Origin of the sequence: Kribbella sp. NPDC050241, from assembly GCF_044459685.1 — a bacterium.
In the GTDB taxonomy this organism is placed as follows: Bacteria; Actinomycetota; Actinomycetes; order Propionibacteriales; family Kribbellaceae; genus Kribbella.
Genome location: NZ_JBITJE010000011.1, coordinates 1 through 57,112, shown reverse-complemented (window position 1 = coordinate 57,112; position 57,112 = coordinate 1). Strand labels below are relative to the sequence as shown.

50 protein-coding genes and 2 pseudogenes (1 of these 52 cut by a window edge) are annotated in these 57,112 nt (G+C 67.4%); 37 read left to right on the top strand and 15 right to left on the bottom strand.

Features of this window, described 5'->3' with window-relative positions:
* Positions 1-130 carry the 5' portion of a response regulator transcription factor gene (locus tag ACIBG5_RS35750; protein ID WP_396395995.1) on the bottom strand. Its footprint begins 245 nt before the window's first position, so only the first 130 of its 375 coding nucleotides appear in the window; its start codon is at positions 128-130; its stop codon lies off the left edge, out of view.
* 104 nt (positions 131-234) lie between these two features.
* Between ACIBG5_RS35750 and ACIBG5_RS35745 the strand changes: the two genes are divergently transcribed.
* Together ACIBG5_RS35745 and ACIBG5_RS35740 are read left to right on the top strand one after the other, a co-directional pair.
* Complete coding sequence (locus tag ACIBG5_RS35745) at positions 235-2,013, top strand: sensor histidine kinase (protein WP_396395993.1); 1,779 nt, start codon at positions 235-237, stop codon at positions 2,011-2,013.
* Positions 1,994-2,656, top strand: coding sequence for a LuxR C-terminal-related transcriptional regulator (locus ACIBG5_RS35740; RefSeq protein ID WP_396395992.1), 663 nt, complete (start codon positions 1,994-1,996; stop codon positions 2,654-2,656). The genes ACIBG5_RS35745 and ACIBG5_RS35740 overlap by 20 nt, the downstream gene beginning before the upstream one ends.
* A 99-nt stretch (positions 2,657-2,755) precedes the next feature.
* On the opposite strand, the gene ACIBG5_RS35735 is transcribed toward ACIBG5_RS35740, so the two are convergent.
* The gene (locus ACIBG5_RS35735; protein WP_396395990.1) at positions 2,756-3,094 is read right to left on the bottom strand and encodes a hypothetical protein; all 339 of its coding nucleotides are present in this window, start codon (positions 3,092-3,094) and stop codon (positions 2,756-2,758) included.
* A gap of 459 nt (positions 3,095-3,553) precedes the next feature.
* Here ACIBG5_RS35735 and ACIBG5_RS35730 point away from each other — a divergent pair, with 459 nt between their 5' ends.
* The gene (locus tag ACIBG5_RS35730; RefSeq protein WP_396395988.1) at positions 3,554-3,991 is read left to right on the top strand and encodes a ribonuclease H; all 438 of its coding nucleotides are present in this window, start codon (positions 3,554-3,556) and stop codon (positions 3,989-3,991) included.
* Positions 3,992-4,058: 67 nt separating this feature from the next.
* On the opposite strand, the gene ACIBG5_RS35725 is transcribed toward ACIBG5_RS35730, so the two are convergent.
* On the bottom strand, positions 4,059-5,105 hold the full coding sequence (locus ACIBG5_RS35725) for an alcohol dehydrogenase catalytic domain-containing protein (RefSeq protein ID WP_396395986.1): 1,047 nt from the start codon (positions 5,103-5,105) through the stop codon (positions 4,059-4,061).
* 737 nt (positions 5,106-5,842) lie between these two features.
* The gene (locus tag ACIBG5_RS35720) at positions 5,843-6,037 is read right to left on the bottom strand and encodes a hypothetical protein (protein ID WP_396395984.1); all 195 of its coding nucleotides are present in this window, start codon (positions 6,035-6,037) and stop codon (positions 5,843-5,845) included.
* Positions 6,038-6,126: 89 nt separating this feature from the next.
* Here ACIBG5_RS35720 and ACIBG5_RS35715 point away from each other — a divergent pair.
* The 19 genes and pseudogenes from ACIBG5_RS35715 to ACIBG5_RS35625 form a co-directional block, all read left to right on the top strand.
* A pseudogene (locus tag ACIBG5_RS35715) lies at positions 6,127-6,678 on the top strand (AAA domain-containing protein); the annotation flags it as partial.
* A gap of 602 nt (positions 6,679-7,280) precedes the next feature.
* Positions 7,281-9,416: an ATP-binding protein gene (locus ACIBG5_RS35710; RefSeq protein ID WP_396395982.1), complete on the top strand. Its 2,136-nt coding sequence runs from the start codon at positions 7,281-7,283 to the stop codon at positions 9,414-9,416.
* A 6-nt stretch (positions 9,417-9,422) separates the two neighbouring features.
* Positions 9,423-10,247, top strand: a complete 825-nt coding sequence (locus tag ACIBG5_RS35705; protein WP_396395981.1) for a Pvc16 family protein — start codon at positions 9,423-9,425, stop codon at positions 10,245-10,247.
* 54 nt (positions 10,248-10,301) lie between these two features.
* Positions 10,302-11,444 (top strand): phage tail sheath subtilisin-like domain-containing protein, encoded by a 1,143-nt coding sequence (locus ACIBG5_RS35700; RefSeq protein ID WP_396395979.1) that lies wholly within the window; start codon positions 10,302-10,304, stop codon positions 11,442-11,444.
* A 63-nt stretch (positions 11,445-11,507) separates the two neighbouring features.
* A complete protein-coding gene (locus ACIBG5_RS35695) occupies positions 11,508-11,948 on the top strand; it encodes a phage tail protein (protein ID WP_393390429.1) in 441 nt (146 codons plus the stop codon).
* Entirely contained in the window at positions 11,945-12,316 is a 372-nt protein-coding gene (locus ACIBG5_RS35690; protein WP_393390426.1) for a hypothetical protein, read from the top strand. The genes ACIBG5_RS35695 and ACIBG5_RS35690 overlap by 4 nt, the downstream gene beginning before the upstream one ends.
* Positions 12,317-12,491: 175 nt before the next feature.
* Positions 12,492-13,430 (top strand): DUF4157 domain-containing protein, encoded by a 939-nt coding sequence (locus ACIBG5_RS35685; protein WP_396395977.1) that lies wholly within the window; start codon positions 12,492-12,494, stop codon positions 13,428-13,430.
* Position 13,431: 1 nt separating this feature from the next.
* Complete coding sequence (locus tag ACIBG5_RS35680; protein WP_396395975.1) at positions 13,432-14,226, top strand: LysM peptidoglycan-binding domain-containing protein; 795 nt, start codon at positions 13,432-13,434, stop codon at positions 14,224-14,226.
* Positions 14,223-15,806, top strand: coding sequence for a phage baseplate assembly protein V (locus ACIBG5_RS35675; protein ID WP_396395974.1), 1,584 nt, complete (start codon positions 14,223-14,225; stop codon positions 15,804-15,806). Before ACIBG5_RS35680 ends, ACIBG5_RS35675 begins: the two co-directional genes overlap by 4 nt.
* A gap of 16 nt (positions 15,807-15,822) precedes the next feature.
* Positions 15,823-16,170, top strand: a complete 348-nt coding sequence (locus ACIBG5_RS35670; protein ID WP_396395972.1) for a hypothetical protein — start codon at positions 15,823-15,825, stop codon at positions 16,168-16,170.
* Positions 16,167-16,553 carry a GPW/gp25 family protein gene (locus ACIBG5_RS35665; RefSeq protein ID WP_396395971.1) on the top strand — a complete coding sequence of 129 codons (387 nt, stop codon included), beginning with the start codon at positions 16,167-16,169 and terminating at the stop codon, positions 16,551-16,553. Before ACIBG5_RS35670 ends, ACIBG5_RS35665 begins: the two co-directional genes overlap by 4 nt.
* Complete coding sequence (locus ACIBG5_RS35660; RefSeq protein WP_396395969.1) at positions 16,553-18,772, top strand: putative baseplate assembly protein; 2,220 nt, start codon at positions 16,553-16,555, stop codon at positions 18,770-18,772. Before ACIBG5_RS35665 ends, ACIBG5_RS35660 begins: the two co-directional genes overlap by 1 nt.
* Before the next feature lies 1 nt (position 18,773).
* Positions 18,774-20,465, top strand: coding sequence for a phage tail protein (locus ACIBG5_RS35655; protein ID WP_396395967.1), 1,692 nt, complete (start codon positions 18,774-18,776; stop codon positions 20,463-20,465).
* A 56-nt stretch (positions 20,466-20,521) separates the two neighbouring features.
* Positions 20,522-22,516: a hypothetical protein gene (locus tag ACIBG5_RS35650; RefSeq protein WP_396395966.1), complete on the top strand. Its 1,995-nt coding sequence runs from the start codon at positions 20,522-20,524 to the stop codon at positions 22,514-22,516.
* Positions 22,517-22,521: 5 nt separating this feature from the next.
* A complete protein-coding gene (locus ACIBG5_RS35645; RefSeq protein ID WP_396395965.1) occupies positions 22,522-22,728 on the top strand; it encodes a hypothetical protein in 207 nt (68 codons plus the stop codon).
* 18 nt (positions 22,729-22,746) lie between these two features.
* Positions 22,747-24,252, top strand: coding sequence for a tail fiber domain-containing protein (locus ACIBG5_RS35640; protein ID WP_396395963.1), 1,506 nt, complete (start codon positions 22,747-22,749; stop codon positions 24,250-24,252).
* A complete protein-coding gene (locus tag ACIBG5_RS35635) occupies positions 24,239-24,601 on the top strand; it encodes a hypothetical protein (protein ID WP_396395962.1) in 363 nt (120 codons plus the stop codon). The genes ACIBG5_RS35640 and ACIBG5_RS35635 overlap by 14 nt, the downstream gene beginning before the upstream one ends.
* Positions 24,574-25,863 (top strand): lanthionine synthetase C family protein, encoded by a 1,290-nt coding sequence (locus ACIBG5_RS35630; RefSeq protein WP_396395960.1) that lies wholly within the window; start codon positions 24,574-24,576, stop codon positions 25,861-25,863. Before ACIBG5_RS35635 ends, ACIBG5_RS35630 begins: the two co-directional genes overlap by 28 nt.
* Positions 25,860-28,838 carry a lantibiotic dehydratase gene (locus ACIBG5_RS35625; protein ID WP_396395959.1) on the top strand — a complete coding sequence of 993 codons (2,979 nt, stop codon included), beginning with the start codon at positions 25,860-25,862 and terminating at the stop codon, positions 28,836-28,838. The genes ACIBG5_RS35630 and ACIBG5_RS35625 overlap by 4 nt, the downstream gene beginning before the upstream one ends.
* Here ACIBG5_RS35625 and ACIBG5_RS35620 read toward each other — a convergent pair.
* The 3 genes from ACIBG5_RS35620 to ACIBG5_RS35610 all read right to left on the bottom strand — a co-directional run bounded on the left by ACIBG5_RS35620 (position 28,831) and on the right by ACIBG5_RS35610 (position 32,495).
* Complete coding sequence (locus ACIBG5_RS35620; RefSeq protein WP_396395957.1) at positions 28,831-30,963, bottom strand: DUF4157 domain-containing protein; 2,133 nt, start codon at positions 30,961-30,963, stop codon at positions 28,831-28,833. The two genes, ACIBG5_RS35625 and ACIBG5_RS35620, sit on opposite strands and share 8 nt — an antisense overlap.
* 229 nt (positions 30,964-31,192) lie before the next feature.
* Positions 31,193-31,729, bottom strand: coding sequence for a hypothetical protein (locus ACIBG5_RS35615; protein WP_396395956.1), 537 nt, complete (start codon positions 31,727-31,729; stop codon positions 31,193-31,195).
* Between the two features lie 10 nt (positions 31,730-31,739).
* The gene (locus tag ACIBG5_RS35610; RefSeq protein ID WP_396395954.1) at positions 31,740-32,495 is read right to left on the bottom strand and encodes a hypothetical protein; all 756 of its coding nucleotides are present in this window, start codon (positions 32,493-32,495) and stop codon (positions 31,740-31,742) included.
* An 839-nt stretch (positions 32,496-33,334) separates the two neighbouring features.
* On the opposite strand from ACIBG5_RS35610, the gene ACIBG5_RS35605 reads away from it, so the two are divergent.
* On the top strand, positions 33,335-33,568 hold the full coding sequence (locus ACIBG5_RS35605) for a hypothetical protein (RefSeq protein WP_396395953.1): 234 nt from the start codon (positions 33,335-33,337) through the stop codon (positions 33,566-33,568).
* A gap of 531 nt (positions 33,569-34,099) precedes the next feature.
* Here the strand turns inward: ACIBG5_RS35605 and ACIBG5_RS35600 are convergent.
* Positions 34,100-34,942: a LysR family transcriptional regulator gene (locus ACIBG5_RS35600; RefSeq protein WP_396395951.1), complete on the bottom strand. Its 843-nt coding sequence runs from the start codon at positions 34,940-34,942 to the stop codon at positions 34,100-34,102.
* Positions 34,943-35,050: 108 nt separating this feature from the next.
* On the opposite strand from ACIBG5_RS35600, the gene ACIBG5_RS35595 reads away from it, so the two are divergent.
* Complete coding sequence (locus ACIBG5_RS35595) at positions 35,051-36,301, top strand: MFS transporter (protein WP_396395950.1); 1,251 nt, start codon at positions 35,051-35,053, stop codon at positions 36,299-36,301.
* 62 nt (positions 36,302-36,363) lie between these two features.
* Here the strand turns inward: ACIBG5_RS35595 and ACIBG5_RS35590 are convergent, their stop codons facing one another.
* Positions 36,364-37,026 (bottom strand): hypothetical protein, encoded by a 663-nt coding sequence (locus ACIBG5_RS35590; RefSeq protein WP_396395949.1) that lies wholly within the window; start codon positions 37,024-37,026, stop codon positions 36,364-36,366.
* Between the two features lie 288 nt (positions 37,027-37,314).
* On the opposite strand from ACIBG5_RS35590, the gene ACIBG5_RS35585 reads away from it, so the two are divergent.
* The 4 genes from ACIBG5_RS35585 to ACIBG5_RS35570 all read left to right on the top strand — a co-directional run bounded on the left by ACIBG5_RS35585 (position 37,315) and on the right by ACIBG5_RS35570 (position 41,966).
* Positions 37,315-37,707 (top strand): glyoxalase superfamily protein, encoded by a 393-nt coding sequence (locus ACIBG5_RS35585; protein WP_396395947.1) that lies wholly within the window; start codon positions 37,315-37,317, stop codon positions 37,705-37,707.
* 209 nt (positions 37,708-37,916) lie between these two features.
* Positions 37,917-39,023, top strand: a complete 1,107-nt coding sequence (locus ACIBG5_RS35580; RefSeq protein ID WP_396395945.1) for a sensor histidine kinase — start codon at positions 37,917-37,919, stop codon at positions 39,021-39,023.
* Positions 39,020-39,682 (top strand): response regulator, encoded by a 663-nt coding sequence (locus ACIBG5_RS35575; RefSeq protein WP_396395943.1) that lies wholly within the window; start codon positions 39,020-39,022, stop codon positions 39,680-39,682. The genes ACIBG5_RS35580 and ACIBG5_RS35575 overlap by 4 nt, the downstream gene beginning before the upstream one ends.
* An 82-nt stretch (positions 39,683-39,764) precedes the next feature.
* Positions 39,765-41,966 (top strand): MMPL family transporter, encoded by a 2,202-nt coding sequence (locus ACIBG5_RS35570; RefSeq protein ID WP_396395942.1) that lies wholly within the window; start codon positions 39,765-39,767, stop codon positions 41,964-41,966.
* A 236-nt stretch (positions 41,967-42,202) separates the two neighbouring features.
* On the opposite strand, the pseudogene ACIBG5_RS35565 reads toward ACIBG5_RS35570, so the two are convergent.
* Both ACIBG5_RS35565 and ACIBG5_RS35560 read right to left on the bottom strand, forming a co-directional pair.
* A pseudogene (locus ACIBG5_RS35565) lies at positions 42,203-42,499 on the bottom strand (relaxase domain-containing protein); the annotation flags it as partial.
* A 765-nt stretch (positions 42,500-43,264) separates the two neighbouring features.
* Entirely contained in the window at positions 43,265-44,818 is a 1,554-nt protein-coding gene (locus ACIBG5_RS35560; protein ID WP_396395941.1) for a phytoene desaturase family protein, read from the bottom strand.
* A 454-nt stretch (positions 44,819-45,272) separates the two neighbouring features.
* Here ACIBG5_RS35560 and ACIBG5_RS35555 point away from each other — a divergent pair, with 454 nt between their 5' ends.
* Positions 45,273-45,494 (top strand): hypothetical protein, encoded by a 222-nt coding sequence (locus ACIBG5_RS35555; protein WP_396395939.1) that lies wholly within the window; start codon positions 45,273-45,275, stop codon positions 45,492-45,494.
* 486 nt (positions 45,495-45,980) lie between these two features.
* On the opposite strand, the gene ACIBG5_RS35550 is transcribed toward ACIBG5_RS35555, so the two are convergent.
* Positions 45,981-47,054, bottom strand: coding sequence for a fatty acid desaturase family protein (locus ACIBG5_RS35550; protein WP_396395938.1), 1,074 nt, complete (start codon positions 47,052-47,054; stop codon positions 45,981-45,983).
* 493 nt (positions 47,055-47,547) lie between these two features.
* Here ACIBG5_RS35550 and ACIBG5_RS35545 point away from each other — a divergent pair, with 493 nt between their 5' ends.
* Together ACIBG5_RS35545 and ACIBG5_RS35540 are read left to right on the top strand one after the other, a co-directional pair.
* Entirely contained in the window at positions 47,548-48,033 is a 486-nt protein-coding gene (locus ACIBG5_RS35545; protein WP_396395936.1) for an SRPBCC family protein, read from the top strand.
* A gap of 223 nt (positions 48,034-48,256) precedes the next feature.
* Complete coding sequence (locus ACIBG5_RS35540; RefSeq protein ID WP_396395935.1) at positions 48,257-48,439, top strand: hypothetical protein; 183 nt, start codon at positions 48,257-48,259, stop codon at positions 48,437-48,439.
* Positions 48,440-48,505: 66 nt separating this feature from the next.
* Here ACIBG5_RS35540 and ACIBG5_RS35535 read toward each other — a convergent pair whose 3' ends face one another.
* Positions 48,506-48,949, bottom strand: coding sequence for an Hsp20/alpha crystallin family protein (locus ACIBG5_RS35535; protein WP_396395933.1), 444 nt, complete (start codon positions 48,947-48,949; stop codon positions 48,506-48,508).
* A 123-nt stretch (positions 48,950-49,072) separates the two neighbouring features.
* On the opposite strand from ACIBG5_RS35535, the gene ACIBG5_RS35530 reads away from it, so the two are divergent.
* Both ACIBG5_RS35530 and ACIBG5_RS35525 read left to right on the top strand, forming a co-directional pair.
* Positions 49,073-49,729, top strand: a complete 657-nt coding sequence (locus ACIBG5_RS35530; protein ID WP_396395932.1) for a hypothetical protein — start codon at positions 49,073-49,075, stop codon at positions 49,727-49,729.
* Positions 49,730-49,833: 104 nt separating this feature from the next.
* Positions 49,834-50,250, top strand: coding sequence for a CBS domain-containing protein (locus tag ACIBG5_RS35525; RefSeq protein ID WP_396395931.1), 417 nt, complete (start codon positions 49,834-49,836; stop codon positions 50,248-50,250).
* Positions 50,251-50,834: 584 nt separating this feature from the next.
* Here ACIBG5_RS35525 and ACIBG5_RS35520 read toward each other — a convergent pair.
* Positions 50,835-51,740 carry a manganese catalase family protein gene (locus ACIBG5_RS35520; protein WP_396395929.1) on the bottom strand — a complete coding sequence of 302 codons (906 nt, stop codon included), beginning with the start codon at positions 51,738-51,740 and terminating at the stop codon, positions 50,835-50,837.
* Between the two features lie 1,074 nt (positions 51,741-52,814).
* On the opposite strand from ACIBG5_RS35520, the gene ACIBG5_RS35515 reads away from it, so the two are divergent.
* The 3 genes from ACIBG5_RS35515 to ACIBG5_RS35505 all read left to right on the top strand — a co-directional run bounded on the left by ACIBG5_RS35515 (position 52,815) and on the right by ACIBG5_RS35505 (position 54,943).
* Positions 52,815-52,988: a CsbD family protein gene (locus tag ACIBG5_RS35515; RefSeq protein WP_396395927.1), complete on the top strand. Its 174-nt coding sequence runs from the start codon at positions 52,815-52,817 to the stop codon at positions 52,986-52,988.
* A 585-nt stretch (positions 52,989-53,573) separates the two neighbouring features.
* Positions 53,574-54,212, top strand: a complete 639-nt coding sequence (locus tag ACIBG5_RS35510; RefSeq protein WP_396395926.1) for a sigma-70 family RNA polymerase sigma factor — start codon at positions 53,574-53,576, stop codon at positions 54,210-54,212.
* A 458-nt stretch (positions 54,213-54,670) separates the two neighbouring features.
* A complete protein-coding gene (locus ACIBG5_RS35505; protein WP_396395925.1) occupies positions 54,671-54,943 on the top strand; it encodes a GlsB/YeaQ/YmgE family stress response membrane protein in 273 nt (90 codons plus the stop codon).
* A 774-nt stretch (positions 54,944-55,717) separates the two neighbouring features.
* Here ACIBG5_RS35505 and ACIBG5_RS35500 read toward each other — a convergent pair.
* The gene (locus ACIBG5_RS35500) at positions 55,718-56,695 is read right to left on the bottom strand and encodes an iron-containing redox enzyme family protein (protein WP_396395923.1); all 978 of its coding nucleotides are present in this window, start codon (positions 56,693-56,695) and stop codon (positions 55,718-55,720) included.
* 81 nt (positions 56,696-56,776) lie between these two features.
* On the opposite strand from ACIBG5_RS35500, the gene ACIBG5_RS35495 reads away from it, so the two are divergent.
* Complete coding sequence (locus ACIBG5_RS35495) at positions 56,777-56,992, top strand: CDGSH iron-sulfur domain-containing protein (RefSeq protein ID WP_396395922.1); 216 nt, start codon at positions 56,777-56,779, stop codon at positions 56,990-56,992.
* The last annotated feature ends 120 nt before the right edge of the window (positions 56,993-57,112 follow it).

Below are 57,112 nucleotides of genomic sequence, written 5' to 3'. Positions count from 1 at the left end.
TGGCGAGCAGTACCGCTTGGTGCCCGGTTGCCGCCACGCCGACGACCTCGAAGCCCTCGGCCGCGAGCAACGCCGATGCGGCGGCCCGGAAGTCAGGGTGATCATCAACGACGAGCACCGTGTTGCCCACTTGTGGATGGTCTCACTAGTCAGCGCGTCCGTCCTCGTGGCCAGCCACAATGGTCCGGATCGGAACCGAGCATCAGCAAGGCGGCTCCCTGGCACAATCAGTCCATGAACAGGCCGGCAGGCGCCATCGTCATCCGATGGCTGCTGCCGGTCCTCGGGGCGGCCGGCGCGGCAGCCGCGATCGCCGCGATGAGTACTTCGGACCAACGGGTCACCAACTACGCGCAGGTGTCTCGCGGCGTCGCTACGGCAACCCTTGCGGCGGGACTCGGACTGGTCGCTGCGGGCACCTTCGCGGTGTGGGATCGGACGATCGGACCCGCCGGGCAGCTCACCATCGCCGCCGGACTGGGGTGGTTCGCGTCGATGTGGACCGGTTGGACCGCCGGGCCGGAGCTCGTCCGGAGTCTGGGCATGATCGTGGCACCGCTCGTGCTGCCTGCCCTCGTGCACCTCGTCATCTCGTATCCTTCAGGACGAGGATCGACCACGTGGAGCCGGGTGGCGATCGGCGTTGGCTGGCTGGCCGCGGGCGGCGTGAGCGTCATGCGAGCTGTTACACGGGATCCGTTCTTCGACCCTTACTGCTGGAACGACTGCACCGGCAACGCGTTCCTGATCGTTCCCAACCCGGAGTTGGCGCGCGTCATCGACCAGCTCTGGCTCCGATTCGTACTGGTCACGGGCGCCGTGACGCTCGGAATCGCCGGATGGCGCCTGGCTCGTGCAGGTCGGGCGACCCGCGCGGCATGGTCGCTCGTGGTGATACCGGCCGCAGCTGCTGCCGGAGGCTACGCCGCCTACGCGACGGCGTTGTTGCGTGATCCTGCGGAGGACCCGACCAGGGTCGTCTTCCGTTCGATCCATGTCGCGCAAGCCATCGCGTTGTCCGGCCTGGCGATCGGATTGGCCTGGGCGGTGGTTCGCGCACGCCGCCGGCGCTCCGCAGTGGCGCGCCTCGCGGACGACCTCGGTGTCGCGCCGCCGCCCGGTTCGCTGCAGTCGGCGCTTGCCCGCACTCTCGGGGATGAGAGTCTCCGAGTGTCCTACTGGCTGCCAGGTTCGCAGCGGTATGTCGACGCGGCCGGACGGCCGATCACGCTGCAGTCCGACCCCGGGCGAGCGGCGACCTCCGTCGTTCGTCATGGTCAGCCGGTCGCGCTCGTCGAACACGATGCCGGCCTGTACGACGCTGCCGAGCTCGAGGATCAGATCGGCTCGGCAGCCCGGCTGGCGATCGACAACGAGCGACTGGCGGCCGAAGTACAGGCTCGAATGGAGGATCTGCGCTCGTCCCGTATGCGCATTGTCGAGGCGGCTGACCTGGCCCGGCGGCAATTGGAACGCGACCTTCACGACGGAGCCCAGCAGCGCCTGCTCGCCTTCACCTACCAACTCCGACTCGCCCGCGCCGCGACGACAGATCCCGAGCTCGCCGCAACGCTCAACACAGTTCTCGCCGAGGCACAGACAGCGCTGGCCGAACTGCGGGAGCTCGCCAACGGAATCTTTCCGGCGATCCTCGACGAGGCAGGGCTCGACGCTGCCCTGTGGTCGTTGGCTGAAGAGGCGACGTACCCGCTGGAGATCACCGCCGTTCCGCCCGGACGTCTGCCTGCTGCCGTGGAACGCGCGGCGTACCTCGTCGTTGCCGGCACGGTCCAGGCGGCAACCAGCAGCCTCTCGATTGCAATGACCCGTCTCGGTGACCGGCTCGTCGTAGAGGTAGGTGGGACCTTCGGTGCGTTGCCTGAAGACCTGGCCGACCGGCTGAGCGCCCTGTCCGGCACTCTCGACAGGCAGGCTGGTGGTTTGCGGGCCGAGATCCCTTGCGGGCAACAGGATCCGGTCGACGGGAGGGCTCATGCGAATCGTCGTGGCTGATGACAACCTGCTGACTCGGCAGGGAATTGTCCACCTGCTCAGCCAGGCCGGCCTGGACGTAGTCGGTGAGGCCGCGGACGCTGACCATCTGCTCACGCTCGTTCGCCGGCACAGACCGGACGCGGTGATCGCCGACATCCGGATGCCACCCACCCATACTGATGAGGGACTTGCCGCGGCGCGGCGTATCCAGGTCGAGTCCCCAGACATCGGCGTCTTGGTGCTGTCTCAGTACATCGAGCCGAGCTATGCGCTGCGCCTGATCTCCGACCACCCGGAGCGGGTCGGCTACTTGCTCAAGGAACGGCTCTTCGATGGGGCGATCCTTGTCGACGCATTACGCCGGATCGCGGATGGGGAGACGGTCATCGATCCGACTATCGTCGCTCGGCTGATCGGACGCCGCCGACCCAAGAACCCGCTCGATCGGCTCACTGATCGGGAACGTGAGGTCCTGGGGCTGGTGGCCGAAGGTCTGTCCAACGCCGCCATCGCGGCCCGGTTGCACATCACTACCCGCACAGTCGAGGCTCACGTCACCCAAACCCTCAGCAAGCTCAGCATCACCGAGGACGCCCAGTCGCATCGTCGAGTACTGGCCACCCTCGCCTACCTGCGCTCTGCACCGAGCGCGGACGAATGAAGCGTTCTCGACGAGAGTCGGCGACTGTTCTGGTGACAGGGCTGGCGATGACCGCCTCGGACATCGGCAGCGCAGGCGAGCATGTACGGCTATTCGCGCCTAGCGAGCCGGCGCCTGGTGACGCCGATACAGCCACATCCCGCCCAGGGCGAGACCCGCACCACCTAGTGCGGACGCAGCGGCCTGCACAGCCTCGTCCATGTTGTGGTCCACCGGCACCTCCGTTGTGCTGGTCGCCGCGACGGGCTCCGGAGACTTCGGCTCGGGCTGCGGATAGCCGGACCCCTCGTCCGGCCAAGGCGGCGGGGTGGTCTGCATCGGAGTGGCCGCGTATTCGCGGGTCGGCTCCTTCGCATCGGCCGACGCTTCAAGCGCCACGAAGGTGACAGCGCCCATCGTCAGCGCAGAGGCTGCGAGGGCTGCGTATCTGTTGTTCATGATTTCCTCCCGTTGCGGTGGGATCGCCGCTCTAGTGCTGGTACCTGTCAGCGTCCGCCGCAGGACCGGCTGACACATCGGGGACAACCCCAGTCCCGTGACAGCCGATGTCGCGGCCAGCACGGAGGCCGGACCGTAGGTGATGTGAACCCACCGCCGTTGCTCAAGGCAACCGGACGCTCTGCGGTCTCTCGAGAACAGGCGGATTGATACAACCGTTTCAGTCTCCGAGGAGGGACACGCACCTTAACCACACGGCTGAGGCTCAACGTATGAGATGCGGAGCAACAGACTGGAGCCCTCAGAACTCCGAACCCGGGGTTGACGATGTGTGAGAAGGCGCTGGATTGGCACCTGCAGGTACGCCGCCTTCGGGGCGGTGCGTGTGAGGATGCGCCGGCGGAGTAGTGTTTCGCTCCGATGTCTCCAGCCCGCGCTCGCCGTCCTCGTCCGGCCGATATGCCAGTCCCGGTCGGCGCGCGCAGAGTGTTCACCGACGGTGCCTGCTCGGGCAACCCTGGACCTGGAGGCTGGGCGTGGGCGCTGTCGACGACCGTGTATGCCGCGGGTCACGAGGCTGCCTCCACGAACCAGCGGATGGAGATCCGTGCCGCCCTCGAGGCCGTGCAGGCGAACGACGGTCCCCTGCTGGTCGTCTCGGATTCGACGTACGTCGTCAACTGCTTCCGCGACGGATGGCACACAGGTTGGCTCGAGCGAGGCTGGCTCACCTCGGCAAAGAAGCCGGTCGCCAACAGGGATCTCTGGGAGCCTCTGGTGGCGTTGGTGATCAAGCGCGGGGATGTCGCCTTCCAGTGGGTCAAGGGACATTCCGGCCACGAGATGAACGACTTCGTGGATGGTTTAGCCGTCGCTGCCTGCTTCCCACAGCACTGACCTGGAAGGACGCGCGGCATCGGGATGTTGCCACCCGCGGACGTCCCGCTGGGAGTGCCCCGAACTTCTAGTTCGGCTTGATGATGACCTTGAGGGCCTCGTTCGCGGCCGCGTTCTTGAACACGTCGTAGGCCTCCGCGATTTCGTCGAACGTGAATGTGTGGGTCCCCATCTTCTCCGATGGGATCCGGCCGCTGGCTACCATCTTCAGCAGGGTCGGGATGGATACGGTGTCCACCAGACCCATGGTCAGCGTGACGTTCTGGATCCACATGTCCTGCATGGGCAGTTCGACCGGCGTGCCGTGCACACCGATGTTGGCGATGTGTCCGCCAGGACGCACCAGCCGTGCGGCGGTAAGCAGAGTCTCCGGGTAGCCCACTGCCTCGATGGACACGTCGACGCCGAGTCCGTCGGTGAGCGCGGCAACCTCGGCGACGGTGTTCGGACCGGCCTCAACCGCATCGGTAGCACCGAATTCCAGCGCCTTGGTCAGCCGGAACTTGTTCGTGTCGACGGCGATGACCTTCGAAGCCCCCCATAGCCCGGTCGTCAGGATCGCGGACAGACCGACCGCACCGGCGCCCACCACGGCCACCGTGTCACCCGGGCGAACGTTGCCGGCCAGGACCCCGACCTCGTACCCGGTGGGCAGGGAGTCGGCCAGGAAGATCGCCTGCTGGTCGGTCACACCGTCGGGGACCGCGTACAGCGACGTGTCGGCGTAGGGCACGCGGACCAACTCGGCCTGGGTGCCGTCGATCAGGTGGCCGAAGATCCAGCCGATGCCACCGACGGTCTGGCAGTGTGACGGCATGTTGCGCTGGCAGTAGACGCAGCGGCCACACTTCGTGATCGCCGGCACCAGCACGCGGTCACCGACGTGGAATCCCGTCACGGCGCTGCCGACCGCGGTGATCGACCCGACCGCCTCGTGCCCGAGGATCCGGCCGTCGGTCACCGCCGCCACATCGCCCTGCAGGATGTGCAGGTCCGTGCCGCAGATCGTCGTTGTGTCCACCCGCACCACCACGTCGGTGGGTTCCTGAACGGCCGCATCGGGAACGTCTTCCCACGCCTTCTTCCCGGGGCCGTGATAGACAAGAGCCTTCATCTCCGGATCCTCCTAGATCCTCCACTGGCCTGGAGACAGGTCCGGTCCACCATCCACACGGCCCATCGCTCGACGCCAACGACAGTAGTGTTGATCCGCGCGCAGGACCGTCTCAAAATCAGACCATCCACCCGTGCCCGCGACGAGCGGCCGGCCGATGACCGGCTTCGGGGATAACACTTGTCCGTGTTCTGAAGAAATATCGTGCTGACTCGGTGTCACAGATTGACCACCACGAGGTAACAACACTGGCGTCAGGCGCGCGGGCAGGCCGCGCCTCGCAGGCCCGGCGGACGACGATCGGTGTGACGACCGTCGGCATCGGTTCGGTTGCCAACGGCAACCTATTCGTGGTGTCCGAGGAGGAACACGCACCTTAACCACACACCTCAATCTCGGTGTGTGAGCGGCGCTTTGAGCTCGAACCTCGTGCCGCTGACGAGGGCCAGTTCGGCGCACGATACGTCCACATGGGGCGCGACACGCGCTGGCCTCTGCGACAGCAAGCCTCTCACTACAGTGAGTAGTCGGGAATGCGCGAGCAGCGGCTATGTCCGGGGGTAGGTATGCGCAGTCACTATCGCGCGGCTGTCGGGGCAGGCGATGAGGATCGTAGCGCTGTCGCGCACCTCAGAGCGGGTCTGGCAGGCCTCGTGTCCGATGCGGTCCGAATCGAAGTGGACGCGATCGTCGGGCCGCCGGGGACGGACGGACAGGCGAACCCGCTGCGCATGGGATTAGCGGCGGATCACTTCTGGTGCGATCTGTTCGCGGCGATCGCCCAGGTCGCGCGGGGTGTGCAAGCTGAGCTGGATCAGGTACCTGATCACCTCCGGCGTGGTCATCCGTTCCCGCAGTGTGGACAACAACCTCGTACGGCGGAAGCGTGGTGCGCCGCGTCCGACGAAGCGCATCAGATTGGACGAAGTCATCGTCGAGCGAGTGATCGCGGCCGCGGTCCGGACTGCGTGGGTACCGGTGCAAGCGATGTACCGGGCGAAGCCTCAGCTGCTGATCCGGCATGCGCAGATCCTGGCGGTCCTCATCTGTCCGGCCCCGGAGCGCCATCGCGGCGTGGTCGAGCACTGTATGCGCCCACTCTTCGGCGAAAGATCGCAGAATGGACAGGGCGGGGCAATCGCATTCGACCGGCACGCAGGTACGAATTGTTTCAAGTGCGGCCGACAGTCCGAGGGGCGCCGGCATTCTGAGCTACTGGCGCACCATTGTGTCCGGCCTACCGTCTGACGACCCGCTCCGGCCGGTGTACGACTCGCTGAACTTCGTCCACCCCGAAAGCGCTCTGGGACGATTCGTGGCCGGCGCACCGATCGAGTCCACGGAACTGAGGACGCCACCGATCTATCCCTTTCGCTGCAATCTGAGCCAGCGGCAAGCGGTCGAGAAAGCACTCAGCCACTCCATCTCCGTGATCGAGGGTCCACCCGGCACCGGCAAGACCGAGACGATCTTGAACCTCATCGCCAACGTCATCGCGGAAGGCTCGGCGACCATCGGCGTGGTCTCGTTCGGCAACTCGGCTGTCGACAATGTCCGGGAGAAGCTCGAGAACCTCGGATTCGGACACGTCGTTGCTCGGCTCGGCAACAAGGAGATGGCGGAGGAGTTCTCCAACCGGCAGAACCGCCGGAACACGGAGCTGAGGAGGTTCGTGAACGAGACGCCGCCCGACCCTCCGGCCGAGAGACTGGCCGAGGTCGACAGACGCGTCGCCGGCTTCAGGCGGCTGAGCGTAATCGCGCCGGACTGCGGCAGGAGATCGACGCGCATGTCTTGGAGCTTCATCCGACGAGTCAGGGCGTATCTCAAGTACGGGTCGCTAGGTGGCGGCCGGCTAGGACCTGAGCACGGACGAGCAGGCTGTGGTCGTCTGGCCAACGGTCGAGGCAGTCACCTAGGTGGGCGCGGAACTGGCCGGGCTCCGCACCGATGTCGTCGTGATCTTCCCCGACCGCGGTGGTCGTGGATGATGTGGCATTCAGTCGCTTGTAAGGTTGTTGCTGTAGGCAATCGTGATTGGCCACACTCGGTCGCGTTGGAGATCCGTGATGCCTTGACATCACCTATGACCCTCCGTAGCGTCGTTAGCTGGGGGTTTTATCAGGCCGGTTCACCTCGTTGGGTGATCGACACTTCGCGCCTGAGGGGGGATGCATGTCTGACGCGGCGTCCTCTTTGCTCGCCCCGGCCGAGTCAGCCGACTGCGCCGCGAACTGGCGGCGCCCATTCCAGCGCCTGGACAGCCTACTGGCCGCGGCTGTGGCCGAGGCTCGAGTACGGTTCGGTGCCGAGGCGGGGCGCGATTCGTTCCGTGGGCTTTACATCACCGAGGAGCATGCGGCCGCCGCTCTGAACGGTCCGCTGGGGGAGCCGCTGCGCACGCACAGGGAGAGTACGCTCGCGCCGGGCTGGGCCGAGCTAGCGTCGTCGGACGACGGGTGGGCCTGGCTGCGGCATACATTCGCCCTGACCGACAACGAACTCGACGTGGTGCTGATCGCACTGGCACCAGAGGTAGACCTGCGTTACGAGCGGCTGTACGGCTACCTCCAGGACGACGTCAGCCGGTGTCGCGCGACGGTGAACCTGATCCTCGACCTGATCAGCACATCACCCAACGAAAAGCTGGTACGGCGGACCTTGTTCGCCGCTGACGCCCCTCTGCTGCGAAACAACATCCTCCAACTTGTCAGCGAGGAGCGAGCGCATCCTCCACTACTGGCGCAGGCGGTCGTCCTCGACGAGCAGATCACAGGCGTCCTGCTGGCCGTGGACGGTCTCGACTCACAGCTGGCCGGGTACTGCCAGCTCGCCTGCCCGCCCCCGGCGCGTTGGGCAGAGACGGCGCTCTCGCCGGCTGCGCGGCGAACTGTTCTGGGTGCGGCGGGGGCCGCGCAGGGCCGCTACCCGTTGCGAATCCACCTGCACGGGCCAGTCGGGTCCGACCGCGCGGCTGCGGCGGTGGCATTGGCGGGGGAGTTGCGCGCCCCCATCCTCACGCTCCGAGCGGCCGATCTGCCGACCGCAGACGAGAAGGCCGCGCTCGTCGTGGCCCGCTCGTTCCGCGAGGCACTGCTCAAAGGGGCAGTGCTGTTTGTCGACGGCGAGAGTTTCCTGCCAGTCGGCTCGCGCGCGCGGTCGGCCTTGGTCGACGGCCTGGCTGAGCACGGTGGCATCACGGTATTGGCCGGCACGCAGCCGTGGACGGCGGAAGGTGGGCCGCCGCTCGGTGTTCTCAATATCGCTGTAGGGCGAGCGGATCTGGCCACCCGCCGCGCCGCGTGGGCGCGCGAGCTCGACGAGGCCGGGACGACAGCGTCGACCGACCTTGTGGATACGCTCGCCGGTCGGTTCTCATTCGGACCGGCGCAGATTGCCGAGGCGGTCGCGAGCGCGGCCACCGCTGCCGGCGCGGACCGGGGACCGACCGCGAAAGAGGTGTTCGCGGGAGCCCGGCGGCAGACAAGTCAACGGTTGGCGGTCTTGGCGCGCCGGATCGAGCCGACCTGCACCTGGGCCGACATCGTGCTGCCTCCCGATACCACCGCGCAGCTGAAGGAGCTCTGCGCCCGGGTCGGCTTACGCTCGACGGTTCTGACCGAGTGGGGCTTCGAGCAGAAGCTGGCGCGTGGCCGAGGAACCACCGCCCTGTTCACTGGACCGCCGGGGACCGGCAAGACGACCGCTGCGGAGGTCGTGGCCGGTGAGCTCGGCTTGGATCTGTTCGCGATCGACCTGTCCGCGGTGGTCAGCAAGTACATCGGCGAGACCGAGAAGAACCTGGAGACGATCTTTGCGGCGGCCGCCGACGCAGACGCCATCTTGTTGTTCGACGAGGCCGATGCGCTGTTCGGTAAGCGCTCCGAGGTGCACGACGCCCATGACCGGTACGCCAACATCGAGACGTCGTACCTGCTGCAGCGGATGGAGCAGTACGACGGTATCGCCGTCCTGGCCACCAACCTGCGGCAGAACCTGGACGAGGCGTTCACTCGTCGGCTGCAGTTCATCGTCGAGTTCCCCTTCCCCGACGACGAGCTACGCGAGGGGATCTGGCGGATCGCCTTCCCGCCCGGCGCACCACTGGCGGAGACGCTGGACGTCGTTGGCCTGGCCCACGACTTCCGGCTCTCCGGTGCCAACATCAGGAATGCCGCGCTGCACTCCGCGTTCCTGGCTGCGGCGCGGAGCGAGTCGATCGGTACTGCGCACGTCCGGCAGGCGATCTGGCGTGAGTTCCAGAAGATGGGCCGGGTGCCACCCGGTGCCACCGCGGAGCAGGTGTGGTGAGCTGCCGTGTTCCAAGACCTCGACGAGACCCTGAAGGCGATCCTGGACGACGCCTCGGCGCCGGCCGATCTGCGTGCGGCCGATGTCAGCTTCGATACGCCGGACAAGAACTACAAACCGGCCGAGGCGACGGTGAACCTGTTCCTGCACGACGTCTCGGAGAACCGCAGCCTCCGTGACGAAGCGCGGGTCCTCACCAGGACGAACGACGGCTACGCATCTCGGCTGCCGTCGTTGCGCGTCGACTGCAGCTACCTCGCCACGGCGTGGTCAGCTCAGGCCGGCGGGCTCAAGGCGGCGGAGGAACACAGGCTGCTGGGGCTCACTCTGCTGTGGCTCAGCCGCTTCCCGGTCGTCGACGAGCGCTTCCTCAGAGGCACCCTGGCGACCCCACCGCAGGCCTATCCATTGCCGACCATGGTCGCGCAGGTGCAGGAGAACCGGTCGAGCGGTGAGTTCTGGACCGCGCTCGGGATCGCGCCGCGGCCGGCGTTCCCGATCACGGTGACGATCACGGTCGAGCCGTACGACGAGGTCGAGGAGTTCCCGCCGGTCCAGAAGATCGACCTCCGCAGCACGTCGGTCGAGCACCCGTTGTTCCGCGGCGTGGTGATCGACCAGTCGCTCGTACCGGTCCCGGCCGCCACAGTCTCCGTCACCGAGACCGGCGCACAGGCGACCTCGGGTCCGGACGGGGAGTTCGCCGTACCCGGGCTCGAGTTCGGGGCGTACACGTTGAAGGTGCGGGCGGCCGGGCGGCCCGACGAACAAGTCGCCGTGACGTATGCGGCCGACCATCAGACGCAGACGGTGGTCCTCTCCGGGCCGTAGGCCCCGGACGACGCGACCGACCGGCGAGCAGAACGGAAAGGCGGAAGAGCAGCGATGGTCGACTACGCGACAGCAGCTCCCGGGATCCATCTGGAGGAAATCACCCCGGCGGGGCCTATCGCCGGCGCGGGGACGAGCGTTGCGGCGCTGATCGGCGTCACGGCGACGCTCCCGACCGGCGACGAGCTGGGGAAGCCGGTGCCGGTCTCCAGCTGGAACGCGTACAAGGACAAGCTCGGTGAGTACAAGAGCGGGCTGAACCTCCCGTACGCGGTCCGCGGGTTCTTCGACAACGGCGGTACGTTCGCCTACGTGGTGCCGATCAAGACCATGGACGGTCTGGACGGCGCGCTGGCGCAGCTCAGCCGGCTGCCCGATGTCGGTCTGGTGTGTGTGCCGGGGCTGGTGGATCCGGCGCTGCAGAAGGACAAGGTGATCAAGCACTGTGAGGACCTGGGCGACCGGTTCGCGATCCTGGACGGCGTCCAAGACAAGGACCCGCTCAAACCCGGGAACCCGCTGCTCACCCAACGGGCCGGGTTGTTGTCGGTCAACGGGTTCGGCGCGCTCTACTGGCCGTGGATCGTGATCCGTGACCCGGGCAGCACGACCGGGCAAACGATCCCGGTGCCGCCGTCCGGGCACATCGCCGGCATCATGGCGCGCTGCGACAGCACGGTCGGCGTACACAAGGCTCCTGCGAACGAGCAGATCCGTGGCGCCGTCAGCCTAGACTTCACGCTGAACGACACCGAGCAAGGCCAGCTGAACCAGCAGAACATCAACGCACTCCGCACCTTCCCGGGTGGGCCGCCGCTGGTGTGGGGCGCGCGCACGCTGTCCGCCGACGTACCGTGGCAGTTCGTCAATGTCCGGCGGCTGGTGTCGTACGTCGAGGACTCGCTCGTGACCGGGTTGCGCTGGGCGGTGTTCGAGCCGAACACCACGGCGCTCTGGAAGGGGCTGGAGCGCTCGATCACCGAGTTCCTCACCCGGGTGTGGGAGGCGGGCGGGCTGTTCGGCCGGACCGCCAAGGAGGCGTTCTACGTGACGATCGACGAGTCCCTGAACCCCGCGCCGGTGCGAGACCGCGGCGAGGTCATCGTCGAGATCGGCCTGGCCGTGACGCGGCCCGCCGAGCACATCGTTCTGCGCATCGGCCTGTGGGATGGCGGCGCCAAGGTCAGCGAGGGCTGATCCCACAACGGCACCGGGCCAACGGTTCGGTGGAGTGGCAACTCGGGGTTGGGAGGCAAGGGGATGCCCCAGACAGGACAACGCGTCGACCCGTACCGAAGCTTCAACTTCCTGGTGGAGCTGGACGGGATTGCGCAGGCCAGCTTCACGGAGTGCAGTGGGCTCGGCTCCACCACGGAGGTGATCGAGAACCGCGAAGGCGGCGACAACACGACCGTTCGCAAGTTGCCCGGCAAGACGACGTACACCGACATCACGCTGAAGTGGGGTGCGACCACCTCGATCGAGCTGTGGGAGTGGCGGCTGCAGATCGTGCAGGGGCTGGTCGTCCGCAAGAACGGCTCGATCGTCGTCTTCGACTTGGCCAACCGCACCGAGGTCGTGCGGTGGAACTTCGACCGCGCCTGGCCGACCAAGTGGGAGGGATCGGCGTTCAACGCGAAGGGCAGCGAAATTCTCGTCGAGACCTTGGTCCTCGCGCACGAGGGTCTGGCCCGGGTATGACTGGCCAGCTGGTCACCGAGGTGTCCTTCGAGCTCCCGAAGGGGTACGTCGACGCCGAGGGGACGTTGCACCGGTCCGGGAGGATGCGGCTGGCGACGGCCGCTGACGAGATCTACCCGTTGCGTGATCCGCGCGTGCAGGGCTGGCCGGCGTACCTGATCGTGGTGCTGCTGGCCAGGGTGGTCACGAAGCTCGGCAGCCTGCCGGACGTGAACCCGGGTGTGGTCGAAGGCCTGTTCTCCGAGGACCTGGCGCATCTGCAGGACCTGTACAACCGGATCAACGGCCTGACGCCGCACGTGGTCGCTGTCGTCTGTCCGCACTGCGGTGGGGGCCACGAGGTGGAGGTGCCACTGCTGGGGGGATAACGGGCTACCCCTTGGACCGGGTCCACCAGGAGGCAGCCTTTCTCGGTCGGCACACGCACTGGACCCTGACGGAGGTGTTGACCCTGGACCATGCCCAGCGCCGGCAGTGGGTCCGCGAGGTGTCCGCTCAACTCGAGCTGAGCTGAGCTGAGCGACGGGTGTTAGGAGGGGACGGATGACCGATCCGGCAGGGCGTCCGCAGACGCTCGGGGAACGGCTGGCGCTGTTCGCCGAGCAGTTGCGCCTTCGCCATGTCGCCACCTTCTCGTGGGAACCCGGTTTCGCTCAGGTGCTGCAGAGGTTGGATGCGCTCGACCAGTCGTGGGCGCAGCGGTTCGAGCGATGGGACGGCGCGGGGGAGTGGACCGAGCCCGGCGGACGGTTCCCGAGCGAGCGGCCGACGGCACGGGAGGACAGCGAGAGGGCGACGGCCGGCAGAACCGCAACAGCCGCCGGAACCACCGCAGCTTCGGCAGCTGCTCGAGCGGACGCGGTTGCTGCGGGCGTCGGCCCGCAGACGGCCGCATGGCCGGCCGACGTCGTTCCGGTGGACGTCCGCGCCCGGCTCCGCGAGATAGCTGGTGCCGGCGCGGACGGCATGCGGGTGCAGATCGACGCCGAGGCGGACGCCGATGCCCGGTCGCACCGCGCGGACGCAGTCACATCGGGTACGACGGTCAAGATGAGGTCCGGGCGGTTCCGGCCGGACACACCGGAGGGCCTCGGGCTCCTGGCGCACGAGGCGACTCACGTGACTGCCTTGCTCGCCCGTGGCGCGGCGGCGCCCCTGAACACTCCGGGCGGAGTGGCGGCGGAAGAGGCTGCTGCGGCGCGGGCCGAGCTTGTGGCCCAGCGGCTTCCCGGAGCCGCCGGTGTTGAGCTCCCACGCAGGCACAGCGACCCGCCTCCGTACAACGATCTACCGGCTGCTGGTTACTTCAACAGTGCGACAAGACCCTCGACCACGCCGATGGCGGTGACGCCGATGCGGGCGGATGCCGACCGGCCGGAGGCGTCGCCGACGGCTGGGGGCTTCGACTCCGAGGGGCTGCGGCTGCGGATCATCGAGGACCTGATGCACCGGTTGCGGACCGACTCCGAGCGGGGAGGCTGACATGGCCGCACCAGTCCAGGGGCCTATCCGCCCACCCTCCCGACCGCCGGCCCACGACCTCCTGCGGACTCCGCTACGTCTGGCGCCGCTCCCGGCCAGCAACGAGCTGGCCAAGGCCGTCCTGATCGACACCACGACCAATACCGGACACGTGGTGATGTACAACCCCGAGGAGCTGAAGGTTGAGCAGGGCAACCAGTTCGCCGAGGTCGGTATCCCCGGGCTGAACGCCTCCCCACTGCAGTACGTTCGGGGCAAGAACCGCGTCCTGACGATGGAGCTGTTCTTCGACACCTACGAGTCGAAGGACGACGTGCGACTCCACACCGCGCCGATCGTCCGGCTGCTCGACAAGCAGCCGCAGACGCTCGCCCCGCCGGTCCTGCTGTTCTCGCTCGGCCGAGTGCAGTTTCGCTGCGTGCTCACCGATGCCAGCCAGCGCTTCACGATGTTCGCGCCCGACGGTACGCCGGTCCGCTCGACGATGTCGGTCCGCCTCCAGGAGTACGTCGACGTGTCGCTCGAGATCAGCCAGGGCCTGTTCATCGGATCGCCGACCGCATCCGCGCTGGTGAACGTCGCACTGACCCCGATCGTCGAAGCCATCAGCCCGTCCGCGGCGTCGGCGATGCACACGGTGCTCGCCGGCGAGACGCTCAGCGGCATCGCCGGCGCGTACCTCGGCGACCCGGCGCGCTGGCGCGAGATCGCTCAGGCGAACGGGATCATCGACCCGCTCGCGGTCAAGCCCGGAGTCTCGCTGGTGATCCCGGACGGATCGGGGCGGACGCCGTGAGCGCGCCGCACTACGCGCCTCGCTTCGACGTCCGACTGTCGGGTGTGACGCTGGCGGCCGAGCTGGCCGATCAAGTGCTGAGCCTGACCGTCGAGACCGACCTGGACCTGGCCGGCTCGTTCAGTCTGACCTTGCGCAACCACGACAACAAGCTGCTCGACTCGGCGCTGCTCGATATCGGCAAGACGGTCGAGATCCACCTCGGGTACGCGCACGACCTGGTCCCGGCGTTCCTCGGCGAGGTCGCGGCGATCGAGCCCTCGTTCCCGGCCGACGGGCCGCCGACGATCACGCTGTCGGGGTACGACAAGTCGTACCGGCTGCGGCACACGCCGCCACCGCCGCGCGCCCGCACCGACGTCAACGACAGCCTGATCGCGGCCGAGATCGCCGCCGAGCACGGACTCGTCCCGATCGTCGACCCGGTGCCGTTCCACGCCGAGCGGGTCCAGGTCGAGACCGACATGGCGTTCCTGAAGGCGTGCGCGAACCAGTACTTCTTCGACGTGTACGTCGAGTGGGACCGGCTGCACTTCCACTTCCCCCGGCCGCAGTTGTCCGCGCACGTCCTGGAGTGGGGGAAGAACCTGACCAGCTTCAGCCCACGGATCTCGGCGACCGGCCTGGCCGGGGTGCAGCAGGTCCGGGTCTACAACCAGGAGCTCGCGCAAGCGCTCACCGTGACGATGCTGGCCGCGGACCTCGACCCGGACAACCTGGTCGAACGCCTTGGTACCTCGGTTTCGCAGCTACTGATGTCCCTGGTGCGCAAGGGGATCCGCCGCGAGGGGATCAGCAACCCGATCCAGGCCGCCACCGTGGCCAAGGCCATCCTGTCGAACCTGCTGGAAGGTCTCTACGAGGGCAACGGGTCCTGCATCGGCATCCCGGACCTGTCGGCCGGGCGGTACGTGACGATCGCCGGAGTGGGGAAGCGGTTCAGCGGCACCTACCGGGTGCGCAAGGTGACGCACCGGATCGACGGCAACGGGTTCCGGACCGACTTCTCCATCACCCAGCGCGGGCACTCGAGCCTGCTCGGGCTGCTGCGCAAGAAGCTGGTCGAGACCCCGTCGCCGAACCAGGGCGAGAAGTTCTTCGGCGTCGTCCTCGGCGTGGTCGAGGAGAACAACGAGGTGCTCTCCGGCGAGCCCATGCCGGCGATCGGGCGGGTCAAGGTGAGCTTCCCCGGGCTGGGCGACAACTTCAAGAGCGGTTGGGCGCCGTGCGTCCGGCCGATGGCGGGCAGTGGCACGGGGTTCTACGCCTTGCCCGACAAGAAGGACCAGGTCCTGGTCGCCTTCGAGTACGGCGACCTGTCGAAGCCGTACGTGCTGGGCGCGCTCTGGAACGCGCAGCAGAAGCCGCCGGCCGACAACGCCGATGACAAGAACGCCAAGAAGGTGCTCAAGTCCAAGGCCGGGCACACCATCACCTTCGACGACACCGTGGGGGCCGCGGCGCTCACGATCAGCGCGGCCGGCGATCTCGCGATCAAGGCCAGCGGCGAGATCAAGCTCGAGGCAGTGGGAGGCAAGACGGCGATCACGATGGTCTCGGACGGGGTGGACGTGAAGTGAACGAGGAGGGGACGCGATGACCGATCCGTTCGTGCTCACGACGGCGAGCAGCATCCGGTGCTCGCACGGGTTCGACATCTCGGCCGGCAACACCGGCAGGCTCAAGGTCGGCGGCAAGGAAGTCCTGCTGGCCGGGCTCGCCGACAAGACCTTCACCTGCTCGATCCCGGACAACCCGAACGCCGGCATCAAGCACTGCACGAAGGTCAGCACGGTCTCGGCCGGCGAGAAGTCCAGACTCACGGTGGGGAAGGTCTCCGTGCTGCTGGACAAGCTGGCCGGGCTGACGGACGGCGCACCGCCACCCCCTGACCTGGTTGTGGTTGCCAAGCAGGCTCGGTTGCGTGCGGCGGTGAAGCCGTGAGCGACGAGGTATTGGGGCGGGGCCTGTCGTTCCCGTTGCGGATCAGCGGTACCGGGCTGGCGGAGTCGGCGGGTGTGGCTCGGGTCGAGCAGTCGATCCGGATCATTCTCGGCACGCAGTACGGCGAACGCGTGATGCGTCCCGGCTTCGGTGCCAACCTGAAGAGCCTGGTCTTCGCGCCCAACAACGCGACCACCGCCAGTCTGGCCGGGTATTACGTGACCGACGCGCTGACGCGGTGGGAGCCGCGGATCGACGTCCTCGACGTCCAGGCGATCAACGACGTCGACGGGGCGCGGCTGGTGATCGAGATCCGGTACCGGCTGCGCGCCACCGCCCAGGAGCACCTGCTCGTCCTTCCCTTCCTGCTGGAGCGTGGCTGATGTCTCCCGAATCGCGCGGCGGCCGGATCGTGCCGCCCAACCTGGACGACCGGACCTGGCAGGAACTCGTCGACGAGATGCGGGCGCTGATCCCGAAGTACGCACCGCAATGGACCGACCAGAACCCCTCCGACCTCGGCGTTACGTTGATCGAGCTGTTCGCCTGGCTCGGCGAGAGCATCATCTACCGGCTGAACCAGACGCCGGAGAAGAACTATCTCGCGTTCCTCAACCTGCTGGGGATCACCCGCGACCCGCCGACTCCCGCGCGGACGTACCTGACGTACGGCTCGTCGGTCGAGACTCCCGTGACGGTGCCGATCGGGACGCAGGCGCAGACGTCCGACCCGGCAGGTGGGCGGCCGGTCGTGTTCGAGACGGATGAGGAGCTGGTCGTACTGCCGACCACGCTCAAGGCGGCGCTGCGGGTGGGGCCGTTGGCGGCGGACGCGAACCGAGCGACGTACCACCAGGCCTCGGCCGACCTGATCGGCCCGCCCACCGCGAGCCACCTGGTCGAGGTCCCCGCCGGACAGACGGTCGCCTTCTACCTCGGGTTCGATCGGGCGGTGACGGCTGAGGTGGCACTCGGGCTGCGGCTGTACCAGGCGGCGCGAACCGCCGGGGCGGCGACATTGCGGTTCACCTACTCCAAGGGCGACGTCGAACCGTTGCTGTGGCCGCCGGTGACGGCGGCCGGCGATGGGACCGAGGGCCTCCAGCACGACGGCGCGGTGCGGCTCACGGTTCCGGCCGACTGGACGGCCCAGCGGGCCGCGGGCGATGATCCGGCCCGGCCGTGGCAGACCGTGACGCCGGAAGCTGACGTAGACAAGGTCACCGATCCGTTGTTCTGGGTCGGCGTGCTGATCGACGCGCCGGCCGCTGCCCCGTCGGCGGGCGGCGATCCGCCGCCGGCCCTGGCGATCGGGATCGACCGGCTGCTGTTCAACGCCGTCCCGGCCCGGACCGCGCTCTCGGTCCGCGCGGCGGAGGACCTCGGGGAGAGCACCGGCCAGAGGTTCCAGGTCGTTGCCTTGCACAACCGTCCGCTGTACCGCCGGCCGGGCCTGACCGCGCCGTACGCCGACCTCGTGGTCCAAGTCGCGTCGGCGGCCGACCCGGCGAACTGGAAGGACTGGAAGCTGGTCGACGAGTTCCCGACCGGGGCGGGCGAGGTCTACCGGATCGACCCGGTCGCCGGCGAGGTGCGGTTCGGCAACTTCGACGAGCGGTCCGGCAAGGGCAGCGGCTCGGTTCCACCTCGGGGCAGCAAGATCCAGGCTCTGCGCTACCGCTACGTCGCCTCGGGGACCGGCGGGAACGTCGGACCGAGTCAGGTCACGGTCTTCGGTACCGCACCCACGGGGGTCCCGGTGAGTGGCATCGGCTCAGTCACCAACCTCGGCCCGGCCCGCGACGGGACCGACGAGGAACCGATCGAGGAGACGATGCGGCGCGCGCCGGAGGAGCTGCGGATCCGGTACCGCGCCGTGACCGTCGACGACTACGAGTTCCTCGCGCGGGAGGCGAGCATCGACCTGCGGGTCAGTAAATGCTTGCCGCCGCGGATCCATACCGATGACGCGCCCGGACAGCCGCCGCCGTGGAATGCCGGCGACCCGTGGACGTTCGGTGGACTGGTCCGGGCGCCGGGCACCGTCAACCTGATCATCGCTCCCGACCGGGACGTCGACGTACCGCGGCCGGAGCCGACGCAGGACCAGATCCGGCTCGTCCAGGGGTACCTCGACGCTCGCCGGGACCTGACCGCACGGCTCGAGGTGGTGGCGCCGCGGTACCTTCCGGTGATCGTGACCGTGGAGATCATGGTGTGGCAGGAAGCGCTGAACGCGGGCGCCGACCGGGCCACGATCGAGGCAGAGACCCGGGCCAAGATCCAGAAGTTCCTCCACCCCACCCGCGGCGGGCCGGACGGCAAGGGCTGGAGCGTCGGGGACCCGGTCTTCACCTCCGACGTCTTCCGCGCGCTGATGCCGACCGAGGATCTCGGGTACATCAGCGTGCTGCAGGTGAAGCCTGACACGCCCGCTTACCACTTCCCGCCGCTCGGTCCGGGCGGGGCGTACAAGGGCGACGTCGAGCGGCCGTTCGCGTTGTCGCCGTTCGGGGCGTCGGTACGGCTGGCCGACTACGAGCTGGTCTGTGCGGCCGCCGACTCTGCACAGCTGGTCAAGACCACTCCGGTCCAGGTCTGACATGTCAGAGTCGAGCTACCTTGCGTACCTCCCGCCGGTGCTGTGGCGGGACGACCCGCTGGTCGACGAGTCGGAGCACGGCCTCCGCCTCGGCGCGGCCTTGCGGATCTTCGAGAAGATCGCGACCGGGATGCCTGACGACATCCTGCTGGAGCACGTAGATCCGAAGGACCCGTCCAAGACGCATGTCCATCCCGCGCTGAGCGACGAGATCGCCGACCTGCACCGGCTCTTCGACCCTTGGACGACGCCACCGGAGTTCCTGCCCTGGTTGGCGTCTTGGGTGGCGCTGGAGTTCCCGACCCTGCAGGGCGTCCCGTTGTGGGAGGAGTACCAGCGCCGCAAGGTGACTGCGGAGATCGCGCAGATTTACCGGCTGCGCGGCCGCAAGACAGGGCTGAACCAGTACCTCGAGCTCTACGCGGTCGGACAGGCGCGACCTCGGGTGAGCGTCGATGACGGTGCGCGGCTGTTGAGCGTGGTACCGCGGACCGGTGCGTTGTCCACGGTCACCGCGCTCGTCTCCCAAGGGCCTGTGGTGATCGCGGGCGTCGTGCGTTCTGAGGGACTGACCAGGCCGTGGTGCGTCGCAGCCGGGGCTGACGGGAGTCTCTTCGTCGGCGACATCGGCCTGCCTGATACGGCGCAGGTGCAGGTGAAGCTGCCGAGCCGGGTATGGCATCTGGACCCCGCCGGCCGCTACGAGCTGTCGGGTGTGCCGCCGCGGCCGGCGCCGCTCGCCCCGGATACCGCCAACCTGAAGGACGTGGTCTCGGTCGCGCTGGCTCCGGCGCGGGGCGCAGTACCCGAGACGCTTTATGTGTTGACCCGCACCGGCCGGTTGTTCGGCATACCGGCGCCCTTCCGCGGGGTTGCTGCGACACAGGTGGCGAACTTGGCGGTGGCTGGTACGGCGATCTGGATGGTCGCGCTGGCTGTGGATCCGTCGACCGGCGACCTGCTTGCGCTTGATCGGGGCGGACGGCCGCCACAAGCGCCCGGACCGACGGTGGTCACCGTGCGGCCGACCAACCCGCCGACGGTTACTCGCACCAGGCTGACCAAGGCTGTCGAGCCGTTGTCGATGGTGATCGAGGCAGACGGAACGCTGTTGATCGGGGACGGCGGCGACCAGGAGCCGACCGATGCGGCGGGACTGCCCGGAAATCTGCTGCGAGTGGATCGAAGGAACACGCCGTGGCGGGAGGCGGTCCTGCTGCCGCCGGACAATCCGTTGGTCGCGCCGGCGGCACTGGCGCGTACCCGGGACGGGCGCCTGTACGTGCTGGACGTGGGCCTCAAACCCTTCGCGCCGTCGGCGACCGATCCGTTCATCTGCCCGGTGGCCGAGCCCGCCGCGATCCTGACCGTGGACCTGACTGCGAAACCGGCGGCCTCCACTCGGATCACCGCACCGGGCGAGTTCGTGTACCCCACCGGGATGACCGCGGTCGGCGACCGGCTGGTGGTCAGCGACCCCGGGCAGCCGGAGACCTCCGGGCTCGAACCGTTCTGGGGCAGGGTCCGGCCGTTCGAGTTCGACGTGTCGATCCACTTCACCACGTCCCGGTTGCCGGACGACCCCGCCGAGCGCAAACGAGTGCTCGACCAGGCGGTCGGCAACATCAGCTCGATCGTCGAGGAGCAGAAGCCCGCCCACACGCTCTGGACCCTGAACACCTCGATTCTCTGACCGCACGCATCGACTCAGGAGGCAGCAGATGGCAGCGACCGGCGAGGAGCGGTCCGGTGGTTGAGGGCCTGGTACGGCGGACGCAGTACTGGAACCTCCCGACGCACACGGTGCGGGCGGGGGCGACCGGACATGGCGAGAGCCTGATCGATCTCGAGGAGTACCTGCTGCCGATGACGGACGCACGTGCTTCCGCGCTGCACACGTGGGGCGTCGCGCAAGGGCTCGAGGTGTCCGCGGCGGTTGGTGCCGGCGAGGTAACGGTGTCCCCGGGTGTAGCGTTCGATGCGTCCGGCCGGACGATCGTGCTGTCCGCGGCGGGTGTCGCGGTGACAGACCCAGCGGTGGACCCGACGGCAGTCCTCGACATCGAGACAGTCGCCGTCGGCCCGGCCGGCGTGGTTCTTCCAACTGCTGGATCGGCTGGGTCCTGTGTGCTGACGCTGACGTGGCGCGAGGTGCAACGGGACAGCGGGAACTCGCCGACCCTGCTCCACGCCCCGTGGCTGCGTCTCCTGCCGGCGAACACATTCCCAGACAGCGGCGAGCAAATAGTCCTGGCCAGCCTGGAACTGAGCGCCGCCGGCCTGGTCACCAGCCTGGCCCCGGGCCTGCGACGACTCACAGCTTCCCCGACAGGACGCGTCGAGCTCCGAGCACCGCACTCAACGGTCGGATCGGTCGGCCAAGCTCCGGTCGCGACACTCGGCGCAGAGCCGAACGGCGATGTCCTACTAGAGCTGCTAGCCGGTGCAATACCTGCGTTACGGGTGTCGGCCGACTCTGGCGACGCTCGGCTCTCCGGCGCTCTGACGGCCGCGTCGCTAACGGCCGACGGCGCTGCGACGGTCGGCAGCACCCTGTCGGTCGGCGCTGCTGTCTCGGTCGCGGGGGAGTTGGTGGTCGGGGGACCGGTTCGGACCGGCATGCTCGCCGTTGGGCTCGGCGACGCGGCATCGGCGCGGGACGTGCATATCGAGGGGACCGAAGTACACAGCGGTGGTCCCGGAGGCGGGTACTCGTTCTCCGACCGCGAGATGAGCTCGTTTGTCGAGACCCCCGAGAGCGGTCAGCGCTGGGTCTGGTACGCCAAGGCCGGCGAAGCCCGCCTGTGGTCGCACGAAGATGTGCTCAAGGTCCGGCCCGGGGCGGTCGCGGCAGCAAGCTCCGACGGCGTCGGCCTGGACGTGTTCCGCCGAATGCGGGTGCGTTCGAACGGGACCTTCTCCGCTGGGATCTGGTTCCACCAGGACGCCGACCGGGGCTTCGTGGGCATGCTCGACGACACGCACGTTGGCTTCTACGGTGCGAACGGCGCGGGCTGGGGCATCGTGATGGACACAGCCGGTGCCGGCGTGGGTATTGGCATCGGCGCCGCCGCAACGGCGGCCCGGCTGCACGTCGACGGGTTCACCGCGATTCGTGCCGCCGGCCGGATCAGCCGGCCGGGTGGGCCCTTCCCCATCCCGATCTTGTTCCGGGGTGTGGGTGTGGAGGCCAGCGGTGACATCGGCATCCGCTCGACCGGCCAGCTCTGGGCTGGGCAGTTCGAAGGCGATGTCAGGGTCAACGGCACGCTGTCGAAGTCCGGCGGCGGATTCACCATCGACCATCCGGTCGATCCGGCCGGCAAGTACCTGTCGCACTCTTTCGTCGAGTCGCCGGAGATGCTGAACATCTACGCCGGCAAGCTCGTCACCGACCTCGGCGGCTTCGGGTGGATCGAACTGCCGCCGTACTTCGAGGCCCTGAACCGCGACGTCACGTGCACGCTGACCCCAGTGGGCAGGGAAAAGCCCCACGTCACGGTGGTCGGGGAGATCTCGGGCCACCGGTGGCAGGTCCGGTCGGATCCTGGCCGAGTCACGGTGCACTGGCTGGTCACCGGCGTACGACAGGACCCGTGGGCCAACGCCCACCGGATCGTCCCCGAGACGCCGAAACCGGGGGCCCAGGACGTTCCCTTCCTGCACCCGGAGCTGTACGGCGCGGCGCTCGAGCAGGAGCTGTTTGGCCAGCCGGTTGCTGCCGGCAACGAGTCGACGGAGTGATGGCGATGAGTGATGAGCGGTTGCAGGCGCGGTTGGGGGAGCTGCGGCGGGAGTATGCGCTGGGTGAGGGGCAGTTGCGGGAGCTGCTTCAGCAGGAGTCGGCGTTGCGGGAGACGTTGCTGCGGATCAGCGGGGCGATCCAGGTGCTCCAGGAGCTGACCGACGTACCGGAAGAGACCGAGCTGGACGAGCGGGTGCTGAGGGTTCGGTAGGCGCGAGAGGAGAGATCGATGGGTATCACCGGCCTGGTGCGGACGCAGTACTGGAACGTCAGTGGCCCGAATCCGACACCGCGGTCAGGGATGACGTCGCGCGCGGAGTCGCGGACCGATGTCGAGGGATATCTGCTGGCCGCGGACGCGGCGCGGAACGCGGCCCTGTACGGGTACGGCGTGGCCGGCGGGCTGCAGGTGTCCGCGACCATGGGGTCGACCGGGATCACGCTGGCCCCCGGCGTCGCGGTCGATCTGGACGGGCACATCGTCGTACTGGCCGAGGGCGGCTTCGCGATCGTCGATCCGTTCGTGGGCCCGACCGGCGTACAGAACATCCCGACCGTGCAGGTGGCGTCGACGGGGGTCACCTTCGAGACCACCGATCTGGCCGGCGACCTGCTGTTCACGATCACGTGGCGGGAGGTCGAGGAGTCGACCACCGGACTCCTGGTGCTGCACCAGGCGCCGTGGTTGCGGCTCGTGGACCCGGCGACGTTCGTGGACGACGGTCTGCAACTCGTGCTCGCAGCGGTCAGTTTGGGCGCCGGGGGAGTCGTCGATGGTCTCCAGCCCGGGGCGCGTCGGTTCGTCTCGGCTCCCGCGAGTCGTGTCGAGCTCCGCATGCCCAGCCTCGAAGCGACGGGATCGGCAGTGACGCAGCTGCCTACTGCTGAGCTCGCCGCTCGCACCGATGGCGGGGCGGACCTCAACGTCATGGCGCCGACCGGACCCAGTCGGCGGGCTCTCTCGGTCCTGGGCACTGGCGAAGTCGATCTCGCGGCGGGCCTTCGCGTCAGTGGGTCGACGTCGCTCGCCGCGGGCCTGACGGTGGCCGCCGGGGTCCAGCTCGACAGCGACCTGTCCGTGGGAGCGAACCTGACTGCGGGCGGCGACCTTGCGGTGGCCGGAAGTCTGGCGCTGGACGGTCACCTCACCGCGGCAGGAGAGCTTCGGGGTCTGAGTGCGACGGTGACCGCGCTGACCGTCAACGGTGAGGCCGAGGTGACCACGCTCACCGCGAGTGGTGACGCCCAGCTGACGAAGCTCTCGGTGAGCGACGATGCCCAGCTCGGATCGGATCTCACGGTCTCTCACAACGTCTTCGTCCAGGGCCGGGTGGGCGTCAACAAACCCAATCCTCAGTTCGCGATCGATGCCGCCGGCACCATTTGCGCGACCGTGTTCTGCAACCCGTCCGATCTGCGGGTCAAGTCGGACGTCCGGGAGTACGTCGGTGTACTCGACCGGCTGGCCGACGTCCGCGCGGTGAACTTTGTCCGGGCCGGGACCGGCGACGAGACTCGGCACGCGGGGATCGTCGCGCAGGACGTCGCCTTGTCGTTCCCGGAGCTCGTCGTACCGATGGGACCGGACGGACTGATGGCGGTGGACTACTCCGGGCTGGCCGGCGTACTCGTGGGTGCGGTCAACGAGCTGCGGGCCGCGACCGAGGCGCTGTCCGCACGGGTGACCGGCCTGGAGGACGGGGCGGTGGAGGACGGCGACGATGACCGCGGGTGAAGAGCTCGCCGCCGAGTTCGACGAGTTCGATCTCGACCTGGCCTTCGGCGAGCTGGGCGGTCCGCAGGACATTGTTCTGTACCTGCCGACCGGCCGCGACATCCCCAACGAGACCTGCAACACCCAGAACGCGACGTGCCCGAACACGTGCCACGCAACCTGCCCGGCCACGTGTCCCAACACCTGTCACGCAACCTGCCCCAATACCTGTCGTGCGACATGCCCCGACACCTGTCGTGCGACGTGCCCCGATACCTGTCATGCCACCTGCCAGGAGACGTGTGGTGTCTGCCAGACCTTCGCGAACACGCACTGCTTCACGTGCCGATCGAATTGCCACGAGCCGTGATCGCGGCAGAGGTTGCCGAACGCGTCGCCATCAGGGTCACTGACCCGGCGGTGCTGGCCGACGCGATCGAGGCGTCGGCGAGGCAGTCGCAGTACGCCGCCATGCTGCCCTGGCGACCGGCGAGCTTGGCGCACGGGTCGGCCGGGACCGCGTTGCTCTGCGCAGAGTTCGACCGCCGGTTCCCTGACCAGGGCTGGGACCGGAGGGGACACCAGCACCTCGCGGTGGCTTCGGCGGCGGCCGAACCCTATGACCTGTCGCTGTTCTCGGGTCTGGCTGGGGTGGGGTTTGCGGCGGTCCAGCTCGCGGCGGGTCGACCGCGGTACGGGCGCTTGCTGAAGACGGTTGACGTCACGCTGTCGCCGTACGTCGAGGAAGCCGCCGACCGGTTGGCCGGCGCGGACGGATGCGCAGCCGGCGAACACGATCTCGTCTCCGGGCTGACCGGGGTGGGCGTCTACCTCCTTGCCCGGCACGCTCACGGCGGCGACGACGAGCCCCTGATCCAGGCACTCTCCGGCCTGGCTCGGCTGCTGGCAGATGACAGCCACCCTCGGCGCTGGCACACCCCCTTCGAGCTGACGGCCGGGACCCTACGGAAGACATACCTGAACGGCCACCACAACTGCGGCCTGGCCCACGGCGCTCCGGGTCCACTGGCGCTCCTCTCACTCGCACTCCTAGCCGGTGTCGAGGTCCCCCAAACCAAGCAGGCGGTCGAACTGACCGCCGACTGGCTGGTCGCCCATCAAACCACGTCAGGCGGCATACCCGACTGGCCTGACGCCGTCGCCCTGGACCCCGCGGATCTTGAGGTGGGCGGAGAGGAGCCCGGTCGAGCGGCGTGGTGTTACGGGGCGGTTGGGGTGTCGCGGAGTCTTTGGTTGGCGGGGACTGCGCTGGGGCGGAGCGATTGGCGTGAGCTTGCGGCCGAGACGATCCGTGGGATTGCGCGGCGGCGTCCGGAGCAGTGGTGGTTGGAGACGCCAACGTTCTGCCACGGAAGCGCTGGACTGCTTCAGGTACTGCGTCGGTTCGCCGTCGATCTCTCCGACCCCGCGCTCGACGGCACCGCCGAGAAGTTGGCCGCCGACATCGCCGCGACCTACGACCCGGACTCGTTGCTCGGCGTGCGCGGGATCGAGCCCGGCGGCGTACTCGTGGATCATCCGGGACTGCTGGACGGCGCCCCCGGGATCGCGCTCGCGTTGCTCGACCTGCCGGGCGAGAACGCCTGGGACCGAATGTTCCTCCTGTCATGAGCAACTACCGGGTGCTCAGCGGCCTCGTCGTCCGTGCACCGCTGCTACCAGCCACGACCTTCGCCGACCTCGGCACCGACTTCGACGCCGAACGGTGGCTGGCCGACCCCGAGGTCGAGTTCGCCCTAGCAGTCGCCTCACCGGACCTGACCGCCGCGCTGGCCTCGGCCCCGTCGCCTGCCAAGGCCCCACCAGCCGCCCTGGCCGCCCAGCAGCGTTACCTGATCCGAGCCGCTACCCGCCCCACCCCGTTCGGCGCTTTCGCCGCGCTGGGCCTGGCCAGCTGGGCTGAGCGCACGGACCTCGAGGTTGGTTCGGTACGTCGGCCCACGCGTACTCGACCGGACATGCAATGGTTGTCGGAAGCGATTGAGGAGTTGGGCCGGGGCCTGCGCGTGTACGCCAACACGTGTGCGTTCGAGCACGCGGGCAGGGTCTACCTGGCCGACCCAGGCACCGGCGGAGTCCGCTCCGGACCGGACGTGTCAGTGCGCGCGACCCCGGTGGTCCGCCGGGCACTAGCACTCGCTCGCGGGAAGGGGATGTCCACCGCTGAGCTACGCCGGCACCTCCTCGCCGAAAGCCCAGCTGCGACACCCGCGAAGGTAGACCGCCTCCTGAGTGGACTGTCCGAGCAGCAGTTCCTGCTCCCGGCGTTGCGCCCATCCCTGATCGGCGACCCGTTGGCGCGGGTAGTGAGCGAGCTCAACGTGACCCAGGCGGCTGAGGTGGAGCAGTTGATGGAGGTGGGCGCGGCCTGTCGCCGGGTTGACCTCGCCGACGCGACCACCGCCACCGCAGCACTCGGCGACGCCAGGGCGGTCCTGGCGGCGATCCAGGATCGCGGGGCTGACCTACAAGTGGATACGGGCCTACCGCTGTCCCGGACCGGGGTGGGCATGGCGGTCGCCGACGACGTCTGCCGCGCGGCCGACCTGCTGTTCCGCCTGCATCCGAACCCTGGGTGGACGCCGCTGGCCGGTTACCGGGCGGCGTTTCATCGGCGGTACGGGGCTGACGGCCGGGTGCCGCTGCTCGAGCTGCTTGATCCGCGGTTTGGGCTCGGGCTGCCGTCGGCTCACCGTGGGGATGGAGATTCCGGGGGATCGGCCGGACGAGTGGAGGTGCTGCGAGAGCTGGCCGCTGAGGCGATTCGTGATGGCAGCCGTGAGGTGGTGCTTGATGAGCAGCTGATCGAGCGGCTGTCGGGTGGGGTTGTGGATGCCGAACGCCTGCCGGTGTCGGTTGAGCTGAGTGTTTTTGTTGCCGCCAGCAACCGCGCGGCGATCGACCGGGGTGACTACCTGTTGGTGGTCGGTCCGAATCTTGGTGCGCAGGAGGCTGGGCGGGGGCTCGGTCGGTTCGCGGACCTGCTCGGAGCGGAGGCGCGCGAGTTGCTGGACGAGGTGGCTGCCGAGGAGGCCACAGTGCGCAGTGGCGACGAGGTGGTGGCTGAGCTGGTCTATCGGCCGTTGCGGGCTCGGACGGCGAACGTCGCCGTGCGTCCGATGGTGAGGGAGTACGAGCTACCGGTCGGCGTCGCGCCGACGCTTCCGTCCGATCGGGTCGTGCAGGTGGACGAGCTGTCGGTGGGATTGGTGGACGGCCGGTTCCGGGTGTGGTGGGACGCGGTGGATCGACAGCTCGTCCTCACCGCGGGACACATGCTCAATCCAGCCGCAGCGCCGCCGGTCTGTCGGGCGTTGCTGGAATTGACGACGGACGGTACGACGTACCTCTCGGATTTCGACTGGGGCGCGATGAGCGGGATGCCGTTCCTGCCGCGCGTCCGCCACGGCCGGGTGGTGCTGTCGCCGGCGCAGTGGCGGCTGAGCCCTCGTGATGCCGAGCGGTTCGAGGCCTGGCGGACGGAATGGCGGGTCCCGCGACTGGTCTATCTGGCCAGCGGCGACAACCGTCTGCTCCTGGACCTGGACGACTGCTCGCACCAGGCCCAGCTGCGCGCGGCGATGGGTCCGCATTCGCTGACCGTTCAAGAGGCGCTGCCCGGACCCGACGATGGCTGGCTCCCCGGTCCGCGCGGCCTGCTGATGACGGAGTTCGTCGTACCCCTTGTGCGCTCGCGTCCTGTCCCACGGATGAAGGCTCGAACCTTGCCGAGACAGCAGGACTCGCACCGCCTGCGCCCGCCGGGGTCCGACTGGCTCTACCTCGCGCTCGACGGCCCCCAACGGACAGAGGACGAGCTCCTCATCGGTTCCCTCGGAGACCTGGCCGACGGGATGGTCCAGCGCGGCGACGCCGACGGCTGGTTCTTCGTCCGGTACTCCGACCCCGACCCGCAACTGCGCCTCCGTCTCCACGGCGATCCCGCCGTACTCGTCGAACGCGTCCTGCCCGAGGTGACCCGGTGGGCGGCGTATGCCATCGGATCCGGAGCGCGGACCCGTCTCGAGCTCAGCACCTACGAACGCGAGATCGCACGCTACGGCGGCCCGGAGACAACCGCGGTATGCGAGGCGATCGCCTGTTGTGACAGCGCGGCCGTCCGCGACCTGCTGCGAGCGACCAGGCAGCTGAGTCGCGACGAGCTCGGGCTTGTCAGCATCGCCGACTTGCTGACATCGCTGACCGGCCACGACGACCCCGAGCGAGCACGATGGGCCAGCGCACTTGCCGGTCGAGAGACCTCGGCCGGCCCAAGGTTCCGCGAACGCAAGGACCAGATGAGGGCTCTGCTACAGGGCGCCTGGGACAAGGCCGGCTGGGACAAGGCCGGCGACACCATCGAGGCGGTGCTGGCCCGGCGCCGGGCCGCGCTACGACCCCTCGTCGAATCCCTGCAGTCTTACTGGACCGACGGCATCGGACTGCAGTCACCCGAGGAGTTGGCTCCCAGCCTCGTCCACCTCCACGCCAACCGCCTCGGACTCGATCACGCCACCGAACAGCTGACCCTCGGACTCCTCGTCCGTACCCTCCGCTCGCTGGCCGCCTACCGCCCTCCTACTTGAGGTCGTCGATGTTCGACTTCGCCTTCAGCAGATCCCCGGTCGACGCCTTCCCGACCTCGGCCTTCGCCATGATCGCGAGGATCGTGTCGAGCTTGCCCTGGATCAGCGCCTTCTCCAGCTGGGTCAGGACGATCGGGCCGTTCGCCTTCTCCCACTCGTCGGCCTCGTACAGCAACGTGTAGATCTCGATCGCGGCGTTCACGATCGAGGAGGCCTTCACGTCCTCGATGCTCGCGCCGTCGGCCAGCTGCTGGTAGACGGTGAGGGAGTGCCAGATGTCGGCCTTGTTCATGTAGTGGAAGTTGGCGGGCTGCTGCTGCTTGGCGGTGATCCACCGGTCGAGCTGGTCGCGCCGGTAGCGCAGCAGGGCCCCGACCCAGGCGCGGGACTCGCGGAACGAGGTGTTGAGGAACGGCTCAAGGTCGGATGCCTGCTTGAGTGCGCCGGCGCTGCCCTTGAGCAGCTCCGCACCGAGCATTCGGCCCTGGTTCTCAGCGATCATGTCGTTGATCGCGTCCTGCCCGAACACCTCGAAACCTTCGAGGTGCCACAGCTCGTAGGCCAGGAAGAGCTCGCGCAGTCCGAGCTGGTTCTGAGCGGCGTACTTGACCCCGGTGGCCCAGTGCATGAGCTGGGAGATGTTCTTGCCGCCACCGAGGACGTCGGCGTCGAAGTCGGCGATCTCGGTGTTGGCGGCGCCGATCAGGAACGGTATGTCAAGGTAGCCGAGCTTGTCGGTGTTCTCCTTGCCGAGAATGTCGGTCGCGGCACCGAGCTTCGTCGGCAGGGCAAGGATGTTGGCGAACATCGGCAGCGCCTTGAGCCGGCCGAGCTGGGCCGGCAGTTGCTGTCCGTTCAGCCAGGTGATCGCCTTGACCTCCCATTCACTCGTGGGCAGACGCCACGCGCCGCCCTTCACTCGCACCACTAGCCTTTGGCGGCCGCCGACGACCGCGGTCGCTCCCTCGAGCGCGGCGCCGATCCGCTCCTCGGCGGCCTCCTTGCCGCGAGCCGTGGTGGGGGAGGCGAAGTAGTCCACGAGGTACTTCGTCGACAGTCGCTGGTAGAACTTCGATGACGTGTCGATGCTGCCCGGGGTCTTGGCGCGGGCGGCGGCCTCGGCCTTGATGAACGCCAGCACGTCCCGGGCCTTGGCCTCGGCGCCCTTGTCGTTGCGCTCGATCGGTTGCTCCCCGAGCAACCAGAGGGCGTAGTCCTGTTCCGACCCGCTCATCTCCGAGCGAATCCGGTCCGCCAGTCCCTCGTTGTAGACCTTGGCGTACTGGCGCTTGAGCTTGTTGAGCAGCTGGAGCTGGCGGCCGAACGGGAGGAGTACGGCGTACACGGCCTCCTCGTCGGTGCCGTCAGGTTCCACCGCTTTGCGTAGGCGTTGTGCGGCGCTGAGCAGCTCGGCATCGGTCGTCGGCGGCCCGGCCAGGATCGCCTGGTCGCTGGTGGGGTCGCCGAGGTTGATCAGCTGGAGCGCGTACTCGAGCTCGCTGCCGCTGAAGTCGTCGCGGATGTCGGCGACGAGCTCGGCCTTGTACCTCTGCCGGTACTTGTCCTGGAGGCGTTTGACCGCTTCGGGATCACGACCGACGCGTTGCAGGGCGCGGTATACGCCTTCTTCGTCCGTGCCCCAGCCTTCGACGCCCTTCCGCACGTCTTTCGCGATGCGGTCGTAGTCGAGCGTGTCGGCGAAGGTCTGCACCGGTGCGCCCGGGGGTGCGACTTGTCGGCGGATGGGCGCGCCGGGCTGCCTTTGTTGCTGCGTCACGTGCACAAGCTCATGCGCGAGAAGCCGCTGACCGGCGGCACCAGGCGCGTATTGCCCACGCCCGAAGACGATGTTGTTGCCGACGGTGTACGCGCGCGCACCGAGGCGTGCCGCCGACTCAGCGCTCCGCGGACCACTGTGGATGCGGACTTGCCCGAGCCCTGCGCCCAGCCTCGGCTCGAAGAACGCGCGTGTCGAGGCCGGTAGCGGCGCACCTGTCGCAGCGGTCGATCCATCGGACGGCGTCGGACCCGTGAGAGTTGCCGACTGATTGCCGTCACCGAGCGGCTCGGTGCCGAGGATCTGCTCCGTCCGGCGATCCGCATCCACTTCGCTCGGATCGTCCACGCGGCTCACCGCGAGACCGGACGTCCCGGGATCGCCTACGTCTGCTTGCAGTAGGCGTCGGACGCTCTGATTGCCGATCTTGCGCTGCAAATGGAGGATCGAGCTTGCGGGGAGTTGCCGATGCTCTGCCGCTTCTTGTGCTGACTCCGGCGTCGGTGAGCTCTGTTGGGATACCCGGGATTCCCGTGCGAAGGTCCGCATGGTCGGCCGCACCTGCTCTCGACTAGTACTAGGCGACGATTTGATCGACGGAGTCCAACGGGACGAAGACCGGCTCCCCGGGATAGGCAGCAGTGAGCACGCCGGTCAGATCGAGCCGCGACTTGGTGAACAGCTTTGCCCACTTCACTCCGCGCCGGAGCGCGCCACCCAGGTCGATCAGCCCCTCCTCGAGGCCGGCCATTCGCGCGTCGTCCAGGGCAAGCTCCTGAGCGGCCCGACGGGCGAGCTCCGGGTTGCGTGCCTCCAGCTCTCGTAGCTCCGCGTCGACCTCGAGTTCGAGTTGCGCGAGCGGATCGACCATGGGTGGCGCCGGCACGACACCTTCGAGGCGGTCGCCGAAGCTGCTCGTCCCCAGCAGCGCGTCGAGCCGAGCCTTCTCCTCGTCGTACCCGGGTGCACCTTTCTGGACGATCAGATCGAGCAGACCGGCGACAGCCGGACTCAACAGCGAGTCGTGCAGTGCCACATGTTGGACGAAGCCTCGCACCGGCAGATCGTCAGCGTTGAAATTGTGGCAGTGAATGTCGACGACAGGTCCGGTCATGGTCGGTCCCTCACCGCCCGCGAAGCGACTTGGCGATCAGATAGTCCAGAACCCTTTGAGTCTTGTTCAACGGGCTATCGTCCACGGGCAGCGCCAGGTCGGTCACGAATGCGGTCAGCGCTTCCTGTTCGGTGACCGCTTCCGCCGGCGGCGCAACGATCGACAGTTCGAGGAAGTCGATCTCGTCGTCGACCCGCCAGCGTTCGGCGCGCACCTCACTGCTTACCCCCGTGACCTTGAACTCGTCCCAGCGGGTCGCAGCGAGCGGTGGAAGCAGGCTGACCGCTGCGAGGTTGACCCTGCCTGGGCCGCACGCACTGAGGAACTTCAGCTGCTCGTCGCTGAACAGCTGGGCTGCCGGGAGCTGACCGGTCTGGGCAGTGGACAGTCGCGCGTCGGACCACTTCACGGTCATCGACGTTGCGAGCGACCGCTTGAGACCTGACCAGTCCGCCTCGATCTTCAGTTCCTCACGCTCGGGCTCGCGCTCCCGGTCCTCGAAGTAGTCCGGATGCAGCTGGGACCACCGGCTGGGCCGGAGTTTGATCGTCGAGTCACCCGTCGTTTCGGACTTGCCGCGCACCCGTAGCACGACTCCGATGTCGAGCAGCGCCGTCGTCGCCACCGCTGGGGTGACGTCCTCGCAGAACACCACCGTCCACTCTTTGGCGTCTGTGAGCTCCAGCTGGGTGACCGCGTCGTCGATCTGTGAGCCGGACTCCTCGGCCGCCAGAGTAATTTTGATTTCCACCGTCTTCGGCTGCATTGATCCTCCCGTGATGCCGAGGTGATCAATCCACACGCCGTGGCAGTGCAAGGAGTCCTGCCACCAGCAGCGGCCCCCGGGACGCACGGACTGCGCACCCGCCCCCATCGTCGACGCCGACCGACCGCAACCCCCAGACGCCTCGTCACCCGATGCAGCGTCAACCTTCAACAATCCTCCCGCTCCAATGCGCCGTCAAGGAAGCAAGTGTTTGATATGCCGCGTTCGCGGTTGGGCTGTAATACAAGCATCAACTGTCGACGCCTCGGATGGAGTATTCATTTGACGAATCTATTCGTCATGTTCCGGGCTTTACAGAATCGTTTCCCGATGCATTCTCGTGGTGGAGGGTTGTTTCGGAGGCGTGGCGATGACCACTGATGGGGGACAGGAGACACGACATCGCCTGAGGGTCGTTCTGCTGTGCTCGTGGCCTCGTGGCTGCATTCGCACGAGGAGGATCACGAAGGGGTTCAAGTCTTCCGCCCGCCGGGTACGACTTTCCTCCGTCGCGAGGCCGGACGGGGTTCACGCTGCGCCGCGACGGCAGCGCTGCGGCCGTGATGCCCGGCCCGGATGATCGCGGCGTCAGTACGGACGTACGGACGCGATCGTCGCCAGCATCGAAAACGCGAAGCCGGAATGTTCCTGCTCGCTCACCCAGGTGGAAATGATCACTCACCTCGACGAAGTCGAACCCGGCCTCCTCCGCCCGCAGCGCCTTCGACGATATCGACCGGGCCATGGGCCTCGGCGATCAACTTGAATCCCAGCTCCATCCGGCAACCTCCGAGGACAGCAGCAGTTCGTTGAGCCTCACTCGACGGAGCAGCGAGGCGTTGAGCTATGCGATCGAACACCCGATCCGGCAGGAGCCGGCGCACCTTGGGTACGACGCCAGCCGTGACGTCGGCGGTGTGACGGGTGCGCGGCCGACCTGCGGTCATCGCCTCGACTGCCACGCCCGGGCCGTCGCTCTGCTCGCCCAGCCGGGTCAGCCGCTCTCGCAGCGCGTCGACACGTTCGCGGTAACGGTCATCCGGCGGGAGTGCGTCGAGTGTCTTCGCTTATGACCACCGCGAGAGCAGGTGGCGGAAGTATCGATCACTCCCGCCTGCATGGGGTTAGCAACCGTGTCCGAGGCCGGACACACACCTTAACCACACGCCTCGAGCTCAGCCCGGATTCCGTCTGCCGAACCCCATGACCGCTGATTTACAGCGTGGGCTGAGCGTCCATATTCGCGCTCGACGCCATGCCTTCGATCATGCTGTGCCGGGTCTCGAGCCCGGCCGTGTGGGCTTCCTTGACGCGGCTCTGCATGGACACCTCGCAGTCTGTCGAGAGTCCGAAGAGGATTTGCGAACAGTACGACCGGCGCCCAGGCTGCGATCGGCACGGGCCGGGCCAATCCGAGCAGGGCTGCGCCGGTCGAGGTTTGGAACGCCCAGGTCAGCGCCCCGAACGACGCGGCGACCGACAGCAAATTGGCCAGCACCGCCTTGGCTGCGAGTAATCGAGCCCGGCTCTGAGTCGCCGTCGAAAGGTACGCCGTTCGACAGGCAGCCGGTGGGCGAGATCGGTGCGCTGACCAGCCACGAGCCTCAACTCAAACGTCGTAGCGCGGTCTCAACGGCGTCGATCAGCGGATCACCTTCGGTCCGTGGGTGCCGTGCGAGACCGAGCTCAATGTCCGGCAGGGTGGGCAGGGCGTCCGCGTCGTGGCAGGCCATGGCCGGTTCGAGGTTCGCGGGCATGACTGCCGCGACACCGAGCCCGGCCCGTACCGCGGCGAGCACACCGACAAGGCTGTTGCTTTCGAACGCCAGCCGCCAGCGCCGGTCGGCACGTGCCAGCGTTTCCAGCACTGACGTGCGAAAGGTGCAGGGATCCGAGAACAACACCACCGGCAGCGGATCGGTGGCCACGTCCACACCCTGGCCGATTGCCCAGACCAGCGGGCGGCGCACCGTCCAGCGCGGCGGCGCAGGTACATCCGGGACCTGGTCGAGCACGAGTTGGACGCGGCCCGCGTCGTACGCCTCCCGCATCGCGGCGGTGGACAAGTTGAGCACCTCCAGCGTCGCGCCGGGGTGCACTCGGGCGAGGTCGGCGAGGGCCTGCGGAAGCTGAGACACGGTGATGTCTTCGAGCAACCCGACGCTGCAGCGGCCGGTCAGCGCTCGCCCGGTTTCGATGAGTGCCTGCGCGGAGAGCGAAAGAATGCGTTCGGCGTACGGCAGGAGCTCCTCACCCGCCCGGGTCAGCAAGACGCCAGACGGCGATCGGTACAGCAGCGGACGGCCGGTGGCGCTCTCGAGTTTGCGTAACTGCTGACTGAGCGCGGGCTGGGTAAGACCTAGCGCGGCCGCGGCGCGGCTGATGCTGCCGAGCCGGACGGCGGTGACGAACGACCGCAGCAACGAGGTCTGAAGATCTCTGGCCATAAGCAATTGTTATGTCATCGCCAACAAATTGGCCACTTCCTATGGGTGTGATGGCTGATCTAGCGTCACTAGGTGACCGGATACCGACAGGTACTCGCGGTGCCAGGGATGGCACCGCTGCTGGGCATTTCACTGCTCGCCCGGGTCGCGATCACGGCTGACGTGATGGCGCTGACGCTGTATGTCGTGCTGGGCCTCAACAGGAGCTATGCGGCCGCGGGTGGCGTCGCGGCGGCGGTGACCTTGGGGCTGGCGCTGGGCGGGCCGCTGCTTGGCCGCATCATCGACTGGCGGGGCGCACGGATCGTACTGCTGGTCACTGTCGTGGTGCAGGTCGTGTTCTGGCTGAGCGTGCCGATTCTGCCGTACGGGATCCTGCTGGGCGCCGCGTTCGTGGCGGGTTTGCTGATGGTGCCGGCGCAGCCGGTGACCAGGCAGGCGATCGCCGCGATGACGACGTCGGCACAGCGCCGGGCCGCGTTCGCGCTGGAATCGGTGCAGGGCGAACTGTCGTACGTGCTGGGACCGCCGATCGTGATCGTCTGCGCGGCGAAGGTGTCCCCTGGTGTGGTGGCGTTGGGTGTCGGCGCCGCGATCGTGGCGGGTGGAGTAGGGATCGCGCTGCTCAACCCGCCGCTGCGTGCCGACCACGAGGTGGATGCCGGCACGGTCAGCCGCCCTCGTCGCCGGGAGTGGTTAGGTCCGGCCATGATCGCTGTGCTGGTGATGGCGTTCGGCACCACGATGCTGCTCGGCGGCACCGACCTGGCCATCGTCGCCACGCTCCAAGAAGCCGGCCAGGTGTCCTGGGCCGCCGTGGTTGTGGCGGTGTATGGCGTGTCCTCCATCGTAGGCGGGCTGGTCTACGGCGCGCTTTCTCGGCCGCTGCCGACGTGGCTGCTGCTCGGTCTGCTCGGGCTGGCGACCATTCCCGCCGGGCTGGCCCACGATTGGCACTGGCTCTGCGTGGCCGGTGTCGGTGCAGGGCTGCTCACCGCGCCGACTCTTTCCACGGTGGCCGACGCGGTGAGCCGGCTCGCGCCCGCCAGCGTGCGTGGTGAGGCGACAGGCCTGCAATCCTCAGCGCTGAGCGCGGGTTTCGCGCTCGGCGCGCCCATCGCCGGGATGTCGATCGACGCTTCCGTGCCGGGAGCGGGCTTCGCGGCGGCCGGGCTGGCTGGCCTTGCCGCCGCGCTGACTGGATTCCTGCTGTCCTCGCGCTCGCTCGCACGAACGCGGTCCCCGCTCAGCGACCTCAGCCTCTCCGAGGCATCGGACCGTGATCCGCCCGGCACCGGCGCCGCTGCGGTGACGAACAAACTACGAGCGCGGAACACGGAGTTAGGCGGCCGCAAGTAGTCGCCGGCGCCGCTGGCGCCCGAGCGAAGTGGTTCGGGAAAACGGCCGCGACCAATCCCGGGTCAGACGACCGGTTCGGGACGCGGTGCATCGGCGAACGGGAACGGCTTGCGGGACCGGGCGTGCAGTTGGTAGCGCTGGTGGAGAACCATCGCGATCGCGAACACGACGGCGGCCACCAGGATCGACGGCCACAGGGGCCCGCTGGCTATCGCGGCGACCGCGAATCCGCCGACGGCCCCGAGCAGGACGCTGTTGATCACGCCGATCATGCCGACGGCGCTCAGCGCGACCTGCCAACGCGACCGGAGGTAGCCGTCGAGCGCCAACACGGCGGCGATGTCGTCGGTGGGGGCGGCCACGCCGAGGTAGCCGTTGAGGCCCGGGGCAGCTTCGTGGTAGAAGCGCCGGATCCGGTTGATGCGCTGCAGGTACAGCGTGTCCTCGATCGAGGACTGCAGCACACGCTCGAACGTGACCAGGCCGAGGAAGGACAGCACCGGGAACAGCACCAGGCCGAACGTCAGCAGCGTGCTGCGCGACGTCTGCCCGGCGAACGCCAGCGCGACCAGGCCTGCGGACACGGCCCCGAGGAAGATGCTGGTCCGCCCGTTGGACTCCGAGATGGTGGCCGACCGCGCCGTCTGCAGGTTGAAGTGCTCGGTGGTCATGATCGTGACGGCTGCCTGCGGGTTCTCGGGTAGCGACTCGTACGGATGCTTCATGGCAGCCATCATTGCCGACGTCGGGCGCTCACAGCGGCGGCGCTCCACCTGGAGTCGGAGCGTTGATTTGGCCCCTGGGCTGATGCGGAACTGCTCCGGCGGTGGCAGCGTCTGCGGCATGGCGAGAGTGATCGAGATCCCATGAAAGGTCGGTCGAGGAGATCGCTGGTGGAGCCGGTGGGCCGACGACGAAAGAGGCAACCAGGTCCCGCACCAATTCGGATCTGATCGCAGAGCTGAGATCGGGTCGTCGCGGCCCGAGGTAATGACTGCTGAAAGGGGTTCTCGATGATCACTGGAGTCGCCAAGGTCGTCGTCCCGGTCGACGATCAGGAGCGCGCAAAGCAGTTCTGGACCGGAGCAATCGGGTTCGACGTTGTCATGGACGAGGTCTACGGTGACGAGCGCTGGATTGAGGTCGAGGCGCCGGATCGCTCGGTAGTGCTCGTGCTGAGCCGCCGTCCCAGCGACGAACCGAGGCGTCAGGTGCCGGACGCGCTGCCGCACTCGAATGTGTTCTTGACGTGCGAGGACATCGAGCAGACCTACGCCGAACTGACTGGCCGTGGCGTGCGGTTCCCCGCGCCGCCCGCGGAAATGCACTTCGGCGTGTGGTCGATGTTCGAGGACTGGGAGGGGACGCGGTTCGCGCTCGGACAGTGGAGATCGCGGTCAGCATGAAGGGCGTTACGGACACGGCGATTCGACGAATCCCCCGGCGCAGTCCCCGACCAGGGTCCTGAGCTCACTCTGCCCGCTGATCCAGCACGATCGGGGCAGTCGCCTCCGCCTCGCGGGTGATGTCGATGTCGAGAGTCGCGCAGTACAGTCTGTTTGTGGTAGCGGGTTCCGCTCGGGCTTGGTTCGAAGCTGACGGCCTTCGCCGCGTTGTGCCGTTCTTCTCTCTGGCGTTTGGCCTCGTCGCGGCGATCACGCAGCCGTCGTCGGCCGCCGACATCGTGCTGGCCGCGGTGCCGGTCACCGCTTTCGGCCTGTGGGCTTTCGCCCCCAACGTGCCGCTTGCCGCCGTATCCGTCGGCGTAGTCGTCCCGGTGGTGGTGGCACAGCGCTCCGGACAGCTCGAGCCGGTGATGTTCAATGCCGTTCTGCTCGCTTTCGCGGCCGCGCGTTGGTCTCGGCCGCTCGGGGCGGCGGCGTCGCTCGGTGGGCTCGCGGCGGCCACGCCGGTGCTGGTAGCTCTGGTCCAGGATCCGATGGAGGTCGCGGTCGGTATCTGGATCGTGGCCATCGTCTTCATCTGGGTCGTCGGTCGCGCGGTCGCGCGCCAGGAGCGACTCGTGGTCGAGCTCGAGGGCGTCCGGCGGCAGCTGGCCGAGCAGGAGCTGCTGGCCGAGCGGCGTCAGGTCGCTCGTGACGTCCACGACTTCGTCGGGCACGGGTTGGCTGCCGTGATGCTCCAGGTCACGAGTGCCCGGCACGTGCTGCGCCGCGACTTGGTGTCCGCCGAGGAAGCGCTGCGATCGGCCGAGGAGGTGGGCCGCCGCAGCATGGAGGAGCTGCGGCGTACGGTCACGTTGCTTCGTCACGACGACGAGGCAGCAGTGGCACCGCCGCCGTCGACCGCAGAGATCCCCGCACTCGTCGACCAGGCCCGAGCCGGGGGTCTGGCCGTCGAGCTGCGAATGCGAGGAGACCTCGCCCGGATTTCGCCGGGGACGGGCGTCGCGCTCTACCGGATCGCCCAGGAGGCGCTGGCGAACGCTGCTCGGCACGCGCCGCGCGCGCAAACCGTTCTCGGGCTCGAGCTGTCGGACGGCGACGTACGTCTCGTGGCCGAGACCTCAGGACCAGTCGCCACCGCCGGGGCGACTGATCCCGAGCGGCCCCGGTACGGCGTGATCGGTATGAGGGAACGGGCGAGTGCACTCGGCGGCGACCTCGTGGCCGGGCCGACGCCGTACGGTTGGCAGCTGAGCTGCCGGCTGCCGCTGAAGGTGGACAACGAGCTAGCGGAGGGAGATCCGCGAAGGCCATGATCCGTGTTGCTCTCGTCGACGATCAGGCGATCGTGCGCGGTGGCTTGGCGCGGATCCTCTCGCCTGCGGACGGGTTCGAGGTCGTGGCCGAGTGCGCCGACGGCAGGCAGGCGGTGGCGGAGTTGCCCGACTTGCGCCCGGACGTCGTCCTGATGGACATCCGGATGCCGGACCTGGACGGAATCGCCGCGACGAAGCGATTACGTGCCGCCGAGAACCCCCTCGTCGTCCTCGTGCTCACGACCTTCGGTGAGGACGAGGTGCTCTGGGGAGCGATCGAGGCCGGTGCGGCTGGGTTCGTGCTCAAGTCCTCGTCCGCCGAGGATCTGATCGCGGCCGTTCGTGCGGTCGCCGGCGGCGGGGCCTGGTTCGACGCGGCGGTCGCGCCGCGGCTGCTCGACCGGTACCGGCGTGTCGTTGCCCCGGCGGCACGGGACGCGGCGCGGATCGACCTGCTCACCAACCGCGAACAGGACGTCCTGCGATTGATGGCGCGCGGTGCCACCAATGCCGAAATCGCCGCGGACCTGCACATCGGCGAGGCGACGGTGAAGACGCGGGTCGGCAGCATCTTCGCCAAGCTTGGTGTACGCGACCGGCCTGCTGCGATCGTGTTCGCGTACGACCACGGTGTGGTCACTCCGGGCCGGACGCCGTAGAACGGCCTCCACCCATGGTCGGAACGCAGTTCGAGCCCGTAGGGCGATGCGGCACCGGACGGGCGTGCTTAGCGTCGGCGACATGACCGAGAAACTCGCGTGGGCCTGCGGCCGCCGGCCGTGGCTCGTGGTCGGGCTGTGGCTCGTCGTCATTGTCAGCGCCTTCGGGGTGGTGGCGACGCTCCTCGCGTTCGAGGGCGATACCGAGATCACGAAGACGACCGAGTCCAAGGAGGCCGACCGGGTCCTCGCCGACGGCTTTCCCCGCGAGGTGGCGAGCGGAGAGGCGATCAGCGAGGTCGTCGTGGTGAGGGTCGAGGACGGCAAGGTCGAAGCGGCTGCTCCGCGCGCGCGAGTCGTCGCGCTCGCGGCTGAGCTGCGCGCGGCCGGGGCGACCCGCGTCGTCACCTACGAGGACGACCGGCACCTCGTCTCGCAGGACGGTGACTCGACCGTGCTCCAGGTCGCACTTGGCCGTGACGGGGAGGACGACGTCGACGATGTGGTCGATGCGGTTCAGCGCCTCGATGACGAGCCTGGCTACCGCGCGGCGGTGACCGGCAGCAGGACGGCGGACGCCGATGAGGACATGGCTTCGCTGCAGGATCTGAAGAAAGGCGAACTCTTCTTCGGCGCTCCGCTCGCGCTCGTCGTCCTGTTGCTCGTCTTCGGCGCGGTCGTCGCGGGCCTCGTTCCCGTCCTGATCGCGCTCACCTCGATCGTCGTCGCCCTCGCGCTCGTGGCGCTCCTGGCGCAGGCGTACGACGTCTCCGTTTTCACCCAGAACATGCTGATCGGCATGGGCCTCGCCCTCGGAATCGACTACTCGCTCTTCACCCTCTCCCGCTATCGGGAGGAGCGGCTGCGGGAGCGGACGAAGCATGAGGCCATCGCCACTGCAGGTGCCACCGCCGGCCGTGCCGTCCTCTTCAGCGGGATCGCGTTCGTGCTCGCGATGCTCGGGCTCCTGCTGGTTCCGAGCACGATCTTCCGCAGCCTCGCAGCCGGCGCGATCCTGGTCGGGATCGTCTCGGTGATCGCCGCGCTGACGCTGCTCCCCGCGGTCCTCGCACTGCTCGGCGACCGGGTGAATGCGCTTCGCATCCCCTTCTTCGGCCGCGCAACTGAGCAGGCGGGCCGGGAGGGGCGCTTCTGGGGCGCGATCGTCCACCGGGTCATGCGCCACCCGGCCGCCAGCCTCGTGCTCGGCGCCGGCCTGCTGCTCGCGCTGGCGGCCCCGGTGCTGGCGCTCAACACAGGTACGTCGGGGGCTGCGACGCTTCCCGACACCTTCGAGTCGAAGCAGGGCTATCTCCTCCTCCGCGAGGAGTTTCCGAAGGAGTCGACCGAGCCGGTCGACATCGCGGTCGCCGGAGACGTCCGCGGGTCCGCCATCGTGGGCGCTGTGGCTCGCCTCGAGCGGGAACTCGCCCGCCGCCCGATCTTCGGGGAACCGGTCGTCGAGGCAAACGACGCGGGCACGGTCGCCCGCGTCACAGTTCCGATCGCGGCCAATCCCGACAGCGAGGGTGCGATCGAGGCCGTCCGCGGACTACGCGACGAGGTCGTCCCCGTTGCGTTCGCAGGTGTTGACGCCGCGGTGTACGTCGGCGGCGACACCGCGGAGGAACTCGATTACCAGGACACCGTCAACTTCTGGCTTCCACTCGTGCTCCTCTTCGTGCTCGGACTCAGCTTCCTCCTGCTCACGCTCGCGTTCCGCTCGATCGTCGTTCCAGCGACCGCGATCGCCATGAACCTGCTCTCGGTCGGAGCGGCCTACGGGTTGCTCGTGCTCGTCTTCCAAGAAGGCGTCGGCAACGAGCTTCTGGGGCTGAGCGAGGCCGAGACGATCGACGCCTGGGTTCCGCTCTTCTTGTTCGCTGTTCTCTTCGGGCTCTCGATGGACTATCAAGTCTTCCTGCTCAGCCGCATCCGTGAGCGCTACACGGCGACCGGCGACACGGACGCCGCCATCTCCTTCGGCATCGGCTCGACGGCCCGCCTGATCACCGGCGCCGCACTCATCATCATCGCCGTCTTCTGGGGCTTCGCGATGGGCGACACCATCGCCTTCCAGCAGATGGGCTTCGGTATCGCTGTCGCGCTGCTGATCGACGCGACGATCGTCCGCTCCGTGCTCGTCCCGGCAACGATGAAGCTGCTCGGCGAGCGCAACTGGTACCTCCCCTCCTGGCTCACCTGGCTCCCCGACGTGCGCGTGGAGGGCACCCAGTCGCCACCGAAGGCCAAGCTTCGGCCGATGCCCGGCGGAAGCCACTGACCGGATGGTGACCGTCTCGCGGCTGGCAACGCTCGGCGATGTCGATGTCGATGTCGACGATGCCGCGCCATGGTGGTCGCCGGTGAGACGGGCAGATCAAGGCGAGTGGCCGAGCCGATCAGGTCGGAGCTGCGGCCCGGCAAATGAGGCGGTTTCGAGCGGATCTGCTTGACCGCGGTCTGCCGGGTCGCCTCGTCCAGTCCCGGATCGAGCGCGCGGATCTGCTCCTGAATCCGTTCTGATGGACTCTTGTAGATCTGGTATCGACGTCCGAGCGCCCGGCCCGTCAGCGGGTCTTCCGCCCGACCGAAAACAGCCGCCATCTGCGCCTCGGAGACCTCGCTTCCAGCCGCGAGTTCACCATCGCCCAGCCCGTTGAGGCCGGTACCTAGCCAGCGTCCAGGTGGGTATCCGGACGCGGTGTAGTACGCCGTGAGCGGTGTCGCCATGCGCCGGTCAACGTCGCCCGCGGCAACATGTCGCAGTAGGTATAGATAGCCATCCCCGGCCGTGAGCCGGTGGATACTCAACACGCCGTCTCCAAGCAGAAGACGCCGGCCAGCTGCCGCAATTCGTGCCTCATAACAGCTCAACGGTTGACGGCAGCAGAGCCTATGACCGACGCCTCGGCGACAGAGGCTCCTCGAGTGCAAGATGTGTGACGATGGTGATCCTGCTGCGGTACTCTCCGGGATCCGTTCGCGCGGTCACGCGGTGAACCTCGGTCCGACGTCCGACTGGCAGGTCCATTTGATTCGTCGGCCTCGGGCGCGAGTTGACTCGCTTACCTGAGGACCGGTGGCGTTCGGCACCGATGCCTCGAGGGTCATGTGGGGTGGCTCACCGTGGCCAAGAGGCGACGTTCAAACTTCTGCTCGACCCAGTTGCACAGTGATCCTCAGGTGGTGGCAAGTTGCAGCACCAGATAGCCGAGTGTGGACCTGGCGACGACTGCTTCGGCGCCTAGACCGGCGAGTATGAGGACCCAACCAATCGGCCTGTCCGACAAATAGCCGCCGCAGGGGTAAGCGCAACGCCGGCCAGTGTGATGGTGAGCCACGCTGTAGTGCGCAGGGCCATCCGCACCCGATCACCATGAGCAGGCTGATCAGCCCGACCAGCCGTGAGAGCCCACAGTCTTGATGGCGTAGGTGAGCTTCTCGGGGCAGGCGCTACCGATTGACCGGCGGGAGTTGCACGGCGCGTGTGCGCCTGGCTGACTGGCCGTCGCGCTCTACATCGGTCGGTACAACGGTGGTCGCCGTTGTCGTGGCCGGAGGCTGGAAAGCGCCGAGTCTTCAGCGCGAGTGGAAGAGGGCGGCGCGGGCTGCGTTGGAGCCGCAGGCGCCGTGTACGCCGCCGCCCGGGTGAGCCGAGGCGGACGCGAGATACAGCGACTTGATCGCGGTCTCGGCCCGGCCGAGACCAGGCATCGGGCGGAGCGCGAGTTCCTGCCTCAAGCCCGACGTGCCGCCGTTGACGGCGCCCCCGACGAGGTTGGCGTCGCGCCGCTCGAGTTCCAGTGGGGTGAGGATTCGACGTGCGGTGATCATGTTGGTGAAACCTGGCGCGTACTCCTCGACTCGTGCCTCGATCCGGTCGGCCATTACCTCGGCCTCGACAGCGTCCCATTGCCCAGTGAGCTTGCCGCCGATGTCACCGCGGGTCAGTTGCGGCACGTGAGTGTAGGCCCACGCGGCCTCCGTGCCGGCCGGGGAACGACTCGAATCGGCGGTTGTCATCTGCCCCATCAAGAGAAACGGCCGGTCCGGGATCCACCCGGCGGCGAGTTGACCGGACCACCGTTGCAGATCATCGATCGAGTCGGCGACGTGCGCGGCGCCAGGAGCCAGATCAGGCGCATCCCGCCAGGGAATCGGTGAGCTGAGCGCCCAATCGACCTTGATGGTGCCGGGATCCCATTTGAAGAACCGCAAGCGCTGCAGCACCCGGGAAGGGAGATTCTGGCGCGGGATCAGGTGACAGTACAGGGCCGGGGCCGAGACGTCCGCGAGCACAGCCTGGGCGGCGGCGTACTCAGTTCCGTCGACCGTTCGTACGCCGATCGCTCGGCCATCGCGGATGACGATTTGATCGACTCGAGCCTGGCGCACGATGGTGCCGCCTCGGGCGGTGAAGCGGGCGGCCAGTGCCTGCGACAAACGTCCGGCACCGCCGCGGGGCACGGGATACCCGTACTGCTGCGCGATCATGACCAGCAGCCAGCCCATCAGCCCTGAACCCATCGCGGTGGGAGCGATGTCCGCATGCTGCGAGTTGGTGGCCAAGAGCAACTTCGCAGCGTTACCGGCGAACCGTCCGTCACCAACCGAGCGAACCGGGCCGACCAGGAGCTGGAGCCGCTTCAGTCCGCGCGGACCCAGGAGATGGCCGAGCAGATCGAGACCTGCACGGACAGGCGGGAACGGAGTGAGCAAGGCGTCGATGACTACCGGGCCGACGCGTTCCCAGTCGGAGTACAGGTCCGCCCAAGCCTGTCCGTCGCCTGCCACCTGCGCGTCCAGAGCAGCCGCGGTGTCGGCAGGATCTGGGTGTATGAGCGCCCATCCGCCGGCGCGCAACGGGTTGCCGACCGGCGCCGGCGCATTGGACCATTCCAACCCGTAGTCACTGAGATTCAGGCCCCTGATCGTTGGCGACACCGCCGCCAGCGGGTAGAACGAGCTGAATGTGTCGTGCACGAACGAGGCTTCAACCTCCGTCGAACTACGGACCGCGCCACCGATCTCGCCATTGGCCTCCAGTAGTACGACCTCCCAGCCTGCATCTACCAGCAGGTTCGCCCCGACCAGTCCGTTCGGCCCAGCGCCGACGACCACCGCATCGGTCACCGGCCTTGGAGCTTTCTCGAGTTCTTGCCGGCACGGCGCTTGGCGAAGAGGACTGTGCCGAGGACGATGACCGGCACGAGCAGGGCGAGGAGGAGCCAGGGGATTCCAGACCAGTCGTCATTGTCGCCATCTGCCGGGCCGGGAGGCGCCGGGCTCGGAGTACTGGCCGATTGCAGATCGGCAGACGTCGGGGCCGACGAAATGACTGCCTGGCCGCGGCTCGGCATTGTTTGGGACGCCGTGGCCGATGTCCCGAACACAACGCAAAGAGCGACCGCGAGCGCAGTCAGCAGGCCGACCCGATGGGCTCTGTTCATGCCATCAGGTACCCGGGTATCTCCGGCCAAACCTGACTCGGACGACATATCGATGGGTACCTGGGCGTGGCAATTGACCGATCTGGCGGGAGTTCTCGATGACACAGACGAAGTCCGCCCGCGGAGGGGATCGATAGATGAGCTTCAAGCGTGGTGACGAGGTGGCGGCTGCGACTGACCTCGGCGGGTTCTGGCAGGGAAAGATCCCAGCCGGTACGCGCGGCGTGATCGATGAGATCGACGAAACGGATGCGTCGCCGGTCTTCACAGTTACCTTCACCATCGAGCAGGACGACCTGCTCACCCCGCACCAAACGACTGTGACGGGGCTGGGCGTCACGGAGCTGAGCGAGCGATGAGGGCAGGGTCAAGGGAAGGCCGGCGCTGCGACGGATGATCGCGACCTGCAAGCCGAAAGGCGAGGCGGACCAGACCAAGGCGAACCTCGAGCCGGCCGGCGAGAATGCGATGGACGCCTTGAAGGATTGATGCCCTGAGTGATGGTCGGTCCCTGGGGCTGTCGTCTCAACACGGGGGTCGAGGACGGTCATGAGCTCGAGATCGGCGCCGTCCCTGGACGTCGAGGACGGGGCTTCGCCCCGGTGACTACGGGTTCCTGTGGAACTGGATCTGTTCGGCATCGAGCCATTCGGTGGTCTCGACGTCGTGCTCGTCGTGGTGCTGAACCAGCCCTCGCCAGCCGGACGGCTGGTTTTCACAGGCGATGAGCCATCCCGGGCGCCAGTGACCGCGCGACCACACGTACACGTGAGCGGGCAACGCAAGGTGATCGAGCCGGTTTAGGTCTCGGTGCGGTCCACCATCCCTGCTGTCGGGGTGCGCGCTCATGAGGCGTCAACTGTTGCTGCTGAGAGGGGGTTCGGACGGCGGAGTTGGCGGCCGACGTCGTGCATGTGCCGCAGTCCCTGGGCGTAGGAATCGATGATCCCGGTGGACATGTAGGGGATTCCGATGCGTTCGCAGTACGTGCGGACAGCGGCTTGGGCGCGGCGCAGGTTGGCGCGGGGCATGCTGGGGAAGAGGTGGTGTTCGATCTGGTAATTCAGGCCGCCCATCATCCAGTCGGTGACGGCGTTGCCGTTGACGTTGCGGGACGTGCGGACCTGCTTTTCCAGGTGCCCCCAGGTCGTGGCATGGTCGGGCATCTCCATACCCTTGTGGTTCGGAGCGAACACGCTACCGAGATGCAGTCCGAACAGCGCGTGGTGCATCGCAGCGAAGACGAGGGCCTTCTGCGGCGACATGATGAGCAACAGTCCACCGAAGTACGCCGTCAAGTGGATGGCGATCAGGCCGAGCTCGATGGCGGCCCTGCGGCGCGGCCGGCGGCTGACCAGGTAGCTGATGCCGGAGATCTTGAGACTGATGCCTTCGAGGCTCAGCAGCGGGAAGAAGATCCGGGCCTGATTGCGGCTGAGCCAGGCGTACAGTCCCGTGCGCCCCTCGGCTTGGTCGAGAGTCCAGACCAGTACGCCGGCGGCGACGTCAGGGTCCTTGTCGGAGTGATTGGGGTTGGCGTGGTGGCGGTTGTGCTTGTCGTTCCACCAGCCGTAGCTCATCCCGAGCAGCAGATTGGCGTGCAGTTGCCCGATGGCGTCGTGGATTCGGCGGGATCGGCCGATCTGCTGGTGGCCGGCGTCATGGCCGAAGAACGCGGCGCGGGTCGTGAAGATCGCGGCCGGTACGGCGAGCAGCAGTACGAGCCAGGAGTTGCCGAGGAGGATCAGCCCGGCGACGACGGCAGCCAAACACAGCAGATTGATCGCCATCGAGACCAGGTAGTGCCCGGTACGGCGCTCCAGCAGTCCAGATGCCTTGATCTCGCGCAGCAGCGGTGCGAAGTCGCTTCCTCTTGACTGCTGGGTGGGACGGTCCAAAAGGACGCTGGTGGGTGCCATGGGTTCCTCGAATCGTGATGGCCGGTGGCTCTGGGATACGCAGTTCCGCGGAGGCGGGTCCCGCGCGGGTCTTGGCGCCGGTCACGACAACGAAAAGGTCACTCACGAAATACAACGCTGCAGGATAGAGAGGAATTCCGGTCCTCAACTGCGGCGACTGCGCGTCAGAAGGCTTCAGGTACCCCGAGAACATCGCTCCATGCCGGTGTCAAAGAGATTCTCCGCGACAGAAATGCAGGACCCGGATCGGCAGCCGGCCATGCTTGGTGGGGGATGATCGGCCAGCCAAGCTGTGGTCTGCTGCAGATGAACGGCCAGCCGGCGGCCGAGAACACCCACGAGTGCGGTGCTGACGGGAGCTTCCTGCATTTCGCTGTGCGCCTGGCCGCGGAGGGGGGACGACACCCGTGAGACCTGTCGGCGTCGTACCTGCACCCCCTCCGCATTCGTGCTCCTCAGCAGTAGAAGGGATCGTGGTGGGTACCGAGCGGCTATGAGTGAGAACAAGCGGGTGGTGCGTGCTTCGGCCGCGGATGTGTTCGCGGTGCTGGGAGACGGGTGGTCGTACGCCGGATGGGTGGTCGGCGCGGCACGCGTCCGGTCGGTGGATCAGGGGTTCCCGGAGGCCGGGACGAGCATTCACCACTCGGTCGGTGTCTGGCCGCTGATGGTGAACGACGTGACCACGGTCGAGGAGTTCGAGCCGGACCGCCGGTTGGTGATCAAGGTCCGCGTCTGGCCCGCCGGAGCCGGCCGGGTCGAGTTCGTTGCCACGATCCGCCCGGACGGCTGCCTGCTGGTGATGCGCGAGGAGGCCGTCGAACGCCCCGCGAATCTGGTCCCGAGCCCGGTCCTCGACCCGCTCTTGCACTGGCGCAACACCGAGACCTTGCGTCGCCTCGCCTACTTGGCGGAATCACGAGCAGGCCTGCACCAGACCCATCCTGCTGTCGCCAATGTGCAGGAAGGTCCGCAATAAAAGTGTTGAGTTGCCAGGTAAGCGCATCCAAGCGATGCATACGCGGTGGAGTGTGACTTGGCGGGCAGCCGCATCACCTGGTCTGGGACTTCGTTCATGGTCGGTTTTGTTCAGAGTCCTCCGGCGTACCGGTATCAGTCGGGCGCGTCCGTCGCCCGGTGCTTCGGAGGGCCGCGGGGGCGACCGGCAGGTCGTCGCGGGGGCACCAGACCGAGAGGGATGGATGGCCGGCTTGCCCTTCGCGACGGTGGCCGTGCAGTCCATCCGCGGCGGGTGGACAGGGGTTGTCGAGGGGCGGCTCGTACGGCGCTTCCCAGCAGGCAGAGATCACGGCATCGAACTCGGCCCGCATCAGCTCGTCATCGGCGAGCGCCAGGTCGAGGAAGGCCTCGTCCTCGTCGAGTAGCTGCTGTGTGTCTACCGCCATCGATCTCACCCCGTCGACAACAACAAGCCCTGTCGCGGCGTCGGGTCAGGCGTTGATCTGCTTGCGATCGCTGTCGGTGTTCGCGATCGAGATCTTGCGCGACTTGGCCCGCTCGGCGATCGGAATCCTCAACGTGAGTACGCCGGCCTCGTAGCCGGCCTCGATCCGGTCGGCCTCCAGCGTGTCACCCAGGAACAGCTGCCGGGAGAACACCCCGAGTGGACGTTCGGCGACCTGCATCTCCACGTCCTCACCGAGCTCCAGCGGCCTGCGTTCGGCCTTCACCGTCAGTACGTTGCGCTCCACGTCCAGATCGATCGCATCCGCCGAGACGCCGGGAAGATCGAAGGAAACGACGTACTGGTCGCCCTGCCGGTAGGCGTCCATCGGCATGGCGGTCGGCCGCGACCACGTGCCCGGCGCCTGGCTTCCGAAGACCTGCTGGGTCAGCCGGTCGAACTCTCGGAACGGGTCTGTGCGCATCAACATCGTCCTGCACCTCCTGTGTCATCGAGTCAACTGGTGCCAATACGCACCTCCGGTATAACATGTCATCGAAACGATGACAAGCATGGATGTCATCTAATAGCTGACACAACGAGGAGGTGACGGGTGGCAGCCGACCTCCGGCCAGGAGACGCCCCGGCTCCGGTCGCCGATGCGCTCGCCGCAGTGGAGCAGACCGTCCAGCAGCTCACACCCCAGGTCCTCGATCCTGGCGGTTCAGGGGCCGGAGTCGACTCGATGGACGTGCTGGCGGCGCTGGCCGAATTGCGGGTCGTGCAGAACCGGCTCGCGACCTGGGAGCCGCTGCTCATCGGTGCCGCGCGTGAACGGGGAGTGAGTTGGACCGAGCTCGCCCCCGCGCTCGGCGTCGCCAGCCGGCAGGCCGCCGAACGTCGCTATCTGCGACTCAACCCGCACACGACCGACCAGGACGGGATGACCGGCGAACAACGAGTGCAGGCAGCCCGCGACCGGCGCGCCGGTGAACGCGCCGTCTCTCAATGGGCCCGGGACAACGCGGCCCGCCTGCGCCGGCTCGCGGCCCAGATCACCGCGCTCGACGACCTCGACCCCGCCACCCAGGAGAGCGTCGATCGCGTTCTTCACGCGCTCGGCGACAGGGACACCGCAACCCTGCTGGTGCCACTGGCCGAGGCCGGGGCACAGCTCGAGGACAGCAACCCAGTCCTCGCCGGGCAGGTCGCCGACATCAACGTGACCACCGACCAGCTACGAACCGAACACGCAACCAGAACGCAGTGACCATCCCGTTCGCCATGACTTTGAGATGTTGGCGAATGTAAGCCCGGCGGTGGGGCACCAGCGGGAGACCATGCGAACTACGAGGTCCTGCGAGGTGTTCGAACATGACGACCGCACGTGAGTTGATGACCGCCGGTGCCGAGTGTGTCGGTGAGAACGAGAGCCTGGTCGAGGCCGCCCGCAAGATGCGGGAGTTGGACGTCGGCGCCTTGCCGATCTGTGGTGATGACAATCGGCTGAAAGGGATACTGACCGACCGCGACATCGTCGTGAAGTGCATTGCGGACGGTGGCGATCCGGCATCGGCGACAGCGGGGCAGTTCGGGCAGGGGAAGCTGGTGACCATCGGGGCCGACGACAGTGCCGAAGAGGCGATGAAGACGATGAGCGACCATCAGGTACGGCGGTTGCCGGTGATCGATGGCCATGACTTGGTCGGCATGCTGGCCCTGGCCGACGTCGCCCGCAGCCTCGGCCACTCCGACACCGGTGACGTCGTCCAGGACATCTCTCAACCCTGACGATCCCGCCCAGGCCCGGCGAGCGGTGCGCCGCCGGGCCTGGACGGAAGTTGCCGGAGGTTGTCCTCGAGGTAGCGAAGTACTTGCTTGCGACAACCGCTGGGTGTGCCGAGCTGTCTAGGCGAGCTCCGCGACCGCGCCTACTCCGGTAGGCGTCAAGGACGCGGCGCCCCGCCACCTTCCGCCTGACTCGGATCACGAGAGGCGCCGGTCCATCGCCGTACCCCCAAACCTGGAATGACGGTCCGAAACACCCAGAAGGAATCGTGAGAAATCTGCCATGGGTTTCCTCGCATCATGGTGGCGTGGTAGCCGAAAGCGGCTGGCGCAGCGGCTGGTCTGCGCTGGTTATCGGGAGGAACAGCTCTGCGAGCCTGCACTGGGTCACACGGTTCCATCGCCGGAGATCCCTGCGCGCGGCTAGGCACCGGTCACGACAACCAGACGTTGACTTGTATCTGGGATGCCGCAGCACGGCGTCGAATTCCGGAGTCGCTCAGGCACCGGTCTCAACGACCTACCTCCGTGCCGCCACCGCCACACCGGGACGCCCACCTGTCTCAAGCGAGCGTCCCGTCAGGCGGCTACTTGCGTGATCGTCGGGACTTCTTGCCCGACTTCTTCTTCGTAACCTTCTGGGCTGCCGACCTCGTCTGGGATTTCACCGTGCCCTTCAGGTCCTGGACAGGGGAGTAGGTGCCGTACAGCGCCGGGTCCGGTGCGGGGGCGGAGGCCGGGCCGCCGAGGGGTTCGGGATCGGTCAGATACTCCAGCGGGTCGTCGCCATCGGTCCAGCCGCCCTTGGGTCCGTCGGTGCCGTCGGACAGGCGCCAGATGGTGTGGTTGTGGTCCTGGTCTTCTTCGTCGAACAACGCGTTCGGCACGATCGGCGTTTCGAGTCCGTCGGCTTCGAGTTCCTCGATCGCCTTCAGCCATTGCTTCTGGTGCACGGTGTCGCGGGCGAGGTTGAACTGCAGGGTTGCCTTGACGCCTGGATCGTCGGTCATGTTGTAGAGGCGTGCGGTCTGCAGGCGGCCGTGCGCCTCGGCGGCGGCGTTCGCGCGGAAGTCCGCGAGCAGGTTGCCGCTGGCGACGATATAACCGCCGTTCCAGGGCACTCCCTGGGAGTTCGCCGGGAGTGCGCCGCCGCCGGCGATGATCGCTTGTTGCGGGTCCATCCCGCCGATGATCGCTGCCATCACCGGGTCTTGGACGGCTTCGGCCGTCACGGTCACCGGGGCGCCTTCGAGAAGTCGCGCGACCATGGTGGCCAGCATCTCGATGTGGCCGATCTCCTCGGTCGCAGTGTCCATCAGGAGGTCCTTGTACTTGCCTTCCATCCGGCAGTTCCAGCCCTGGAAGAGGTATTGCATCGTCACGCTCATCTCGCCGTAGGCGCCGCCGATGAGCTCTTGCAGCTTGCGCGCATAGACCGGATCCGGACGCTCGGGCTTCGCCTCGAACTGCAACCGCTTCGTATGACGGAACATCGCGACTCCTTTGTCGACCTCAGAGCATTGGGAACCAAACGCAGTCCTGACTGGACTCACGCCTGGCCGGTCGGCCTAGGTACCCACCAAGCAGGCCCAGATGCGTTGGCGTGGATGATTTCTTGGCGTATCGGGAAACTTCAGGCGACGGTGGAGCGATCCGGTGCCGCGCAACGCGGTAGGCCTACTGATCATCGGGCCCCCTGGCCTTGGTGCAGGCGTGCTTCCACGAAGTGAGGAATGCGTGCGGGCACAGGACGAGCAAGGAGCATCTGGTCGCGCGCGACCGGGTGCTTCAGGTCCCGGTGTTCAGAGCAGCAGGACCGGGACCGTCCAGAAATCGACCTGGTGGCTTCTTCGACTTCTTCAGGAAGGATTCGCACCAGACCTGCGGCACCTGCAACGGAGCAACCTGACAACACGGCCAGGGACCAGATCCGGCTCGTCGAGCAGCTGCTAGCGATGGGCCGCTCCGATTCGTGTTTCGAAGACCTGGAGGGAAGAAGTTCGGGAGCTCACGTGGCCGACGGCAGCTGCTCTGGCGCCGCTCCGGGGAGCGGGCTGTGGCCATCGGCTGGGTGCGTGACCGGCATGTAGAGGAAGTTGCCGAGGTGATCCCTCGCGGGCTGATGGGTTCGGGGATGGTGGATCAGCCGGTAGGTGAGGCTGCCTGGGACCTCGAGTGCTTCCGGTGGGTTTTCGTCGTCGACGCGCCAGGACTGTCCGTGCGCTGGGCCGCCGTACCCACGCCCCACTGCGGGCTGCGTGTGCGATGTTGTGACCGATGTGATCACCTCTGGAGCCGTGTTCAACGAGGGATGGTTGCCGGTGTCCGGGGTAACGCTTCGCCGAGGATGACGCTGTGGTCGAGTGCGCTGAGATTGAGGTACCCCGCGGCCTAACCGCCATTACCGTGGCACGCGCTCGATCGGGGTCACTAATTCCTGCCTGTCGTACATGGCAGGTGCGCGCGATCACCTGGGCGGTCTCGCCGCCAAGCTCACGCCGCATGCATGCAGCCCGCAACGGTGGGCAGCCGGGGCCTAGCGCAATGCGACTAGGCAGAAGAGATTGATGGGCACGGACGACAAACTCAGGAACGCGGCCGAGGAAGCCAAGGGCAAGGCGAAAGAGAAGGCCGGTGATGCGGCCGACGATCGCGACCTGCAAGCTGAGGGCGGTGCGGATCAGACGAAAGCTGATGTCAAGGAGGCCGGCGAGAAAGTAGAGGACGCCTTCGAGGACTGAAACCACCCCTGGTGTCGCCCAGGTATTGGCGCAGCAATGGAGTGTCGATCAGTCCTTGGGCGACGTCACGGAGGTTGCGTTGCAGGATGTTCACTGCTCGATGGAATGTGCCTGTTCGGTTCGCAGAAGTGTGCCAGCGGCCGACGACATTCTGTCAATCACCCAACTGATGTGTGCGCCGATGGAAGTGCCGCCAGATGGGTTGCGGTCACGTGCCTCTCAACCCCATCTGCCAGGGCGAAACCTGTTCGGCCATTGGGGCGACCCAGAGGCTGACAACACGAGGGCAGCGGAGGCATCGGCGTCCGCTGGCTGAATGCGTAGCGAGCCGGATCGGTGATCCGTGTGTATGGCCTTGGGTACCGTGACCACAGGAGCCTGGGACACATTTCGCCGCGGTCAAAGATCGGCCAGCTTCCGGCGAGGCCGCCCCAGATTGTGATGACTACTCGCTCTGTGTCTACATCGTCCGTGTCCTGTGAGCACCAAAGCGCACTGACGGAATCTCTACTTCGCACGGCGTCCGAAGAGGCCGGCGTTCGCCGTGAGGACCTGCTCCAGGAGGCCGTCGTCCAAGGCGCCGCGATGGCGAGATCGCTTGCGTTGAGGTACGACGGCCGTGGTGTGGAACGGGAGGAATTATTCCAGGTCGCATACGTCGGTCTCGTCAAGGCCGTTCAAGGGTATCGACCGGGTCCGGACACGGACTTCCGGTCATACGCATTCCCGACGATCCGGGGTGAGATCAAGCGACACTTCCGCGACTATGCGTGGGCTGTTCGCCCGCCGCGCCGGATCCAGAATCTGCAGGCGTCGATCAGTGCCGCCGAGGGCGAGCTCGCGGCTGGTTTGCACCGTTGGCCGACAGAGCACGAGTTGGCTGACCGCATCGGGGTTCCGGTGGAGGAGATCAGGGACGCGCAACGTGCCCTCGGTTGTTTTCACCCGACGTCGCTGGACGCTCCGCTGCGGGTCGACTCATCGGTGTCCCTCGGCGGTATGGTTCCGGATCGGGCGGACACGTTCGAGTTGGTCAACCAGCTCGAGACGCTGCGGCCAGCCGTCGAGAACCTGGGAGATCGGGACAAGTTGATCCTGCGCCGGCGGATGGTCGATCACTGGAGCCAGGCCGAGATCGCCTCCGAGATCGGAGTCAGCCAGATGCAGGTCTCGAGGCTCCTGAGCCGGATCATGGGCGTCCTTCGCTCCGCACTGGCTGCCTGACCGCGCCGCCTGGGCAATGCCCCCGGGGAAACAACATCAGCTGGCGGCCGGATGGAGGTTTGTAGCGGCCGCATTGGGCTGCTCGAGCGGCGGGAACAGACGGGGGCGTCAGATGACGTCCGCCACGAATCACCCGGCCGGTTCATCGGACACCGGGGACAGTTCGAGAAGAGGTAGGCAATCTGCAGGGTGCGGCAGCCGATGCCGCACGGGAGACTGCCGCCGAGTCGTGATCCGCGTGGAGTGATCACATCGGCACCGTGCGCGCGCTTCCGAGCCGCCCACCGTGACCATTGCGAAGCCGTTGTCGGTCATCCGCCGGACGTAGCCGGCGCTGTGGCAGTGATCCCAACGGTCTCCCTCCTGGCCGCGAGTATCGGGGTTTGTGGCTTGGGCACAGGGCTGGTTGCTGCGGTCATATCACCTCAGCGATCCGGAGCTACAAGAGGAACGGAACCATGGAGATCATCGGAGTCATCGTCGCCGGCATCATCATCGGCCTGCTCGGAAAGTTCGTTGCGCCGGGCAACAAGGACAACATCCCGATCTGGCTCACCATCCTGTGCGGAATCGGCGGAGTGATCATCGGGTGGTTCGTCTACACCGCGTTCGGCGGTAATGGCAGCCCAGGCGTCGACTGGGTGCGGTGGATCGTGGCTATCGCGATCTCGGCTGTGCTGGTCGTCATCGCATCCTCGGTGACCGGGCGGAACACCTCCACGCGGAGCTGAAACAATTACGTCCGAGGTAGCTACTTACACGGGACTGCCCTTGACCGGGGTACCGAGAACCTGCGGCCGATGTTCCCTTGACGGCCCCTTCCGGCACGGTGGGTGTGCTGGAGTCGTGCACCGTGCCCCCGGACGCGTTCGACTCGGACGACGAATCGTTCGCAGATCCTGCCAAGGCACACGTCAGTCGGAGTTGCGATAGCCCGCAGGGAGGCAGCCTCGCGGAGGCGATCAATGCCGCGAGCTGGTCGGCCACGCGATGGGCATCCTGATGGAACGGTACGACGTCCACCGCGCGTTCGCGATCCTCAGGAGGTGTTCCCAGACACCAACACCAAACCTCGCGACGTCGCCCACCAACTGATTGTCAGCCGCCGGCTCCCAAGACGTAGCGCGCTGACACGCCTTCGACGATTTAGAACCCTCGGCTCGCGTTTCCTCGTCGGCGACGCGGACGCCGTAGCGCTAGATCAGCTCGCCGCCGGGCCAGCCTGACATGCTCAGAGGCGACCGCCGGGTTGAACGCGTTCGACCTCGCGGTCCGGGACACCGAGATCTTCCATGTTCCGTCGCTGTTCCATCAGACACGGGCAAGCGGTGGCAATTGGCGACAACCGTTGAAAGGCAGATCCACAGGTTAGACCGGGATCCGTCGCCTATCCACCCGAACGGTTACGAGCACGGAGCAGATCTACACAAGCGATGAGCCATCCGGGGTGCAACAGCCGTGCAACCACAGGTTCACGTGGACCGGCAACTGGACCTGGTGCGTGTTCATGAGGTCGTCGCCGGCACGCCGACGGTCCAGGAGGTCATCAAGTGTTCGGCGATGAGGTTGTCGAGGCCGAGGGAGCAGGCGGCGCCGAAGATGATGTCGATTGCGTTCTCGCGATGTTGCGCGGCGTAGGTGTCGCAGAGATCGTGCGCAGCAATCTGTTCATGGACTGCGTCGGCTTCGACGTGTTCGGTGAAGTACTGCGCCGCAACGGAATCCGCACCTAGTCGAGTTGCGCCGGCGGCGTACCGTCGGTTGGGGAGCGTGGACGTCATCTCCAGAGCGGCCAGATGGCCGATGAGTGCGCCGGTCCACCTGCGGTGCAGGGCGAACAGGGACATCACGTTGGAGTGCGCCAGGGTGACAGCCGGTACGTCGGGAACGTAGTGCCCGTAGGTGTCGTCGAGGTCGAGCCATCGCATCGTCGCGCGGAACAGTTCCGCGTGCATGCGTTCGGGACGGCCGCCGCCGTACTCGTCGGCCTGGATCTCGACCAGCGCTGCCTTCGCCGCACCGTCCAGCCTCGGGATGCCGAAGCTGTGCGGATCGGCCTCCTTCAGCTGGTACACGGACCGATTCCTGACGAACTCGCGGAACTGTTCCAGCGTTGCGCGCCGATGCAGGTGGGCTGCTAACGGCGGCCCGTGATCGGAGTGCACCAGTTGCCTCAACAGCTGTGACGGCTTGGCGTTGGAGTCCGCCGGCGACGGCATGTGCGCGCGTCGCAGCCAGGCCGACCATGGCACCTCGAGGGCGGCTCGCAGCGCCAGGACAGCGGGATCCCATTCCGCTTCCGGGTCGATCCCGTCGAAGCCCCGGTAGTGGAGCTCGTAGCAACACCACAACGTCAGCTGGAGGTCGTCGTCTGACCACGGCTCGTCGTCGACAGCAACCGTTGGGTGCGGGGACGTCGTGGCGTTGCGCAGGTATGCGATCAGCCAACTGCTCAACGGGCCTCGTGGCTGTGGGAGTTGCATGGTGCCTCCTTCAAAGAGCCATTCAGTACCCGGGGACAACCGGTCCATGCCGCGGTGATTCGGCCCGGGTACCGGACGCCTGTGAGCATCAGCGAAGCGGATCAGCCCGACCGCGTGACGATCCGCGCCTATCCGAACGGACCCTTGCTCGTCCGCGGCCCGCTCGAACTCCGCGACGAGCACGGCGAACCGATCGACTCGGGACGCGCCACCATCGCCTTGTGCCGCTGCGGCCGCTCGTCCATCAAGCCCCTCTGCGACGGCACACACGCGATCAACCGCAGGCGCAAGCAATAGCGCAACACCTGGTGGGTTTGGTGGCGGGTACCGGGCGGCCAGTTTCGGGGTGGTACGGCAGGGTGCCATGTCAGTAAGTCCTTGTTGCGAGGCAGAGATGCTGCGCCCTTCGGCCTAGGC

Bases quoted from the DNA above. Each gene is read 5' to 3' on its own strand.
- ACIBG5_RS35745 (WP_396395993.1), top strand. From the start codon at position 235: ATGAACAGGCCGGCAGGCGCCATCGTCATCCGATGGCTGCTGCCGGTC.
- ACIBG5_RS35740 (WP_396395992.1), top strand. From the start codon at position 1,994: ATGCGAATCGTCGTGGCTGATGACAACCTGCTGACTCGGCAGGGAATT.
- ACIBG5_RS35735 (WP_396395990.1), bottom strand. From the start codon at position 3,094: ATGAACAACAGATACGCAGCCCTCGCAGCCTCTGCGCTGACGATGGGC.
- ACIBG5_RS35730 (WP_396395988.1), top strand. From the start codon at position 3,554: ATGCCAGTCCCGGTCGGCGCGCGCAGAGTGTTCACCGACGGTGCCTGC.
- ACIBG5_RS35725 (WP_396395986.1), bottom strand. From the start codon at position 5,105: ATGAAGGCTCTTGTCTATCACGGCCCCGGGAAGAAGGCGTGGGAAGAC.
- ACIBG5_RS35720 (WP_396395984.1), bottom strand. From the start codon at position 6,037: ATGACTTCGTCCAATCTGATGCGCTTCGTCGGACGCGGCGCACCACGC.
- ACIBG5_RS35710 (WP_396395982.1), top strand. From the start codon at position 7,281: ATGTCTGACGCGGCGTCCTCTTTGCTCGCCCCGGCCGAGTCAGCCGAC.
- ACIBG5_RS35700 (WP_396395979.1), top strand. From the start codon at position 10,302: ATGGTCGACTACGCGACAGCAGCTCCCGGGATCCATCTGGAGGAAATC.
- ACIBG5_RS35695 (WP_393390429.1), top strand. From the start codon at position 11,508: ATGCCCCAGACAGGACAACGCGTCGACCCGTACCGAAGCTTCAACTTC.
- ACIBG5_RS35690 (WP_393390426.1), top strand. From the start codon at position 11,945: ATGACTGGCCAGCTGGTCACCGAGGTGTCCTTCGAGCTCCCGAAGGGG.
- ACIBG5_RS35685 (WP_396395977.1), top strand. From the start codon at position 12,492: ATGACCGATCCGGCAGGGCGTCCGCAGACGCTCGGGGAACGGCTGGCG.
- ACIBG5_RS35680 (WP_396395975.1), top strand. From the start codon at position 13,432: ATGGCCGCACCAGTCCAGGGGCCTATCCGCCCACCCTCCCGACCGCCG.
- ACIBG5_RS35670 (WP_396395972.1), top strand. From the start codon at position 15,823: ATGACCGATCCGTTCGTGCTCACGACGGCGAGCAGCATCCGGTGCTCG.
- ACIBG5_RS35660 (WP_396395969.1), top strand. From the start codon at position 16,553: ATGTCTCCCGAATCGCGCGGCGGCCGGATCGTGCCGCCCAACCTGGAC.
- ACIBG5_RS35655 (WP_396395967.1), top strand. From the start codon at position 18,774: ATGTCAGAGTCGAGCTACCTTGCGTACCTCCCGCCGGTGCTGTGGCGG.
- ACIBG5_RS35645 (WP_396395965.1), top strand. From the start codon at position 22,522: ATGAGTGATGAGCGGTTGCAGGCGCGGTTGGGGGAGCTGCGGCGGGAG.
- ACIBG5_RS35640 (WP_396395963.1), top strand. From the start codon at position 22,747: ATGGGTATCACCGGCCTGGTGCGGACGCAGTACTGGAACGTCAGTGGC.
- ACIBG5_RS35635 (WP_396395962.1), top strand. From the start codon at position 24,239: ATGACCGCGGGTGAAGAGCTCGCCGCCGAGTTCGACGAGTTCGATCTC.
- ACIBG5_RS35625 (WP_396395959.1), top strand. From the start codon at position 25,860: ATGAGCAACTACCGGGTGCTCAGCGGCCTCGTCGTCCGTGCACCGCTG.
- ACIBG5_RS35615 (WP_396395956.1), bottom strand. From the start codon at position 31,729: ATGACCGGACCTGTCGTCGACATTCACTGCCACAATTTCAACGCTGAC.
- ACIBG5_RS35610 (WP_396395954.1), bottom strand. From the start codon at position 32,495: ATGCAGCCGAAGACGGTGGAAATCAAAATTACTCTGGCGGCCGAGGAG.
- ACIBG5_RS35600 (WP_396395951.1), bottom strand. From the start codon at position 34,942: ATGGCCAGAGATCTTCAGACCTCGTTGCTGCGGTCGTTCGTCACCGCC.
- ACIBG5_RS35595 (WP_396395950.1), top strand. From the start codon at position 35,051: ATGGCACCGCTGCTGGGCATTTCACTGCTCGCCCGGGTCGCGATCACG.
- ACIBG5_RS35590 (WP_396395949.1), bottom strand. From the start codon at position 37,026: ATGAAGCATCCGTACGAGTCGCTACCCGAGAACCCGCAGGCAGCCGTC.
- ACIBG5_RS35585 (WP_396395947.1), top strand. From the start codon at position 37,315: ATGATCACTGGAGTCGCCAAGGTCGTCGTCCCGGTCGACGATCAGGAG.
- ACIBG5_RS35575 (WP_396395943.1), top strand. From the start codon at position 39,020: ATGATCCGTGTTGCTCTCGTCGACGATCAGGCGATCGTGCGCGGTGGC.
- ACIBG5_RS35570 (WP_396395942.1), top strand. From the start codon at position 39,765: ATGACCGAGAAACTCGCGTGGGCCTGCGGCCGCCGGCCGTGGCTCGTG.
- ACIBG5_RS35555 (WP_396395939.1), top strand. From the start codon at position 45,273: ATGAGCTTCAAGCGTGGTGACGAGGTGGCGGCTGCGACTGACCTCGGC.
- ACIBG5_RS35550 (WP_396395938.1), bottom strand. From the start codon at position 47,054: ATGGCACCCACCAGCGTCCTTTTGGACCGTCCCACCCAGCAGTCAAGA.
- ACIBG5_RS35545 (WP_396395936.1), top strand. From the start codon at position 47,548: ATGAGTGAGAACAAGCGGGTGGTGCGTGCTTCGGCCGCGGATGTGTTC.
- ACIBG5_RS35540 (WP_396395935.1), top strand. From the start codon at position 48,257: ATGGCCGGCTTGCCCTTCGCGACGGTGGCCGTGCAGTCCATCCGCGGC.
- ACIBG5_RS35535 (WP_396395933.1), bottom strand. From the start codon at position 48,949: ATGTTGATGCGCACAGACCCGTTCCGAGAGTTCGACCGGCTGACCCAG.
- ACIBG5_RS35525 (WP_396395931.1), top strand. From the start codon at position 49,834: ATGACGACCGCACGTGAGTTGATGACCGCCGGTGCCGAGTGTGTCGGT.
- ACIBG5_RS35520 (WP_396395929.1), bottom strand. From the start codon at position 51,740: ATGTTCCGTCATACGAAGCGGTTGCAGTTCGAGGCGAAGCCCGAGCGT.
- ACIBG5_RS35515 (WP_396395927.1), top strand. From the start codon at position 52,815: ATGGGCACGGACGACAAACTCAGGAACGCGGCCGAGGAAGCCAAGGGC.
- ACIBG5_RS35510 (WP_396395926.1), top strand. From the start codon at position 53,574: ATGGCGAGATCGCTTGCGTTGAGGTACGACGGCCGTGGTGTGGAACGG.
- ACIBG5_RS35505 (WP_396395925.1), top strand. From the start codon at position 54,671: ATGGAGATCATCGGAGTCATCGTCGCCGGCATCATCATCGGCCTGCTC.
- ACIBG5_RS35500 (WP_396395923.1), bottom strand. From the start codon at position 56,695: ATGCAACTCCCACAGCCACGAGGCCCGTTGAGCAGTTGGCTGATCGCA.